A 57,671-nucleotide genomic window follows, 5' to 3' on the forward strand; every position below is an offset into this window, starting at 1 on the left:
CCGGTGATTCCGGTCGTGCCAGTTGTACCAGTGATTCCCGTCGTTCCAGTTGTGCCTGTAGTACCAGTTTCTCCCGTGGTACCCGTCTCACCAGTTGTACCTGTTGTACCAGTTTCTCCGGTCGTTCCCGTTATTCCTGTAATACCCGTAATGCCAGTGGTTCCTGTTCTTCCCGTGGCTCCTGTGGTTCCGGTTATGCCGGTTATTCCAGTGGTTCCCGTTGTACCAGTTGTGCCTGTTCTTCCTGTAGTTCCAGTAGTACCCGTTATACCAGTAGTGCCTGTTTCTCCTGTTGTTCCCGTCTCACCGGTCGTACCAGTTTCTCCGGTAGTTCCAGTTTCTCCTGTGGTTCCCGTGGTGCCAGTAATCCCTGTTGTTCCCGTCGTTCCTGTTTTGCCTGTTGCGCCCGTTGTTCCAGTCGTGCCGGTTCTACCCGTGACTCCCGTCGTTCCAGTTATACCGGTTGTTCCCGTCGTGCCAGTTTCTCCCGTTGTACCAGTTTCACCAGTCGTTCCCGTTATACCGGTTTCTCCCGTCGTACCAGTTTCTCCGGTAGTTCCTGTAATACCTGTCGTACCTGTAATCCCTGTTGTCCCTGTCATGCCGGTGATTCCCGTTATGCCAGTTATACCGGTAGTTCCTGTACGCCCTGTCGCTCCGGTGATTCCCGTCGTGCCAGTTATACCTGTAGTTCCAGTTTTTCCCGTCATTCCTGTTGTACCAGTCTCACCTGTCGTACCAGTTTCACCAGTCGTTCCCGTTATACCGGTTTCTCCCGTGGTACCAGTCTCGCCTGTCATTCCTGTCGTGCCGGTGATACCGGTTTCACCTGTCGTTCCCGTGATACCTGTTTCACCCGTTGTTCCTGTCGTGCCAGTGATTCCCGTCGTGCCAGTTGTACCGGTGGTTCCCGTACGTCCCGTCGCTCCGGTGATTCCGGTCGTTCCAGTTGTGCCTGTCGTTCCCGTACGTCCCGTCGCTCCGGTGGTTCCCGTCGTTCCCGTCGTGCCTGTCGTTCCGGTTTCGCCTGTTGTTCCTGTTTCTCCCGTGGTACCAGTCTCGCCTGTCATTCCTGTCGTGCCGGTGATACCAGTTTCTCCGGTCGTTCCCGTGGTTCCTGTAATACCCGTAGTGCCAGTGGTTCCTGTTCTTCCCGTGGCTCCTGTGGTTCCTGTTATTCCGGTGATTCCCGTCGTTCCCGTTGTGCCTGTTCTTCCTGTAGTTCCAGTAGTACCCGTTATACCAGTAGTACCTGTTTCTCCTGTCGTTCCCGTCTCACCAGTCGTACCCGTTTCTCCTGTAGTACCGGTTTCTCCTGTGGTTCCCGTGGTGCCGGTAATCCCTGTTGTTCCTGTCGTTCCTGTTTTGCCAGTTGCGCCCGTTGTGCCAGTTGTGCCAGTTGTTCCGGTTCTACCAGTGGCTCCCGTCGTGCCAGTTATACCGGTGGTTCCCGTCGTGCCAGTTTCTCCTGTTGTACCAGTTTCTCCTGTCGCTCCAGTAGCCCCTGTTTCTCCTGTTGTACCAGTTTCTCCGGTAGTTCCTGTAATACCTGTCGTACCCGTTCTACCGGTAGCACCTGTTCCCGTCGCGCCAGTTGCGCCTGTCGTTCCTGTTCGACCAGTAGAACCTGTTGTTCCTGTCGTTCCTGTTCGACCAGTAGCTCCTGTGGTACCAGTAATTCCGGTTGTACCGGTTGTACCAGTGGTCCCCATTGCTCCTGTAGCTCCTGTCAGGCCGTCTACACCAAATGTTGTACGCCAGTTGGAATAATGCGAGACACCTTCAAAATTGACGGTCAATGTTCTGCTACCAGCGCCCGTATAATTACCATATAATTTAATAACCAATCTATCAGTAGCCAAAATATTAGTTCTATCTATAAATCCGCTAACAAGCAAACGATCAGGATCCAAAGATGATGTCGAGACAATCGACGTACTTGCATTAGTGGTGAGCAATAACGTTTCTATGCCACCTGAACTTCGTTGGTAAATTTCAGCATACATAGTCACTGGACCCGTTGGGTTATCAACTGATGCATACAAAATAACATCCATAAATCCTGCCGGAATCACGGTAGCATCTGGAACACCTGTTGATGTTGCCAAACTCGTTAAAAGCGTGCCTGCCGAAGCTACCACAAAGCTTGGTGCTTGATCTGGACCAGCATTAGGCGTTGGTTCAGCAACTTCATAACCCGGGATATCCGAAGGAACACTATAATCAAGATAGTATACAAGACCACCGCTCACACCATTTAACCCCGCTGCACCGGTTGCTCCGGTGGCACCCGTTGTTCCGGTTAATCCGGTTGCTCCTGTCATAGTTGCAGATCCTGGCACACCTTGTGGCCCCGTTGCACCTGTTGCACCTGTCTCGCCTGTGGTACCCGTTGCACCTGTATCTCCCGTCGAACCAGTCAACGTAGCAGAACCTGGATCACCTTGAGGGCCCGTTGCACCAGTAACCCCTGTTGGCCCTATATCTCCTGTTGCTCCCGTTGCACCCGTCAATGTTGCTGATCCTGGATCTCCTTGAGGGCCTGTTGCACCTGTGACACCCGTTGCGCCTGTAACACCACTAGCTCCCGTTGCACTTGCAACACCTGGAACCCCTTGAGGGCCTGTTGCACCAGTAGCACCTGTTGCCCCGGTGGCGCCAGTAGATCCGGTACCTCCCGTTGCACTTGCAACACCCGGAATCCCTTGAGGCCCCGTTGCACCAGTAACACCTGTTGCCCCGGTTTCACCAGTCGTACCAGTTTCTCCCGTGGTTCCTGTTATTCCCGTTTCACCTGTCGTACCCGTTTCACCTGTCGTTCCTGTAATACCTGTAATCCCCGTTGTTCCTGTCGTACCTGTTCTACCAGTTGTACCTGTCGTTCCCGTTGTTCCAGTTCTGCCTGTAGCTCCGGTTGTACCAGTTGTGCCAGTAGTGCCGGTGATACCAGTTTCTCCTGTCGTACCTGTTTCACCCGTAGTTCCCGTCTCACCGGTCGTCCCAGTTTCACCGGTCGTTCCTGTTGTACCCGTAATACCAGTAGTACCAGTCGTTCCAGTTCTACCAGTTGAACCAGTCGTTCCCGTTGTGCCAGTTCTACCCGTAGTACCGGTCGTACCAGTGATGCCAGTAGTTCCTGTTTCTCCCGTTGTACCAGTTTCACCCGTGGTACCCGTGATCCCTGTTTCTCCAGTCGTACCCGTTTCACCTGTCGTTCCGGTTTCACCCGTAGTACCTGTTATTCCTGTAGTACCGGTAATACCAGTAGTACCTGTCGTTCCAGTTCTACCAGTTGTTCCTGTCGCTCCAGTTGTTCCTGTTCTGCCGGTAGCTCCTGTCGTTCCAGTAATACCTGTCGTTCCAGTTTCTCCGGTAATGCCTGTTTCGCCCGTGGTACCCGTGACGCCTGTTTCTCCGGTCGTTCCCGTTTCACCTGTTGTGCCTGTTATACCTGTTTCTCCCGTAGTTCCTGTAATACCAGTTGTTCCCGTAATACCTGTTGTGCCAGTTGTCCCAGTTCTCCCTGTTGCACCCGTGGTTCCCGTTATTCCGGTTGTACCAGTCGTTCCTGTTATTCCTGTTGTTCCAGTTCTGCCGGTCGCTCCCGTTATTCCTGTTGTTCCAGTTCTGCCGGTCGCTCCCGTTATTCCGGTTGTACCAGTCGTTCCTGTCGTTCCTGTTTCACCTGTGGTACCAGTTTCTCCGGTCGTACCAGTCGTTCCCGTTTCACCCGTCGTACCAGTTATACCAGTTTCTCCTGTTGTACCCGTAATCCCGGTTTCACCTGTTGTACCCGTAGTTCCAGTGATACCCGTAATGCCAGTCGTTCCTGTTGTACCTGTTGTCCCAGTTTTACCTGTTGCACCGGTGGTTCCCGTTATTCCCGTTGTACCAGTCCTGCCTGTAGCTCCGGTTGTACCAGTTGTCCCCGTCTCACCTGTTATACCCGTTTCTCCTGTTGTTCCTGTTTCACCCGTAATTCCCGTTTCACCAGTCGTTCCTGTTGTACCCGTAATACCAGTGACTCCTGTCGTTCCTGTTCTGCCAGTTGAACCAGTTATTCCCGTTGTACCAGTTCTACCCGTAGCTCCTGTTGTACCCGTAGTACCAGTGATACCAGTCGTTCCTGTTTCTCCTGTTGTACCAGTTTCACCCGTGATACCCGTGGTTCCTGTTTCTCCGGTCGTACCAGTTTCACCTGTCGTTCCGGTTTCACCCGTAATACCAGTTATTCCTGTGGTACCTGTAATACCCGTTGTTCCTGTCGTTCCAGTTCTACCAGTAGCTCCTGTTGTTCCAGTTGTTCCTGTTCTGCCAGTAGCTCCTGTTGTTCCGGTAATACCTGTCGTACCAGTTTCTCCGGTAATGCCGGTTTCACCCGTGGTACCTGTGGCCCCTGTTTCTCCGGTCGTTCCCGTTTGCCCAGTTGTGCCCGTAGTTCCGGTAATACCAGTTGTACCTGTTGTCCCAGTTCTCCCTGTTGCACCGGTGGTTCCCGTTATTCCGGTTATACCAGTCGTTCCTGTTGTTCCAGTTGTCCCGGTGGTTCCCGTTATTCCGGTTGTACCAGTCGTTCCTGTTATCCCTGTCCTGCCGGTCGCTCCCGTTGTTCCAGTGATACCCGTAATGCCAGTCGTTCCTGTGGTACCTGTTATCCCAGTCTCCCCGGTCGTACCGGTCGTTCCCGTTTCACCTGTTGTTCCTGTCGCACCTGTAATCCCGGTTTCTCCTGTTGCACCCGTTTCACCCGTAGTTCCGGTAATACCAGTTGTTCCTGTGGTACCTGTTATCCCAGTTCTCCCGGTTGCACCGGTCGTTCCCGTTATTCCCGTTGCACCCGTCGTACCAGTCGTTCCGGTTCTACCAGTGGCTCCCGTCGTGCCAGTTATACCGGTGGTTCCCGTCGTGCCTGTTTCACCTGTTGTACCAGTTTCACCGGTAGTTCCTGTGTCGCCCGTCGTACCAGTGATGCCCGTTGTTCCCGTAATACCAGTTGTACCCGTCGTTCCCGTCTTACCGGTGGCTCCTGTGATGCCAGTCGTTCCGGTCGTTCCCGTTTTTCCAGTAGCTCCAGTCGTTCCCGTAATACCTGTTTGCCCGGTGGTACCAGTAGTCCCCGTTTCGCCCGTGGTTCCTGTAATCCCCGTTTCTCCTGTTGTACCTGTTTCACCCGTGGTTCCCGTGATACCTGTTCTGCCTGTAGCTCCGGTTATACCAGTTGTGCCCGTAGTGCCTGCGATTCCCGTTGTGCCGGTGATTCCAGTTACACTAGAACCGGTAGCGCCTGTTACACCAGTATTGCCTGTTGCACTTGCAGTCCCTGGAGTTCCTTGAGGGCCTGTCGCGCCAGTTGCACCCGCCACACCAGTAGCACCGGTTGCGCCTGTTGCACCACTATTACCCGTTGAGCTTGCGCTCCCTGGCGACCCTTGGGGACCTGTCGCTCCCGTTGCGCCTGCTAAACCAGTTGGACCAGTCCCGCCGGTTACGCCGCTCACACCAATAGTATCGGTAATATTAATCCCATTAACATATATCGCTCCCGCGCTCAACGTACAGGTAACCTTAAGATTGCAAAAATTCACAATTTTGCATGCACGAGTAATGTCATCATCCGCCATTATTAATGCATCGCTGCTGCGCAATGTTTGCTGAAATTCAACAAAACTTTTTACCAATGCTTGATAATCATTGGCATCCATATGTTCCTTTTGTTGCTGCAAAGCATCAATAAGCAATGGCATACTTATTTTCATAGTTGCATACGTTGTCACGTCATTGGCAACAAGATCATCGCACAATGCATCAAGAGTAACGTTTGATGATGCAACAGGCACTATCATGAAAATGAGTTGCCTGATATGCTCAGGTACATGAATGAATTGCATATCGACCAATTCTGTTTGATCTGTAAACGCATCATTATGAGTATTGGTTTGTGTACCAACACCAAGTGATAACAAAAAAATGAATATAAAATAGTTACGATACAAAGCTTTCATACATTCTTCCTTTTTTTTAGAAAACATATTTTTTGAATAGAGGGGAACTGTCGATTATTATACTTTCACAATTTTTAGACATACATTAAATGCCGCACGGTCCTGCGCGGTCAATGTTACTGTTGAACTATAAGAATTAATGAAAGAAATTTTTTCTGTTGTGCTTGTCGTAGTAAAACTCACCTGACATATCAGGTTTGCAAAACTGCACGTTGATATCAAAGATAAACCATGAGATGGCGTATCTTTTTTATATAATGAAAAATAATTTGCCTGACCTTGCACGATACAAAATGAAGCATTATACGTGCCAGCCTGATTGATGAGAAGTTCATACGGTGAAATTAATGAAAAGCCTGAACTAAACGTCGAAGTTCCAGTATTATCAAAAGCAACAGCAGCGCCAGGGGCTATTATTTGTCGCAAGTTGGTGTATAAATACGCATACTCAGTACCATGCACATAAGAAAATAGACCCAAAGATAATAAAACAACACATGCAAAACGTTTGCCATCAAAAAGAAAAATCATAGCCCAATCCTTTTTTAAAAATCATTATTTTTTATACGCAGCGTAAAATTTCGCTGAAAGTAAGTCAATAGTTATCCTTGCAAAAAAGAAGCCAACTCAAGACGATTATAAGGTTTTTTTCCACATACTTCTTTACGGATTTTTTCTTGCTTTTCTTTGTGGTCGTTAAAAAATGAAAGTTGATTAGCATCGTTATATATACACAAAGGCTCACTGATAAATTTCGCTCGTTCTGCTGCCATTTCAAACATTGGATACATGGTTACCCCATCGGCAAACATCGGATAAAACTGACCTTCATAGAGCAAATCTTCGATTTTAATTAATTGATACAATCCTGCATAGAAAGTGCGCAAATGAGACAAAACCCACCCTTGGTATTGACGCACCGTATTTTTTTCAACAAACTCTTGAGGTATTGGCCTACAAACACCCTTAACATTGCGCTTAAAATACCAAAATTGCCCAAAGGTCATCCACACATTAGGATCTTGATATTTTAAATTTAAATAGTGCAGCACATGCTCATGCGCAAACCAATCATCGCCATCAAGAATCACGATAATTTCGTCTTTAGCACACATATGAATCACATTATATTGGTTTGCTAAATGGCCCCGTCTTTTTTTGTTATCAAGAAATAGCACCCTATCTTGATAACCCTTTTCTTGAATATAGTTCTGCACTAACTGCCCGGTGCCATCGGTGGAACAATCGTTAATGTAAATCAAACGCCATGCATCGTATTGTTGCGACAGTATTGAGCTCACATTACACTCGTACCAATCTTTATTGTTGTATGAAGCGGTGACGATAACAAATTTTTTCTGTTCAGCATGCAAGGAAACGCACAGCGCTACAGCACAAAAGATGACGATACCATACAGTTTTGTTATGTGTTCCATATGACTTCCTTTTTATACATTTTTATACAACGCATCACACCATGGCCAAGGTTTCTACCTCTACAAGATATAAACCATTGAATCCCCAGCGCAATAAAGTTTAAAATATTAAAAATAAGGGGAAGTGAGAGGCAATTGGGGGTAATCATGAAAATTGGCACTACGAGCGCTCCTATGCGGGTATTATATGCATTAGTTTTTATTGCCACAACGGCACATATAACCATATGTGCAACAGAAAAAAAAGTAGATCTCATTATTTTTTCATTCGACAGACCTTTACAACTTCATGCATTACTGAGCTCTATTGAGCAGTACGTCACAGAATTTAACGAAATACACGTATTGCTCCGCTGCAGCAACAGCTCATATCAAGCAGCATACTACCAAATCAAATCGCAATTTCCCCATGTAAAATTTGCACAACAAGGTTCTTTACCAAAAAAAGACTTTAAACCTCTCATGCTTAATTGTTTTAATAGTTCCGATGCTCCCTACATTGCGTTTTCAACCGACGATCTTGTTATTAATGATTATATCAATACTAACCAATGTCTTGATGCCTTAGAAAGTATCAACGCCTATGGATTTTATTTACGTTTGGGTAACAACATAACCTATTCTTACAATCGCGATATTCCACTGGTAGTACCACCGTTGACCCACATTACTGACGATATTTATGCGTTTAATTTCAAAGATGGCATAAGCTATTGGGCCTACCCCAACAGCGTTGATATTGTCATCTATAAAAAAGCGGATATTAAATCTGCGCTCACTACTTTGCACTACACATCACCCAATATTCTCGAAAGCCGCTGGGCCCGCAATGCAGATACGTCAGGATTTGGTCTATGCTTTAAATATTCTAAGGGGTTTAATATCCCCCTCAATTTGGTTCAAGATGACTGGTACAACAAAAATAGCGCCATCTTTACACCGCAAGAGCTCCTTGATCTATGGAATCAAAATATGAAGATGGATCTTGTCCCCTTTCACCAGGCTAAGAATATCTCTGCGACTATGGCATATGTACCAACTTTTATTACACGAAATAAGGAGTAGTCTTATGATACATTTCTTAGCATTATTAACCCTATTTTTATATGCGGCACCAACTTTTTGCCAGACGGCACCAACAAATCTGGTCGAAAAAAAAATTGTGGTGATTATTCCATCATTCAACAACGCGCCCTATTACGAAAAAAATATATCTTCAGTACTCACGCAGGACTACTCTAACTACCGCATTATTTATATCGATGATTGCTCGACAGATGGTACTGGTGCTTTGGTTGAACAGCTCATTAAAGATAATCATCTTGAAAACACCATCACCCTCATGAAAAATAATTATTCACGCAAGGCACTGTCAAATCTCTACCGCGCTGCGCATCTGTGCGACCCTACCGATATTATTTTGGAATTGGATGGCGACGATTGGCTGACTCATAATCAGGTACTTAAAAAAATTAACGAGCTCTTTTCGACAACCGACACATGGCTTGCCTACGCACAATACATGAATGTACCTGAAGAAAAAGCTAAAGAATTAAAAATGTCGATTATTGGTTATGCGCGCGAAACGCCACCTGCCCTCATTGCAAGTCGCGAATTTAGAGGAAAATGGTTGTGGTCAGGACTGCGCATGTTTTATGCATGGTTATTCGATGGCATTAAGCTCGAAGATCTCTTGTTGCCCGAAATGCCCTATAAAGGAAAGTTTTTTCCTACCAGTAAGGATGGCGCCATCATGTATCCTATGCTTGAAATGGCCGGCTCTAGAATAAAATTTATTCCGGAAATTTTGTTGGACCGGAATGTCGACACACCGCTGAATGACTTTAAAGTTGGCAAAGAGTTGCAACAACATTGCGGCAAGGCACTTTTGGCATCACCTCAATACCCATTGCTCAATGAGCCGACAACGCAAAGTAACTATGAGCAGCCTAAGCGTGCCGACATGCTCATTTTTGCCGATACAAATAAAGAAGCATTAGAAATGCTGCTCGATTCATGCATAGAAAACATCAAAGCTATTGGAACCATACACGTTGTAGAACATCAAAAACACACGATACAAGAGATCAAGTCGCTCATCAATGCGATGACCAACGATTATATTCTGATTGCGCATAATAATGTCGCTTTTACCAAACCAGTTGATTTGTCCACATGCATAAAAACTCTCGATACTACCTATGCCCATGCATTTTATTTCGGCCTTGGCCTCAATGATTTTGGCGACCCGCAACAAAAAATTACGTTGCCATGCGAGCAAATAATTGATGATATTTTTGCCTGGAAGTTTAGTTGTTTTGAGCCACAAAGCATTAATGATTTTGGCGTGACGCTGTATCGCAAAAATGATCTGCTTGATTTGGTGAAGAATGGACAAAAATCATTGCATGATTTTGCGAAAGGTTCAAGAAAAATAGGGCTCTTTTTTGAGAAAACAAAAGTAGCGCTCCGCTAAGAGCAAGTTAGCGTACTTGCATTCTTTTTTAATGTGCTTCCCCAGCCGTCGCCTAGGCTATGGCGGGCTGACAAAGGGGTGCCTTTGAAATCCCAACACGGCATAATCGGCCTGCCAGCCATAGCTAGCCAAGCCGGAAGGCCTGGATTAGCGACGGCTGGGGCATCTTCGCGCTGTTTTTAACAGCGCCACGAGCTCCTTGGATGCCGTCGTATGAGGAACTACAGTTTATAGTCCATTGCTGGCGTATGCCTTTCGGCTATTCTGCAAAAAGTCTACCTCGCCGTCCTGCCTGAGCTTTGTCGAAGGCTTATTTTTGCTGTTCCTTAGAAGCCTTATGAAGAGTAAAAAAAAAGAGGATTGTTATAGCCCTTTCTAGGAGCTGAAACAATCCTCATAACTTTTAATGAGCGTGCTATTTTTTTATACTATAATTGTAGAAAGTAACGCTTTACTTAATTCTTTGGGAAATTAAGTAATTGCACTCTTGTGCCGTCAGCTAACTCTATTTTGCACATCCGTTCAGCCACAATCGTACCAGCTGCGGCTCCAACACAAGCCCCAGCTCCACCACCAATTATACCTGCAGCAAACATATCAAGAAGACCAAAAATAGTTCCAACCAAATCTTGTGATTTTGGCCTGTTTCCAGCAATAGCCCCACCGGTCAATGCGCCTGCGCTAAAACCCGCTAAGACAAAACCTGAAATAATTGCTGTCTTTTTCACCCAAGTAGGTATAGTGACAGTATGTTTGTCCGTTTCATCAATTTTAGTTTGAATTTCAGTTATTTTTGTTAATTCTTTCATGCCAAAAGATTGTTGAATAGTGGTAAGCATCGTAGCAACAAACACCGCTGAAAATAATATTCTAATAGAGTTTTTCATAAAAAAAAGACCTTATATATCGAATGAAACATGATTATTAATTAATGAATATAATAACATATCCTTATTGCGTTGTACAATTTCATAAAGGAGGGTATTAATATAAAAAAAATGAAAACCAAATGAAATTCGAACTCTAGTTTTTTTGTAATTGATTTTAAATCAAGATACATTCTAACAAAATCATACTAAAAACAAGTTTTGAGAAACTCTATGAATAGTGTCCGTCATATAATCGCTATTACACTGCTATTTTCACCTCTATTAACATATCCAATTTCTCAACAACGATGGGCAGAGCAAACGCTCGCTTCAATGTCAGTGGACGAGAAAATTGGCCAGCTTTTTATGGTCGCCACGGCTTCAGATTTTAACCAACCAGAAGAAGCGTTAGCCAGCGCACTCATCAAATGTCCCTACCAAATGGATCATGAGCACATCAAAGATTTGATTACCAACTACCATGTTGGTGGCATTATTTATCTTTTCAAAAGCACGCCCGAAAAACAAATGGACCTCACCAACGAATTACAAAAACTCAGCAAGCATCCTCTACTCATCGGCCAAGATTGTGAATGGGGTTTGAGCATGCGACTTTATGACACCCTGAGATTTCCACGCAATATGACACTTGGTGCAATCCAAGATGAAGCATTAATCTATGAAATGGGTAAAAAGATTGGCAAACAATGCTCAGCTATTGGTGTGCATATTAATTTTTCACCCGTAGTTGACGTTAATAATAATCCCGCAAATCCGGTGATTAACGACAGATCATTTGGAGAAAACAAAGAAAAAGTTGCTCGTTATGCCATACTCATGATGCGTGGATTGCAAGACGGTGGCGTCATGGCTTGTGCAAAACATTTTCCTGGCCATGGAGACACGAGCGTCGATTCACATTCTAATTTGCCCGTGATCACGCACACAAGATCTCATCTAAATAACACCGAGCTATACCCATTCAAAAAACTTATTGCACAAGGCGTCGATGCCGTTATGAACGCACATCTGTGCATCCCCACACTGGAGGATACGCCAAACATGCCATCAAGCTTGTCACACAAAATTGTCACCGAACTGTTGCAAGAAGAATTGGGATTCAAGGGACTCGTCATCACCGATGGCCTTGGTATGAGTGCAATCACCAAGCACTATGCACCAGGCGACATTGAACTCAAAGCATTACTGGCAGGCAATGACATTATTTTGTGTCCATTGGATGTCCCAAAAGCTGTGGAACTTATTAAACAAGCTATACAAAACAAACAACTGAGCACTGAAGTATTAGATGCACATGTAGCAAAAATTTTACAAGCAAAAGAAAAAATGAATCTACACCGTAATCGTTTTGTTGATAAGCATGAGGCTTACGCCGCTTGGTTGAATAATGATTATGGCTTAGAGCTAAAAAAGAAATTATTTGCAGCGGCAATAACTAAGGCAAGCGTTCATGATATACTACCCGTTAAAGCCACTGAAAATGACCGTATAGCGCTCATTAAAGTTGGAGGCCGCACAGAGTGCCACTTCAAAAATATGTTACTCCAGGAATGTCCTTGTGCAGATTTTTTGCTAGCCAGTAAACCATCCAACGATGAAGTAGAAAAAATAGCGCAAAACGTTGCGCCGTATAAACATATTATTATTGCGCTTTTTGATATGAATAAATTTGCTCACCAGAATTGGGGAGTTTCAGAAAAAACCCTTGAGCTGATTAGAATATTAGAATCACAAGGGAAGAAAATTACCCTGGTTCTTTTTGGCAACCCTTACAGTTTGAGACTATTTAATCGCGATAAACTTTCAATTATAGAAGCGTATGAAGATGATGCCGATGCACAACGAGCTGCCGCGCAGGTGATTCTTGGTACTTTAAAACCACAGGGCAAATTACCCGTAACGCCTCAGTATTAAAAAAGATCTGAATGAGTTCCTGTTCTGGCTAAAATAATTGCCGTTGTAGTTTTTTGATACATAAGCAACCAATCAGGTTCAATATGGCATTCCCAATACTTATTGAGATCGCCTTTTAGTTTGTGATTTTTATATTTTTGCGGCAAAGATTTTTCTGCAAGCAATAGCTGAATAACAACACTAAGCTTGTTCATATCTTTGCCACGTTTTTTAGTTTTTTCAGCATCTTTTACAAATTGCTTCTGATAGATGCGTTCCAACATTTAAATACCCAGCTTTTTAGAAATGGCTTCGGCTTCTTTACCCTTGATAAGATCTTTTTTTTCTTCAATATCTTTAAACGATTTCAAAGTCTTTTTATTAGGAATATGATCGCTAAGCGCACACTCTTCAATTGACTCTATAGCTTCCAAGACAAGTTCTCGCATACTCTTGCCAAGAAGAGCGGCTGTCGCCTTTAGTCTTTTATGATCTATTAATGGAATATCGATGGTTATACGGGATAAATCGCTTCTTGTTTTCATAGAGAACTCCTATTTAACTGGTTGCATATCTTATAAAACATATTACCACAAATACATAAATAAGGGAACAATCAAAGCAAAACAGATCAGTTTTTACCAGCCGCCGCCTCCACCACCACCGCCTCCGCCACCGGATGAACCGCCACCACCCGAACCGCTGCTAAAACCTGATGATTTTCCAGGCACTGAGCTTGATGAGGAAATCACTGAGTTCAAATTACCGCTAACATCGGAAGAAAATGCACCGGCATCAAAGTGGTTGTTACCTAGACCACCATACCAGATTGGCACATAGACATGGCCTGCTTGCGCCATTTTTTCAAACATTGGAGCAAATTGGCGAGACCATGCTTTTTCTACACCAAGCGCAATCGCATAGGGCAAATAGGTCTCATACAATTCTGGTGTTCTTGTTGGTGGCGTACCAATAATTTTTAAGCGTTCAGTTTCCGTGGTTGCCAGGAATAATTTAAACCCTTCTATTTTATTAGAAAGTTCCCACCCATCACGGGTGTAACCTTTTAATACAAAGTAGGTAGCAAGCAACACTAACCCATAGGTAACGGCGCCAATCACTAAAACAATTTCGGAAGTAAACAAAACAAAGGCAATCAGTAAAAAACCAAAAGCAATAAGGCCACCCATGAACATAGTTTCAGTATTAAAATTAAAATAGTTATCTAACTGCTCGCCATAATGGGATTGAACATCTTGAACAACGCCCTGCATAATTTCGTTATGTTTTTTTAATTCAATCGCATCTTTTTTTGCAAACAACGAATCGAAAATTTCTGCGTATAACCCACTATCGTTAATTTTTTTATTCTTTTTTAAGGTGTAAACATCGGCACCAAACCATCCTGTTTTATGTTCAATCGTCAACCAACCCTGCACCGCCATATTAACGATTTCGGCAGTCAACACCTTGCTATCGTAACCCATTGATTGGAAATAACGAATTTCTCCCGGCAACATATCTTCGGGCGGATAAAACAAGGGAATAATAGGTGTATCGGAACGATCTTTGCGCACTCGCACATAGGCAGGCCAGAACATAATTAAAAGCAAAAATAGACCGAGAAGTAAGATAAAAATAGAAAGATTATCTTTAAAAAACCACAGTAACTTTTGTAAAAAACTTGGTTGATCAACGTATCCCTTAGGCCAACCAACAACAATGGTTAAGCCTTCATATTGACGTAAAGGAAATGTGGTAGCAAATTCAGCCTCATGCTCAGCTACATGACGAGTATAATTTTTTTGTTTTGAATTCTGACGCCCCGTGTAGGCCTCTATCTTAATTGTATCAGCAGGAATAGTGGAGGGCAGATGCACCGTAGCCGATGCCTCTTTAATCGGAAAACGCCAACCGTTACCAGTTACATTCCAATAGAGCTCATCATGATTCTCAAAAAAACCAAGCTGACGATTGGTGGTGTACTCAATGGTGAAGGTGTATAACCCAGGATGCAAGTACGTAGCAGCAGAACCAATATAAATCTTTTTTCCATTGGAAGCAGATTCAACATGATACGGGGAACTTTTACCATCGCGCAAAACAGCAGTAACATCAAACTGAACATTATAGGAATTGCCCCAGCGGTCTTTGTACTGGGTAGGAAATTCGCGCACAATGCCACGCTTAATGGCATCGCCTTCTGCTTGTACCGTGATCGTCTCGCGCACCCTCATGGAAGCATCTTTATGAATCGTAATATCACTCGCAAAAGACGCTATATATTCTTGCGCCTGCACAGAGACAGAGAATAATAAAGCCAGGATTAGAAAAACCATAGGCCCCTCCCAGTAGCTACGATGTTATTTGAAATCAACCTTAGGCGTTTCACGCTCATGAGATAAAATTTCAAAATACGCAGCTTTTGCAAAACCAAACATATTGGCAATGATATTTGATGGAAAACTTGCAACGGAAACATTATAGTTACGCGCCGCACCGTTATAGTAGCGTCGACCTAATTGAATTTCGTGCTCAAGATTGACCAGTTGTTGTTGCAACTGTAAAAAGCTCTCGTTAGCTTTAAGATTAGGATAGTTTTCTGCTACGGCAAACAATGTTTTGAGGGCAGACGTTAAACCTTGCTCTGCGCCTTCTTTTTGCGATACCGTTTGAGCACTCATTGCTGACGCGCGCATTCTGGTAACGTTTTCTAAAACTTCTTTTTCATGAATACTATATTGCTTAACAACGGCAACTAAGTTAGGAATAAGATCATAACGACGTTTAAGTTGTACATCAATACCACTCCAGCCTTCATCAACTAATGCTTTAAGACGTACAAGACCGTTATAAGCTCCCATAACCCACAAGGCCACAAGTGCAACAATACCAAGAATAATTAATAACGTGACATTCATCGGATGCTCCTCAACCAAAAAAGATTGTTAAATCGATGTTTCATATAGAATAATTTTACCTTTTTTAAGCCCAAAATACAATGGCTTTACTTTTTGACCTTCCAATTCATGATGAGTTCAATCATCAAGCGTACGCCAGCACCCGTTGCTATATGTTCATAACAATACGAAATGTCAGGAACGTTGGCAGCAGTGCCCGCAATGTCCATATGCGCGAATGGAATATTACCTACAAAAGAGTAGATGAACCAGGCAGCAGTAATGCCACCAGCTCTGTATTTTTTGTTTTCTGAATTTTGTAAGTCGGCAATTTTTGAACGAACCGCATTTTGATATTCACCGGCAAGGTGCATTAAACAAATACGTTCTCCTGCTTTGTTTGCCGCGTCTTTAACTTGATTAGCCAAATGATTGCCTCTAAACATAACTGGCGAAATAATTGGTCCAAAAAAAGCAGGACTACTACCGGTCAATGTCGCAATATTAAATATGGCATCAGGTTTATAATTTTTTACCGTGTAGGCAAGCGCATCTGCTAAAATTAAACGACCTTCGGCATCAGTATTTAATATTTCTGTCGTCATGCCATTATAAAATCTTAAAATATCGCCATCCTTCATTGCTTTTCCGTCGGGCATGTTTTCCGCAAAAGGCATAACACCTATTACATTAACATCTGGTTTTAATACCGAAAGAACCTGCATGGTCTTCATCACTGCAGCAGCTCCAGCCATATCTTTTTTCTGATGACACATATCACTTTTCTTTTTAGTATTTAAGCCACCTGAGTCAAAGGTAATTCCTTTGCCCACCAGTGCAATAGTCGGCGCATCTTTTTTGGTAGTTTTATATTCTAATATTACAAATGTTGGTTCATTGGCTGACCCTTGAGATACACCAATAATACCGCCCATACCCATGGCAAGGATTTGTTCTTTATTGAATACGGTCAAACCAAGATTATATTTTTTTGCGACCTCACGCGCCTTTTCTGCCATATAAATTGGCGTTTTGTGCGTTGACGGCTCATCGACTAAATGGCGCGTTTCGTTCACCGCTTGCGCAATAAGCTGTCCAAGCTCGAGACCACGCTCTACTTCTTTTTTATCTTTTTCATCAATAACCAGTGTCACTTGGGCTAAATTAACATTCTTTTTTTTAATTACGGACGGCTTACTGAAAAACTCAGTAAAACGATATACCGCCATATTGATAATAATAGCGGTCTGTTTTGCTAAATACTCAACTGATATTTCTATAGGCTCTTGCACGAGATACTCAAGCGATCCATCAAAAAGATCGGGCGATGGCATGCGGAACGCCACCGACTCAGCCTCAAAAGCGTCCATAAGATTAACAATCTTTCCAAGTAACTGACGATAAATTTCGACACCTATTTTCTTTTTTTTATTGAGTTTACCCATGCCAATGAATAAGAAATTAACAATCCGCCCATCAAGTGTTGTTGGCACTCTCATGGACGTAAATAATTGACCAGTAAACTTGTGATGCGTAAAAAGCTCTTCCAGTTGCGGAAATATGAGCTGTGCAATTTTTTTTAGTTCGGGAGAAAAGACAAAATTTTCTTCTAATAAAAAGGCATAACAATCAGATTTCGTGCTAAAAATATCTTCTGCCGTAACATTAAATTTGATCATTGCGTTTCCTATCTTTTTTTATAATCTCCCCAAGGAGGATAACGAGTGCCGAGCTTTAAACTCAGCACTCTATTATTCTGATTAATTTACCATTTTTTATGGCTTGATTTCTCTTTTTCTGAAGATTCTTCTTCCTCTTCTTCTGAAGACTCTTCTTCAGACTCTTCTTCCTCTTCTTCTTCAGAAGATTCTTCTTCTTCAGCTTCCTCTTCCTCTTCTTCTTCTTCAGAAGCCATCATGCTGAATGTAGGCATATCCATTTTACTGGTTAAGCTGGTAGAAGTAGCAACTGCTTGTTTTTTACCAAACATCGCTGCCTTGGCAACTTCAAAAGCTTCTAAAATCATTGATATAAAATTCATCATAGTACACCTTCCTTGGTATAGTGGTTTTAATTATAGTATGCGCACAATTACACATCTCATTACCCACTATACCAGATAAATATTTCTATTTGCAATGATTTTTTATTCAGATTTATCAAAGCATGGCTGAGCCGGGGCCAAAATCTCATCCAAATTTGGTGCATTTACCCATAAAAAAGTGCCTCCCGCCGACCTCCCTGCCTGTCCGTCGTAGCCTTGGCGAAGTCGGGAGCCTTGTCGAAGGGTCTTGTTATTATCGCTTTTAAGCCTTCAAGTTCGCTCTCGCAAAACTCGAGCTACCTTCAGGCACGACGGCGGGGTGAGATTTGCTTAAAATACAGCATTCTTTCCCTAAAAAAACCGCGTTTTAAATTTGTTAATTCAAAAAATATAGGGTAAACTTAAGTAATATTTTAATGTTATTGTTCAACCCTTTAAACCAAGCAATGATCACAAAAATCATCTGCTTACGGAGTTTACATGTCAAAAGAACTCATAAGGCCGAATCAGTTTTGCAATGTCAAAGGCACTGCATTACACGATGACGCTGTTCTTAATCTCAATGAAGCCCAACTGGCTGAACTCAAGGCAATCTACGAAGGAACCATTGGCTCATTCCAACCTGGAAAAATAGTCAAGGGAACCGTTGTCAGAATCGATTCAGATGGCGTCCTTGTTGATATTTCTTACAAATCAGATGGCTTAATCCCTCGTTTTGAATTTTCTGAACATGAGCTCAAAAAATTCACACCTGGTTCAGATATCGAAGTTATTCTTGATCAATTAGAAAACAACGATGGCAACGTTATTCTTTCCTATGAAAAAGCAAAAGCAATGCGCGCATGGGACGAGATCACCAAGCTATTTGAAGAAAACAAGCCTGTTGAAGGTGCTGTTACACACAAAGTCAAAGGTGGCTTGTCTGTTGATATCGGTATCCCAGCATTCTTGCCTGGTTCACAAATCGACTTACAACGTGTTACTGATTTTGATCGCTATGTTGGACAAGTTATCCAAGCAAGCATTATCAAAATCAACAAAAAACGCGGTAACGTTATTATTTCTCGCAGAAAATACCTTAACGAACAACGTTCTGAAGTACGCAAGAAGATTCTTGATACTCTTGCAACCGACCAAGTTATTCGTGGTACCGTCAAGAACATCACCAATTATGGTGTATTCATTGACATCGGCGGCGTTGACGGCTTGTTACATATCACTGATATGACATGGGGCCGCATCGCACACCCAAGCGAATTGGTAAAAATTGGCGACACCATCTCAGTGAAAGTACTTTCATTCGATAAAGACAATGAAAAGATCTCATTGGGTCTCAAACAATTGAGCGATAATCCTTGGGAAAAGGTTACCGAAGGTCTCACCGTTGGTTCCAAGATCAAAGGCAAAATCTCAAGCATTACCGATTACGGCTTGTTTGTTGAAATTCAAAAAGGTGTTGAAGGCTTGGTGCATATTTCTGAAATCTCATGGACTGATAGAATCAACGATCTTGCTAGCAAATACAAAGTTGGCCAAGAAATCGAAGTTCTTGTTGTTTCCTTGGATAAAGAAAACCGCAGAATGTCCCTCAGTATCAAACAACTTGATAAAAATCCTTGGGAATCTGTTGCAGAACAATTCCAAGTTGGCCAAAAAATTACTGGCACCATCAGCAACATTACCGATTTCGGCGTGTTCGTTCAACTGATGCCAGGCATTGATGGCTTAGTACATATTTCTGATCTTTCTTGGACCGAGCATATCAACCACCCAGGTGATATCTACCGTAAAGGCCAAGAAGTCCAAGCAACAATCTTGAGCGTTGATAAAGATAGCAAGAAGATTTCTCTTGGTATCAAACAATTGACACAAGATCCTTGGGAAGATATTGAACAGCAATATCCAGCTGGCACCATTGTTGAAGGCACCGTATCTAAAATCACCAACTTTGGTGCATTTATCAAGTTACCTGTCGGCATCGAAGGCCTAGTCCATATTTCTGAACTATCAGATCAACAAGTAGAAAAAGTCGAAGACGTTCTGAAGATCGGACAAAAAGCGCAATTCCGTGTGCTTAACGTAAGCAAGCAAGACCGCAAATTAGGCCTGAGCTTAAAACTTACGCCAACCGTTAAAGAAGAACGCGCTCCTAGACCTGCAGCGACAACAGAGCAAGAAGGCGAAACAACAACAGCGCCTAGAAGAGAGCAACAGCCAAGAGCGCCTAAGAAAGAAAGAAGACAAGAAGCTTCTTCTTTCACTCCACAGCCTCAACAGCAACAACAATCTTCTACTGCTTCTAAATCAAAGAGCCAATTCCAATTAGCTCTTGAAGAACACGCTGCACGTAAAGAAGACAAAGACTCTTCTGCTGAGTAATTAGTAGACTTAGATTAATGGGGGCTCCAAAATGGGCCCCCATTTTTTGAGCCCTTCAAGTTCGCCCCTCGTTAAAACTCAGGGCTACCCTCAGGGAGGTCGGCGATAGGATACTCTCCCCGTCATTCCTGAAGCAAGCGAAGCGTACTTAAAGGATATTCCGAACTTTTCTCACCCTTCTAGCATGAAAGATAGTACTATGATCCAAAGAACATTCGCGATGATCAAACCTGATGCAGTCGCTGCAAAAAATACCGGCAAAATTATTGATCTTATCGAACACAATGGTTTTGCTATTGTGGGCATGGAAAAAACAAAGATCTCAAGAGAAAAAGCTCAAGAGTTTTACGCTGTTCACAAAGAACGTCCATTCTTTGGCGAATTGGTTGATTTCATCATCTCAGGACCTGTCGTTGTCTTGGCTCTTGAAAAAGAAAATGCTGTGCTCGCATGGCGTGATTTGATGGGCGCAACTAACCCAGCTGCAGCAGCTGAAGGCACCGTGCGTAAACTATTCGGCACAAGCATTGGTAACAATGCAAGCCACGGTTCCGATGCACCTGAAACAGCTGCAATGGAATTAGGATTATTCTTCCCTAACTTAAAATAAGAATAATTTCTGAAATATCAGCAAACAGGGAGCAAGCTATAAAAGTTTGCTCCCTGTTGTCATTAAATCCTTTTCCAATCCTATAACTTCTTTTTCTGCGCCTGGATTTTTGTCTTTGGCCACATATTTACTTTCTGTTTTCACACGCCTTTCAGAAGGCTTTCTAACCGATTCAACACGATCTCGCTTTTTCGACATAGTCTTATAACCAGACTGAGCAGTAGTAAAACCAATGCCTAATAAAATTGCTGCGATATGAATTCCAACTAAGATTTTGAACAATTTAACGCGATTCACGTTGTGGAAAAATAAAAGAACTATCACCATCTCAATAGCCACATTCAAGATAATCCACAGACCTGCTGCTATGGCACCATAAAAAATGGCTGCTAATAACGGCGTATCTTTAATGTCCGTGTATGCCAACAAGCGAATAAACTTACCGGTTATGACGTTTTTAATAACAAATACAGGACCCCAACTTACGAGTACCGCCGATATAACATTCATGACTGCTGCCACAGCTACCATCTTCAAAAATGATTCTTTAATGATGGTGCGTAAAAAATAAAGTTCTACGCAAAACAAGAGCAACAATTGAATGACCGTCGCCCAAGTGCCAACACTACCAAGCGTAAGCGATGCAGGAATAAGAATACTTGCTTGTAGTTGAGTACCTACAGCCAAAAGTGCCATACAAAATAAGTAGATTATATTCATCGCTCCCCCTTTATTTTATCCCCAGAAAACCCCACGTCTTTTAAAAGACTGGGGATAAATGGGCTAAAGCCCTTTTTCCGGGGAGCCCCTAAACCACGGCTTTTAAGCCGTGCGAGAGGTTAATTTACCTTAATATATTAAATATCCATTACTAGTAACATAAGCAAATTCGAGTGGTGGAGTAAAGAAAACCCAGGGCAGCTGCACTATATTCTCTGAATTTAAAAGGATAATCTCTCCGCCGTCTTCCCTGAGGGAAGCGAGTAAAACGAGCGAACTTGAAGGGTATTGGAGATGAGCTTCGGCCTTCAAGTTCGCCCTCATAAAAAATTCGGGCTACCTTCAGGCAGGCCGGCGGGAGAGAGGTTCGAGGTGTTGAAAATAGCTCAACTACAAGTTTTATAGTGCGGTTGCCCTAATATACGAAACCCCGTTCGTGCCGATTTTTTTTGAATGCATAGCATGAAAAAAATAATCATCAAAAAAATAGCCCGAGCATGTATCTCACATGCTCGGGCTATTCGTATTTCTAGAAAAAAACTAAGACTTATACAGACTCAGTTTTTGATTTGATCAATTTATCCAAAATGCCATTCACAAACTTATAGGCATCTTTTTCTGCAAAACATTTTGCAAGTTCAATTGCTTCGTTGATAACAATGACCGGTGGCGTAACCGTATGTTCTAATTCCCAAATTGCAAAACGCAAAATCAGCTTAGTACACACGCCAACACGTTCAAAGCGCCAATTATCAAGCAATGGCTTAATAATCTCGTCAAGTGCATCACGTTCATCGATAATGCCTTGTGCGATTCTGGACACTTCGCTATCCAAAGGAATGCTCAAATCGAAGCCGCGGTTATAATTATCAATCACCGTTTCAAGTGAGATCTGATATTCAAACCCTTCAACTGAATACAACAAATGAAATATCAACGAACGAACATCGCGTCGCGATAAATCATCGTATACAATATCATCTGGCGATGTAGGTATCTCTTGCAAATCAACTTTTTCTGATTCAATGTCTTGTAATTCTGGACACATAATTTCCCCCTATTGCCCTAATAAATTATTTTTGAACACGCTCGATATAATTACCATCACGCGTATCAACTTTGACCATATCACCTTCATTGACAAACAATGGCACTTGTACAACAAGACCTGTTTCAAGCGTCGCTGGCTTTGAACCTGCGCCTTGTGCTGTGTCACCACGAACACCTGGTGGCGTTTCAACTACTTTTAATACCATATGGAGTGGTGCGTTAACCGCGATTGGCTTTTCTTGGAAATTCAAGATGTTGTATACGGTTTGCTCTTTAAGGTAATCAAAGGTATCACCCAATTGTTCCTTAGTGAAAGCAACTTGTTCGTAGTTATCTTGATCCATAAATTGGTAAAGACCGCCATCTTCATAAAGATAGACCATGTCTCTGTATTCTAACTTTGGTGAATCAAATTTTTCGCCTGAGCGGAAGGTATCTTCGTGCATAAGGCCGGTGATCATATTCTTCATTTTGGTACGCATGAATGCGCCGCCCTTGCCAGGCTTTACATGTTGGAATTCAACCACCATATAGGGTTGATCCTTATAAAGAATCTTTGTACCTTTTCTAAAATCGGATGTAGATATCACGGATATACCCCTTGAAATCGGTAATAGGATTAAAATTTTAGTTTCTAATAAGTATAAGTTATCAGGCAGAAAAAGCAATCGGTGCTCGCCAGTATACTGGGAGGCTATAAAAACCCACAATAGCTCAAAAAAACATATTTCGAGCTGGCTATACCAGAGACCGGCGTATTGCCCCAACAAGCACGCTTTAAGCACAAAATTTCAATTTTTTACTCTGAGCTAAAGGGCCCTATCCCTCTGAACACATCATCTTATGTGCTTGCCCTGAAGCAATGTTAACACCACACACAGCACAATAGTTACTCGATGAGCTACTTGACCCGCTAGAACCTGCCGCAGCCGGTTGCTGTATACCAGGACACCCTGATCTATGCGCTAAACCTGCTGCTGCCGTTGGGTGACATGCAGGGCATGCTTGTTGACCTTGCGCTTGTGCTGCATGTTGTGTTAACAAGTCTTTGCGCTTTACCGCCTGCATATCGTTAATATCTGCTAATGTTGGTTCAGGCAGGTAGTCAGTCACCATATTAAACATGCCGATATGCCCACCGGCTATGGGAAATGGCAAAACTGATTTTTGAACATCATTATCGCCAACAACGTGTTTGGTTAACGCGTCTCTAGCTGCAACTTGATATTCATTGAGTAAAGCTTGCCGTTGGTCACTGTACAAAAAATTATTCCAAGTGCTTTGACTAATTTGTGCGCCTGCTTTAAGTAGTTCTTTTACGATTTCGGAATACTCCTCCTTATAATCAGATGATATGCTATTGATAGCAGCCGTACGAAGTGGTGTATATCGTTGATAGGAAACATCAACATTCGCTCGCGCAGCAAGCAGTTCTCTTATGACGGCAATATTAGAACCTGTTACGACGGCATATGTAAGCGCCGTCCCGCCATACGGAATATTATTCACATAAATATTCGCTCTTGCCGCAAGCAATCTTCTTATCATGTCCCTGTTACCATCGAAAATCGCAAACCTAAGTGCTTCATCACCAGCCTTGTTGTCGATACTCGCGCCCGCCATAAATAATTCTTGCATCATTGCTGAGTCATTGTTATAAACTGAGTCAAGCAATGCTTCATTCTTATCTTGTGTCCACCAGTACTTTAACCTAAAAAATACACGGCTCGCTGCTGCTATTAGACTACAGCTCTTTGCCTTCTTACCTTCTCCATCATTCTTTTTTTCTTCCATCGGCGTTGTCTGTGCTGGCATTAAACCTGCAATAAATACCGCTATAATAACGGTTTTTTTAAATTTCATGATGGAACCTCCATTTAGTTTTTTAACAATAATTAATTATTCTTTTCTTTTGTTCTCATGTAAAAACAGTCACCTTTATGACCCTGGCCAGCAGAAAGATTTGCTTGGCAATGGCTACATCTGTTTGCACTCGTCGAACTACTCGAGCTTGACGATGAGCTACTTGATGATGAACTACTCGATGAGCTTGAGCTACTTGAACCAGTATTAGCTACCCCCTGCATACCCTGACACCCTTGCATATGCTGTATGCCCGCCGCTGCAGTTGGCAAACATGCTGGGCATTGTTTGACTGTTGTCATACCAGTACCCTGCAGTGCGCCATTATTCCGCACATAATCAGCAATAAGGTTTATACTGCTAAACGGTAATTGTGGTAATGCTTGCATTAAATCAGCTTGTTCTAAACATCGTTGACGTATGCGATGCCGTGCATCTCTAGCAGATCCCATAGCACTAATTATTTTAATAACATCTTGTGGCAGTAATTTTTGTAACGTTGTATCAACCTCACGTTCATAATCAGCCTTATCCTGCACGACCACATGTTCATAATCTTGGCAGGCTTTTTGCATAACATCCTGCATGTTGGTAGAACGGCAATCAAGCCTCTTCGTGTTATCTGTAGCAACATCAAGCAAAGTTCGATTATTTGCATCTGTTTCTGAAACACAAGGCCCACAAGCAACCAATAAATTTACAGTACCTATATGACCATTTCGAGCCGCGTAATTAAGCGCTCTATCGCCATGACGAGAATTTTTCTTATCCATATCCGCCCCATTTTTTAGTAATTTGATGACGACTTCGGTATGGCCACGATAAGCTGCAGACATAATTGCTGTCATACCGCTTATATTCTCCTCTTCCGTAATAGAGCCTCTTTTCATCAATTCTGTGACGACTGGTAAGTGTCCCCCATAACTAGCCCACATAAGCGCATTCATATTGCCGCCGCACGTTACCCAAGATCTCGCGCCACGGTTAAGTAATGTAGTGACAATCGCTGTATGTCCACCAGAAGCTCCCCACATAAGTGCAGTTTTACCATAAGGATCAGCTGCTTCTATGCTTGCACCATTCTTAAGCAATTCTTCTAAGACCTCTAATGCGCCTTCTCCTGCTGCCTTTAGTAATGCGTGATTTTTATCACCTTTACATGCATCCAACAAAACCTTATACGCAGACAACATCTCATCATGCTTTTGTTCATTCTGGTTTTGCACATAAATTGGCTGCGCTTGAAGTGTCACGGAACCATAAGCCAGATTCGTTACAGCTTGCTGTTGAGACCCTGCGCCACTCGACAAATATGAACATATACGTTGTACTGCCGACATTACACTACAACTCTTTGCCTTGTTATCCCCTTCATCATTTTTTTCTTCCATCGGCATTGTCTGTGCTGGCATTAAACCTGCAATAATTACGGCCATAATAACGGTGTTTTTGAATTTCATGATTATAATCTTCCATTTAGTTTTTTAAAAATAGTTAGTCTTTCTTTCTTCTATTTTTACAACAGAACTTTATCTATTTATCACTATACCCACATTAGGTATTTTGTCAATCTGAAATTATTATTTATGAGTTTTTGTTTTTTTATTCTCAGGTTTAAATTTGATTTTGGTGCTATTTTTGACGCTACGACAACGAAATCAAATCTTAATCTCTTATGTAGCATTGACCCAAAATCCCTCAATGAAGGAGATATTTTGAGGTTTTTTAATGGATATACAGATACAAAGACCCCAGATACCACATATACGCTTACGCCTTCGCTTCTGGGCAAAAAATTGTTAGACTTGTGTCTAGTAAAAAATTCACTACATTCGCTAGAAAAAGGACCTCCCATGGCCAATTTATTCAATACCGACCCTGAAATTTATGCGATTATTAATCAAGAATCAAAGCGCCTGGAAGAGGAAATCAACCTCATAGCATCAGAAAACTACGTCGCCCCAGAAGTTATGGAGGCAACCGGCTCAATTTTGACCAATAAATACGCCGAGGGTTACCCAGGCAAGCGGTACTATGCCGGCTGCCAATATGTGGATATGGCTGAAAATTTGGCCCGTGAGCGCGCAAAAAAGCTCTTTGGTGCTGAGCATGTCAACGTCCAGCCTCACGCAGGCTCCCAGGCAAATATGGCTGCTTATTTTGCGGTCCTTAAGCCCGGCGATACCATTTTGGGCATGAGCTTGGCCGAAGGTGGACATTTGACCCATGGCCACGGGGTTAACTTTTCTGGCAAATTCTATAACAGCATCCAATACAAGGTTAACCGAGACACCGAAATGCTGGATTATGAAGAAATTGCCGCATTGGCCGAGCAACACAAGCCAAAGCTCATTGTCGCTGGCGCATCAGCCTATTCCCGTATTATTGATTTTGAAAAACTCGCAGCTATTGCAAAACAAAATAATGCCCTTTTGATGGCTGACATCGCCCATATCGCTGGCCTTGTTGCGGCTGATTTGCACCCAACACCAATCGGCCATGCCGATATCACCACGACTACCACCCACAAGACTCTACGGGGCCCTCGTGGCGGCATGATTATGTGTACTAATTCATTGGCAGAAAGTGTCGACAAAGCAATTATGCCCGGCACCCAAGGTGGCCCTTTAATGCATGTGATTGCCGCAAAAGCAGTCGCCTTCAACTTGGCGCTGCAACCAGAGTTTATAACCTACCAAAAACAAGTACTAGCCAATGCCAAAGCTATGGCACAAACCTTCCAAGATCTTGGCTATAGAATCACCACCGGCGGCACGGACAATCATTTGTTTGTCATTGATTTGCGATCAAAAAATATGAATGGAAAAGTTGCAGAAATTGCTATGCAAAGCGTGGGTATTATTGCCAACCGTAATTGCGTGCCGTTCGAAACAGAAAAACCTTGGATCACCAGTGGCATTCGCATTGGCACCCCAGCAATTACCACACGCGGCATGAAAGAGAAGGATGCACAACAGATTGCACATTATATCGATGAGGCATTACAACATCGTGATGATGCTGCTGCACTACAAAGAATTAAAGATCAGGTGCATGCGATGTGCAAACGGTTTCCAATTTATTAGCGAAAGAAATCATGATCTTACGTAACAACATAACCCGCGGGTTACTCATAGCCTGCCTACTTACATCAACTGCCACACTACCAATGCACAAAGCCTTCAATGAAATTAAAAAAGTCGCAGCCTACGCGCCTGCTTTAATAAGTTCCGGTATAATAGCTGCTAATATTCTTGACGCACATACTGTATACAAAAATACTGTAACCATCCAAGACAATTTGTCTGATGCACCTGATTGGATAAAACAATACGTACATAAAGAATGCAGTAGCCAAGGAATCGACCCACAAACTCTTAAAGTAAAATTTGACGATAACTTAGAGACTGCGGCTGCCGCAGGACTCGATACTATAATTCTTCGACCATATGCAAAAGATCAATATAATCAAAAGCTCGATCTTAACAAAAGACTTATAGAATCGAATTTAGCATACAAAGGACTTATACACCATGAGCTTGCACATATAAAACATCAGGATGTATTTAATCGCATGATAGCGCTACAAGCTCTACCAAGCATAGGAGCTTTAGGATTAACTGCCGCACTTGCACATCCATTCATGAAACCTATCCCATCAATGGCACGTATAATAGGAGCATCAATCATAATGCTATCATTGCAATACAACAAGTTTACCCTTATGAATCCTTATTGCAGGTTTCAAGAACAACGTGCTGATGATAGTATACGAAGCGATATCAATATATTAAAAGCATATGTAGAAGGCACCAAACCGCTCTACGATCACATGATATCAGATGAAACTTATATTCAAAAAAAGAAATCTTTACCCTATTGTATACTACCAGAATCCATATCTAACCGCTTATTACAAATCGCCTTTGATCCAACTCATCCACATCAACTTGATAGTGTAGCAAAACTTGAAGATCGCATTGCAAAGTTAAAAGCACACGAAGAACAAAGTAAAAAGTAAAACCTCTCTGTTCTTAAAAATTCAAAGAGGCTCTTTTTATTCAATCGGCGAATAGCGCTCTTTGGAGCGAATCACTTTTTCCATCTGCAGTTGCAAGCGTAGCCGCACTTTAAAATCATTGAGCGGCGTAGCTTGATTGTAGATATACAACACTTCTGGAATGTGATGTGCATGTTGTGCCGCCATCTCGACCATCGGAAACATAAATGCTTGGTCCCACGTTACTTCAAAAAATTTACCATCATACATCAAATCTTCTTTGTTAATGCGCTTAAAAAGCCATGCATAAAACGTGCGTAAATGGGTTGTATACCATGGTGCCCGACGAATGGCGTTATTATTGATGATCTCTTCCGGAACCTGTCTGCCACCGCCAATGCCGCCACCTGGGTATTCTTGGTAGGCACCATAGGTTAGCCATGCATCGGTTGTACTGTATTCCTGGTTAACGCGTGCAAGAACACCATCATGCGCAAACCAATCATCCCCATCGAGGGTAATAATGACCGCATTATCAGGGCATTGTTCAATGGCTGTATAAATATTATATAAGGCGCCTTTACGTTCTACGTTGTTAATAAGCGTAATTTTGTCTGCCATGTGTTTATTGTTGATATAGTGCGCCACGACATCGCCAGTGTTGTCATTCGAGCAGTCATTGATATAGATGGCACGCCAGTTGCTGTACTGTTGAGCAACAACAGAATCTAAATTCTTTTCGTACCATGCTTCATTATTATAAGATGGTATGATAACCACAATTTCTTTCTCTTGAGCACAGGCAAGCTGCATAAATACAACACACAAGACTAGACTCACTTTACGTATCATAACTACCTCTTTTCAAATGCTTCAGGTTTCAACCAACTACCAGCCCAATGATGAATTGCAAAGGATTCAGACTTTTGCCACACCGTAGCAGGCAGACCTTTTTGGTCGTAGCCACAGGGGTACAAATAACTTGCCGGCAAAACCACATTCACTAAATCATCAACATACGAGTTTCTAAAACAACAGCGTGTAAAATGTATAGGCCCGGTTTTGACAACAATTTGATGCATATGCTGATTGTCTTTGATCGTCTCTACACAACTCTTTAAAATTGGATGCCCCGGTGTTGCTGCAAATAGCGCTGCCCCGAGCTGCACCATATGCGTGTCGAGTGGTTGCAGGCCGGTATAAAAATCATAACCATGCTGTAATGGATCAAGCGGCTTTAAACATTCAAAATCGGTGTCGATGTACACGCCACCAAAGCGATAGACGATTTCCCATTTTAATATGTCTGACTTTTCACCATAATTGCGTGCTTGGTCGTAAAAGCCGCGATTATCAAATGTAAGCTGTCTCACATCGACTACTAAGAACTGCTGGTGATCTGCCGCCAGGGCATTCTCAAGCTCTTGAAATGTGCGAGCAACCACGTCACCGCACACATAATTGACTGGATTGTCGGTCCAAAAAACAAACGTCCAATCGGGGTGATTGTCTATCCACGTTTTTCGCAACGAAATATATTCCTCAGGAAAACTGCCACCCAGCCAAATCTGATGCAGAATGTTGGGAATCTTTTTTTCAGTCATGCCACGCGCCTTCAGCTCATCAGGATTATTTTTTACATACAATCCCCTAAAGAAATTCATCATCATCGTTGAATAATCTTGTTCGACAATATTTGGGTATGCCGCTGACTGCATCGAAACGTCAAAATCAACGGAGGCGTGAGAGACGGGGGCTAAAAACAAAAAAATAAATACCCTTCGACAAAGCTCAGGGAGGACGGCGGTTTTTTTCTTAATCATTCCATGCCTTTACTGCTGCGTCATTATTCAAATTCCTAAACGTCTTCTTGCGATATTCCTTAGGCATCCAACTTTTTGCCCAGTGATGTATCGCATAAGCGCCTGCTTGCACCCATTCCTTATATTTTAATTCAGTTTCCATACAACCTTGTGGATAGCAATAGCTTGCCGGCAATGCAATATCAATCGAACCATCTTTGCCCGCAACCGCATAAAAAGATTTAGTAAAATGCAGAGGCCCTGTTTTTACCGTTGTCCCCTTGTGGTGCCAATCGTCTTTAACTGTTTCTATGCAATGTTTAAGAATCGGATGTTTTTTGTACCCGGCAAATAAGGCAGCACCCAGTTGAATGAATTGCGTATCAAGAGGTTGAATGCCTGTGTAGAAATCATAGGTGTAGTGCAATACATCAAGCGGCTGCAAACATTCAAAATCAACATCCACATACACACCGCCATATCGATACACCACTTCCCATTTTAAAAGATCTGATTTAACACCGACACTATCGGTTGCATCGTAATATTCTTGATTGTATAAATTAAACGTTTTGACATCTTCGTCGATCCACAACTTATAACTCCAACCGCCATGCATATGTTTATCAATCCATGATGCAGCATATTTTTTGAATGCATCGGGCAATTGCCCACCAAGCCACACTTGATGAATAATCTTAGGAATTTTTAATTCTTGCTGCGGCTGAATGTTGGAAAGATTATTCTGCACATACAATGCTCGGAAGAAAGAAAGTAATGTCGCGCCATCAATACCAATAACCTGCTTAGTGACTCGAATTGAATCAGGAAACTGGCCCGTTGCCATGGCAACATCAAAATCAACATAGGTCCATATATCATGCGTTGTCGACCTTTGCTCTTCTGCATAACCGAGGTTTGATAGGCTCAACGCTGCTAATAATAGCGTGCAATGCCAATTATTGTGCTTCATCTATTACCTTTCTTTTTTATTAATAATTTTTAATATTCTGAAACTCCGACCGCCTAAATGCTGGATACAGCCACGACTTTGCCCAATAATGCACCGCAAAAGCACCTTCTTGTAACCAAGCCCCACGTTGTATGTCATACTCCTGACAACCAAGCGGATAAAAGTAACTTGCTGGAAGTGCTATGTCACACGTCGTGCCACGACCAGCCGTATCATAAAAAACTTTGGTACAATGAATCGGACCGGTACGCGCAGTTATTTTGCCTTGCACATTTTTGTTGTACCATGTTTCTTTGACGCGTTCAATCCAACTTTTTAATAGTGGGTGTCCCGGAATTGAACCAATCAAACCAATGCCAAGTTGCACAAGTTCGCTATCCAATGGTTGAATGCCAATATAAAAATCATACAGATAATGCAATGACTCAAGTGACTTTAAACAGGCAAAATCAAAATCAACATACACGCCACCGTAGCGATATAAAATTTCGTAACGCATCAAATCTGAGATTTCTGCAGGATTGCGTGACTCGCGTACTAATTCTGCATTGTGCATGTTCAAATCAGCAATATCATCTTGCGTCCATAATTTGTACTGCCAGTCTGGGTGATGTGCCCGCCAACTAAATTGATAGTGATTAAATTCTTCTGGCACAGATTTACCAATCCAAATTTGATGAATTATTTTAGGAATTTTTATGGTGACCGATGGCGTACAACGGGATGGTTTATTTTTTTCGTATAAATTTCTGAAAAAATCCATGAGTTGCGTGCCACTCAGGCCAAGCTCATCTTTATTCTGTGCGGACGCAATCACCTGTTGGTACTGCGCTGTCTTCATAGATATATCAAAATCAACATCAGCTATAATAGGCTGAAAAAACAAGAGAAAAGCAGTTAGAACAACCAGAGCAACACCTTTGTCGCCGTCCTCCCTGAGGGTAGCCCGCAGGGCGAACTTGAAGGGCAGGCGAAAGGTTTGGTATAGTTCATAAAAATTTAATAAAAAACGACCCTTCAAGTTCGCGCCAAAAGGCGCTTCCTTCAGGGAGGACGGCGGGAGTAGGTTTTTTTTAATCGTTATTGCTTCAATTCCAAATATCATAGTTATTTTCCCTCTTCATCATCCAAATAATACTGTTGCGCCTTGTTTTACCCGCTGCAACTCACTACGCATCATATCTTCAACTAATTCTGCTAGTTGAATTTTTGCCTTCCATCCTAATTTACGCTCTGCTTTAGAAGGATCACCTATTAAAAGTTCAACTTCTGCCGGTCTAAAATAGCGGGGATCTACAAATACTAGTTCTCTTCCTGTTTGTTTATCATAACCAATTTCGTCTACCCCAGAACCCTTCCACGTTATATCTATACCAACTTCTTTAAAAGCTAATTCAACAAATTCACGAACTGAATGAGTTCGACCAGTTGCCACAACATAATCATCAGAACTATCTTGTTGTAACATGCGCCACATAGCTTCTACGTAATCTTTGGCATGGCCCCAATCACGCTTTGCATCTAAATTCCCCAAATAAAGCGCTTGCTCAAGGTTATATTTAATGCGAGCAACAGCACGCGTAATTTTTCTAGTCACAAAAGTCTCACCTCGAATCGGTGACTCGTGATTAAATAAAATACCATTACATGCAAAAATACCGTACGACTCACGATAATTTTTAGTGATCCAAAATGCATAAAGCTTTGCTACGGCATAAGGAGACCGTGGATAAAAAGGTGTTGTTTCAGATTGGGGAATCTCTTGGACTTTTCCGTAAAGCTCGCTGGTCGAAGCTTGATAAAATTTTGTTTTTTTTGTTAACCCCAACGTACGTATTGCTTCAAGAATATGCAACGTTCCTAATGCATCAACATGTGCCGTGTATTCTGGCAATTCAAATGAAACATGCACATGACTTTGTGCGGCTAAATGATAGATTTCATCTGGCTGAACTTCTTGTACCAAACGAATAATATTAGATGCATCAGTCACATCGCCATAATGCAATATAAAACGATGCTCAGCATTCCAATGCTGATCTTCATAGAGATGGTCAATACGCGCAGTATTAATGAGTGATGCTCGTCTTTTAATGCCATGAACCACATATCCTTTTTCTAATAATAACTCAGCCAAATAGGCACCATCCTGACCTGTTACGCCTGTAATTAAAGCAACTTTACGTTGATTAATTAAGGTCGCATCGTATTCAGCTTGCTCATCAAGCACCCTATAATTTCTTGTAGGAAGAATGCCCCATGCTGTTTGTATACAACAGATAAATAACAAAAGTACAATCTGTTGTACCACATTCTTTTGCCTCTTCATTGTCACTACCTCTTTATAAAGATTATTCAAAAATTTTTTGATCATTACACCACTGCAACGTTTTCTCTATGCCATTTTGCAACGACGTAGTCGCACGCCAACCAAGGGTGTTCATCCGCTCAACATTCAATAATTTTCGCGGTGTGCCGTCCGGCTTTGTGGCATCATATACCAAAGATCCCTGATAGCCAACCGTATTTTTTATAGTCGCTGCCAACTCTGCAATAGTAGTATCCTGCCCCGTACCAATATTAATAATTTCATTACCAGAATACTGCTGCATTAAAAATAGGCACGCATCGGCCAAATCATCAACATATAAAAATTCGCGATACGGCTTACCACTGCCCCAAATAACGACTTCCAATGCATTCGATTTTTTTGCCTGATAAAATTTTGCCAATAATGCCGGCAACACATGAGAACTTTCCAAATCAAAATTATCGTGGGGACCATATAAATTGGTTGGCATACAAGCGATAAAGTTAGTACCATACTGCTTGTTATACGTCTGACACATCATAATGCCCGCAATTTTTGCTACGGCGTAGGCATCGTTAGTTTTTTCAAGTTCTCCTGAGAGTAAATACTCTTCTTTAATAGGCTGCGATGCATTGCGTGGATAAATGCAGGAAGAACCTAAAAATAAGAGTTTTTTGACGCCGTAGACATAAGAAGCGTGAATCACATTCAACTCAATGGCTAAGTTATCGTAGATAAACTCTGCAGGACGATCCATATTCGCTTTAATGCCGCCAACTTTTGCCGCGGCTAAAAATACATAATCTGGACGCTCTTGAGCAAAAAAATTATTAACCGCCTGCTGATTACGCAAATCGAGCTCGGCAACCGTACGTGTCAGAATAGTGGTAAACCCTGCCGCTCCTAATCGACGCACTAAAGCAGAACCAACTAACCCTTGATGTCCCGCAACATACACTTTGGCATTTGAATTCATGCTTTCATCTGCCACATAGATTGTTTTTTAGGTGCCACTAACGATGGCGCATCAATAGTAAGCACGCCTTCATTGCGTACTTCTTGCAAATCACTCATGACCATGAGCTTCACCAGACCGGTAAAATCAAGCGTTGGCTCCCAACCTAACAATGTTTTTGCTTTTGTTGCATCACCAAGAAGTTCTTCAACTTCAGTGGAACGGAAATACCGCGGGCTCACCAAAATCAGCGGCTTTCCTGTTTTGGCATTGAGACCGCGCTCATGCACTCCTGAGCCTTGCCATTCAATAGGTATATCAACTTCGGCAAAAGCACGCTCAACAAATTCACGTACCGAGTGTGCCTTGCCCGTGGCAATCACTAAATCTGTAGGATCTTTATGTTGCATCATTAACCACATGGCCTCAACATAATCTTTTGCATAGCCCCAGTCGCGCTTTGCGTCTAAATTGCCAAGATACAACACATCTTGCATGCCATAATGAATACGTGCGACTGCACGGGTAATTTTTCTGGTTACAAATGTTTCGCCACGCATAGGCGACTCATGGTTAAACAGAATGCCGTTTGCTGCAAACATGCCGTAAGCTTCGCGATAATTGACCGTAATCCAATAAGCATATAATTTTGCTACGGCATAGGGAGACCGCGGATAAAAAGGGGTCGTTTCTTTTTGCGGCACTTCTTGCACCTTACCGAATAGTTCGCTGGTGGATGCTTGATAAAATTTTGTATTTTTTAGACCCAAAATGCGTAATGCTTCTAAAATCCTTAATGCGCCCAGCGCATCAGCTTGTGCTGTGTATTCAGGTGTTTCAAAGGAGACCGCCACATGACTTTGTGCAGCTAAGTTATAGATTTCGTCTGGTTGAATTTCTTGTATGAGACGGATGATGTTGGTTGCGTCTATGACATCGCCATGGTGCAAGAAAAATCGTTGCTCACCACTGGCATGCCTATCTTTAAATAAATGATCGATGCGTCCGGTATTGAATGATGATGAGCGCCGCTTGATGCCATGGACTTCGTAGCCCTTGTCTAATAATAATTGCGCTAGATATGCACCATCTTGACCTGTCACCCCAGTAATTAAAGCTTTCTTCATTGCTAAATCCTATTTCTGACAACAGTGTCGTCAGTTTTATGGTATCGCTTTCTACAAGCACTCTCTCAACTTTTTTTCAGCTACTTAGCAACCATTTCTTGCGAACTATATTCTACATCAAAAGTGCCTTCATGCATCTTAAATGATAATCCAACAAGGATGATCTTCTTGCCACAATCTATGAAGCTCTCGTAATAACGCTTGTTCAGAATTTGCTCAAGCGCTTTTTGACTATCAACATTCAACTTCAGCTCAAAGATATACCGATACGTTTTTGTGCTGACAACCAAATCTATTCTACCTTGATTGGTAAGAATCTCAGATTGAGCTTTGCGTGATAACAAGCTCATCAAAAATTGAAACAAGGAATGATAATAACTTTCTTTTTTGATATGCAACGTATAAGGAATATGCGCAAAAAGAGCTTGAAGACTTTTGCAAAACTGCTTTAGATCATAAGCTTCTAAGGCCCTCAGTAAACGATCTTGTGCCGTGTCAATGGTGACCACATTGCTGTGCGCCAATGTCGCCACAAGAAATTTATTGAAGGAGTCCGCCACCTCTACGTTGGGAAAGCCCAACCTAAAAGTATCTTTAACGGGGTTGTAAGCAATAATCGTTAAATACCCGGTTTGAAACAGCAACGGGATGAGAGGAATGTCATGTATTTGAAATGAGCTTAGACTCTCTGGTGACAATTCTACAAGCGATAGCTCTTGCAAGGTATCGTATTGCGTCCGTAAATACGTTACCAAAAATGAAGGCGTTCCCGATTCAAACCAGTAATTCCTTAACTTTGCATCCTTTAAATAATACAACACCGAAAATGGGTTATACACTTTAATGTCTTTATCTGAAAATTGATAGCCATTGTACCATTGTTGTATAAGAGCCAACTCATTGTCCACGCCATGGCCATGTTGTTGTGCAAGCTGCTCAAGATGTGGACCAAAAGATTGTGTAATCTCTACATAGGTATACCCCAACAGAGATGCCGCTTCGGGCTTTATGCTAATATCGTTAAGATTATTGATACCAGAGAATATTGAGGTCTTTGCAAATTTGGTAACTCCGGTTATAAAAATGGCACGCAGATGGCTATCCAGGCCCTTAAGCGCATCATAAAAACCCCTGAGCGCATCTCTGATCGCTTCTGCCTCATGTACATTTTTAAGATGATCAAGAATCGGCTTGTCGTATTCATCGATGAGGACTACAACTTTATTTTTTTGTGACAATTGCTCGACCAAAGACCTTAATTTTAGCTTAAGACCAGGAGCGCCTGAAACATCAACACCATAACTCTTTGCTATGGCATCGAGAGTCCACTGCAAACTAGCATCCAATTCTTGAGGTGTTTTATAATCGATCGTTGAAAAATCGAGCTGAATAACGGGGTACTCCTGCCAATCGTAAGAGCTCGTACTGATCCAAAGACCATCAAACAATGCTTTGTTACCAGAAAATAATTCATACAGGGTCGATATGAGAAGCGATTTACCAAAACGGCGGGGACGAGATAAAAAATAGTAGCGAGAACCACCACTAAATAAATTATACATGTGTTCAGTCTTATCTACATAGGTATAATCGCCTGTTCTCAGCGTCTTGAATGAACTCACATCAGTTGGCAAGCTTCTCAACATACTTTCCCCATATTTTTAAAAAATAACAGATATCATAAAGTATACATCAAAATTTAAAGATATTCTGTCAGCTCTTTCTGTTTGAGCTGTTTGACAATCGCTCGTACTTTTTCAGCTTCATCGCGCTTTGTAATTAACAAGACATGGTCTGTTTCAACAATGCATAAATCATCAACGCCGATCAGCGCAACCAACTTATTGGGCACATCAACGAGATTATTATGCGATTCTGTTTCAAAGACATTGCTCACATTCAATCCGCCGCAGACATTTTTAATCGATAAAAATATTTCGATATTACCAACATCGCACCAAGAAAAATCAACCGGCAACACACTGACGCGTGAGCTTTTTTCCATCACCGCATAATCTATTGAATCTGATTTAATGGCATCGTAAGAAGTGCTTCCCGCACGGTATGAGACAACACCATCATACATCTCTGAGGCAAGCTGCTTAAATTCATCTATAAAGACGCTCGCCTTGGCACAGAACATACCAATATTCCACAACATGGTCTTTGATTGAATATATTCTTGTGCGCGGGCTAATGATGGTTTTTCATGAAATTTTTTCACTGGAAATGGCGACTGCCCTTGTACCATATCATCAAATTCAATGTAACCATACCCCGTTGCAGCGTACGTTGGTTTGGCGCCAAACAACGCGATGCGATCGTTATGGGTTACAAAATCAATAGCATGTTCCAAAAACTGAGAAAATATATGCGTATCTTTAGTTGGAATAAAAGGATCGGCTGGTAGAAAAACAATGACCGCTTGTGGGTCTTTTTCATAAATTTCACAACAACTTAATAATATTGCCGGACCGGTATTGCGCGACCCAGGCTCAATAATAATGTTACCAATAGAATCACCAACAAGATCTGCTACACCTTGTGTATGTTGCTGCGTGGTGCATACACGAATATTTTTTTGTGGCACTATTGAACGTACACGATCAATGGATTGCTCGAGGAGTGTTTCAGTCTGCCCGACTGCCAACAGTTGTTTGGGTTTACTTTGTCGAGACAATGGCCACAAGCGTTCGCCGACGCCGCCGGCAAGAATTACACAATAGACATGCTGTGCATTATGTATCGCTTGAGCTGTGTTTACTGCCAATGTTAATGCTCCTAACACTATCAACTTACTTTTCATACTGCTTCCTTTTTTTATACGATGAGTTCCTTCATGCCACCGCCCTGACAGGCTAGTGTATCAATTGCCAAGGTCAACTCAGCAACGGTATTTAAACGTTGCAAGCTGATAGGCGATTTGAATACCGGCTTCTTAATATTTGCAAAAAATTCATGCAACAATGCTTCGTGCCCCGTGTCAGGAAACGCTGTTGTTGCATGAAAAGTACTCGGAAATCCAAAACCATGCAACTGTGTATAGTCATCCATGACAATAGTCTTGGAATCAAAAAAGAGCTCCATGCGCTCCTTGCCAAGCTGGCTATGGCCAAGCGCTGTATACAACAACGAACAAATTGAACCATCTTCAAAACTAATTTGTGCAGAAAAATTATCGGTAGGAAAAAGATCATCATTTGAACTGTGCAATGCCTCAACAGAAACCGCTAATGGTTTTGAATCAGTCAAGAAACAGAAAAGATCGAGAATGTGGCATGCTTCACCAATAATTCTGCCAGCACCGCTGTCCGTTTGAATCCAATGCTCTTTAGGAATAAAGCCCGCATTCATGCGATAGTGAATAACCATCGGAGCATGGCGCCCTACAACTGCCTGCTTAACTTTTTGCATGTAGGGAGAAAATGAACGATTATAATCAACACAAAAAGGCATTTCAGGATGCAGTGTTAAAAAGTCATTTAATTTAGAAAACTGTTCGAGGTTGGTCACCATCGGTTTTTCCATAAACACCGCTTTGCCATTTTGCAATGCATGTATGGCCTGCTCATAATGAAATTTATGCGGCGATGCGATGACCACCACATCAACCAAATCATCTTTGAATAAATCTTGATCATTCACCAATGCGTGTGCTGCACCATACAATTTAGTAACACTCAATGCATTGGTAACATCCGCATCAACAATAGCACTAATTTTTACGCCATTTATTTTAGCAAGAGCTGGTATTAATTTAATTTTTGCAAAAGAGCCAGCACCAACAATACCAACACGCATGGTATCTTTTCGAGCGGGAATAAAGCGCACTGACTGCGGCTCAAAAAATTCTAAGGCTTTCACCGCAGGCTCGACAGTAAAGTCACGCACCGTAGCTTCACTTTTTTTGCCATAGCGCACAATAATACCGAGCGATTTGTGTTTTTGAATATGCTCGTAGGCTTCCACAATATCTTCTAAATCAGTTTCTTGCGACACCAGCGTATCAATCTTTATTTTACCTGATTCGATGAGCTGTATGAACGCTTGCATATTTCTATTTTCAGTCCAACGAACGTAGGCATACGGATAATCGTGACCTTTTTTTTCGTATGAAGCATCATAACTTCCTGGCCCATACGAACACGAGATTAAGAAATCAATTTCTTTTTTATAGAATGGCTCGCGAGCAATATGTAAACCAACATCACCAACAAGCACTACTTTGCCCTTTTTACGCGTGATTTCCATGGCTTGTTGCATAATGGTATCACTCTCAGATGCGGCAGTAATAATCGTTGTATCAACACCATAGTGATGCGTTAAAAAATTAATATCAGCAGTAAGTTGTTCGTCATCAGCAGCGTATACATAATCGGCACCACATTCTTTTGCTGACGCCAACCGCTCAGGAATAAGATCAATACCAATCACCGTGCAGCCGGATAATTTTGCAAGCTGGACAGTAAGGTGACCTAGAAGGCCTAAACCTACTACACATACTACTTCACCTAGTTGAACCTGTGCGCGCCTGATGCCTTGCAATGCAATCGCACCCATGGTGGTTAAACTTGCTGATTTTAAATATTCTTGCGCGGATACTTTGGCCACTAAATTTTCTGGCACACAAATAATATCAGCATGGTTGGCAAGACCTTCACCAGCACAGGCAACTAAATCACCTGAAAAAAACTTGGTTACTTTGCTGCCTACTGCAATAACGCGACCAGAACATGAATAACCAATAACTTTAGTTTGACCGACCAACGTACTTTTTATTAACGCCTTGGTGCCATCAAAACCATGACTCACGACTGATTCGATAACTTTTTTAATTTTATAGGGGACATTAGTCAGCATGCTGTCTTGAGCATTTTTGATGGTAGCAATTTCGGTGCCTGAGCTAATACATGAATAATGCACCGAAACGAGTACGGAATGATCGTCGAGCAACGGTTGGCTCACTTCTTTGACAACAACAATCCCTTTTTCTACAAATACTTGTCTCATACGCTTCCTCTTGAGTCAACTGCTTTACTATATCTTCGAGGTAGTCTAACCCGACCTTGGCAAAATAGTAACCATTTTTTTTGATGTATTATTGGTTTTTTCTGGACAAGAATAACAGCAGCAGTTATGGTCATGTAGCAAAAAAATGTTGAATAAAAGAAAGCGCCTCGATGACAAAAATACAATTATTGCATGTTACATCGAGCCTAAAAGTTGGCGGCGCAGAAACACTACTCTGCGATTTAATCAACACTATGGATGGCCAAAAATTTGAACACCATGTTATTTATTTTCATGATGGACCTCATAGCGATTGTCTGAAAAAGGCAGGTGTGCCGACGTATCATATTAAAGGCGCTATCGCGCTGTACGACCCAATTTTCTTCAAACGTCTTTACACTACGATAAAAAAAATTAACCCCGATTGTATGCATACACAACTGTGGGCTGCCAACAACACCGGCAGAGTTATTGCCCGCATGCTGAATATTCCTATCGTTTGCGCATTGCACAATAAAGTCAGTCAAGATGGTTTTTTACGTAACAGTATTGACCGTTGCACAACCCGTTTTGCTGATGCTTTTATTGCTATCTCACCAAACGTTGCAACATCACTTACCACGCGCAGCACGTGGATTTCTCCTGCGCGTATAACCATCATCCCTAATGGCGTTGACGGTGCATTACTCCACACCAAAGCTGCGCATGAAAACGTTGAACGTGCATCACTTGGCCTAACACCGGAACATTTTGTCATCGGCTCTGTAGGCCGATTTGTCCCAATAAAACAGTACGACATCATGCTTAAAGCATTTGCACTCGTACATCAACAAGCGCCTCATGCACGATTAATGCTCGTGGGCCTAGGACCATTAGAACAACAATTACGCCAACAAGCACAAGAACTTGGCATCAGCGCTCAAGTTATTTTTATTATCGATCAACCAGCCTATCGTTATTATCCGTTGTTTGATTGTTTTTCACTCGCCTACAATCAAGAAGGCATTTCTGTTGCACTGCTCGAAGCCATGAGTTTTAATCTTCCCTGTGTTATTGCGGATGTTGATCCAACGCATATGGTTCTCAAGCATGAATTTAACGGCCTTTTGATTCCCACAGCAACGCCACAGGCACTTGCACAAAACTACCTACGTCTTATCCAAGATCCTGGACTATCACAACAACTCGGCATACACGCACGAGACACGGTAGAAAACAACTTTAGTTTCAAAAAAATGTTACATGCCTATGAAGCTCTATTCCAGGAGACCGTACAATGTCATTAAACCCCATCAAAAGAACATTGTTTTCCATCAAACGATTTTTTGTACCCTACCATGACGATGAACCCTCCAACACCGCCAATCCTTACGCTATAAGCTTTGACAAATCAATGGGCAAAGGATCTTACTACTACGAAAAATGCATGAAGGCGACAAAAGGTGTATACACTATCGCATCATCACCAGAATCAGCCAGTTCATTAATGGCATTTTTTCGATCGCTCTATGAGCGTAATAATCTCACCACTATCACGCCGAGTTCCACATTAAAAATTCCTACTATTACTCATCAAATATGGGTAGGCAATGTATTTCCTAAAAAGTTTCACGCATGGCGCAACAGCTGGCTACACCACCATCCAACATGGACACATATTTTCTGGACCGACAATCCAATCAACTACGGTCTGGGAACCCTAGTAGAAGATATTGCTACGCTAAAAACTAGCCTCTCTCAAGGTACCTATGCAGGACAATCTATTGTTGTTGATATCAAGCATCTCGACTTGTACAATCAAAAATATTATGACACAACAATAAACCTTGGCGAAAAAACAGACATCCTCAGATATGAAATCGTGTATATGTTAGGCGGCGTTTATCTTGATATCGATTTTGAATGTTTTAAACCACTCGACCTACTGCACTACTGTTATGATTTTTACACTGGCATTCAACCACTGGACGAAACACTAGCCCTGGGCGCTGCACTCTTTGCAGGACCTCCTGATCATCCCATACTAAAAAAATGCGTAGAAACTATACCTACTAACCAACAGCACAAAAATATTATTGAACGCACCGGCCCGGTACATTTTACGCGAGCATTTCGCGCCGTGGCTGCCGATTGTCCCGGCACAACTATTGCGTTTCCAGCACGGTACTTTTATCCGGTTGGCTTACGCTATGGTGCACCTGACCCCAAAAATATTCTTTCCTTACTTAAGCCAGAATCATTTGCTGTGCATCACTGGGCAGGTAGCTGGGTGAATATTAAGTGGTTTTTTAAAAAATAACGTATTTTTTTTAGTTTGCTTATTTTGGACATCTGACTTAAAATCGTCCGTGCAATCTGCACGCATTTTAAATAATTTTGCTTAAATGGTTTGTAAAAGTGAACAGACCCTCCGCCGTCTTCCCTGACCGCGTCCGCCATAGCTCGAAGAGCGACGGCTGGAAGGTAGTGAGTGAAACGAGCGAACTTGAAGGGTCTTTGAAGACAACAATAGTAACTGGATTAAAAGCAAGTAGCTTGTTAGAATACAAACCCTTCAAGTTCGTCCTCATAAATTCGGACTGCCCTCAGGGACGACGGCGAGGAGAAAAGTTTAAGATATAAAAGAGGCTCAACTATAAGGAGATGCTATGTGTTATAATTATATAAAAAAAATCTTACTCGGTATTCTCTTTACACAATGTTCAGTTACGTTTCCTTTAACATTAAACCGCATGATTGTCGCAACAGACGCAAATCCACGGTATCTTGAATTTTGGCCTATCGTTGCCAAAACCTGCAAGCAGGTCTTGGGCATGCAACCTACTTTAGCTTTGATAGCTGACAAAAGCGTGGTGGTAGATGAATCCTTAGGTGATGTAATACGCTTTGAACCACTTCCTGGTATTTCAACGGCCTTTCAAGCACAAGTCATACGCTTATTATTACCAGCTTATTTTGAAGAAGAAGTTTCAATGCTGTGGGACATTGATGCATTCCCGCTCACTAAAGATTATTTTTTCGATTCAATAGTCGATATTCCTGAAGACAAGTTTGTCATCTATCGCGATAAGGCTTATCCATGGGAAACATTGCGCTATCATTTATGGCCTGTTGCGGCAAAAGGGAAAGTGTTTAAAGAAGTATTCAACATGCAAAGCGTTGCAGACATTCCTCGTATTATTAAAGAATGGGCTCAGCTCGATTATGGTTGGAGTAGCGATGAACGTATTTTGTATAATTACGCCAATGAATTTGAAAAGAATACTAACAGACTAGTGAAGCTTGGCCACGCAATAGAACGCCGCATCTATCGAGAAAACTTTATGCTCTACGATGTTAACCTACTAAAAAAAGGTTACTATATCGATTGCCACAGCTTAAGACCTTATAGCACGTATAAAAAAGAGATCGATACGTTACTGAATCACATTGGCGTTGATGTAAGCGACCAAACCACGAACCACTACACCACACTACTCAAAATCCTTACCATCGTTCTGATGTATGCATTATTTTTTGGTGCTCTCTGGATCCTCTTTTTTTACTATCCTCCCGTACTACAAGAATCGATGAAATACGCCCTCCCGCTTTGCTTTTTATACGGCATCAATGCCCTCAACAAAGGTTATCTATTAAAAGCATCCCTCAACCACCACACATCGTTATTCAGTAAAATTCTTATGCTTGTGGATACCAATTGGTTTGGCATGGTGATTGTCGCATTATTCCTAGGCCTTATTTTTACCGTATTCAACACTATAGTTCTGGCTAATACAAAAGTAAGCAATAGTCTCTCGTTTATTTTTGGCAGCATGATTGGCTTATTAGCAAGCGATGCATACCGTATATTACAAAAAAAATTACCGTGCATGAGCTCAGTATGGGCGGACTTTGATGCTCCAGGAACCTATCTGCCATGGCTTAACGCTATCACTGCCAACATCATGAGCTACATTGCTCTGACTTGCATGATTATGTTGTTATGCAGCATTATCCATTATGCGTCGTATTATTGGCGTACAACGCCACGGGGTATTATTGTATTGTTAGCGGGCACTGGCAGTATTGTAATGTATATAACAACCATTATCTATGTACCTTTTTGGATACTTTCCAGCATTGCGATTACTCTAACAATTATTGTCGCAAGCGTATTTATAAAAGAATTCACGTATAACACAATACCATGCATCTCGGCTCTGTTTATGATCAGCCAGGGAATTGCCCATATCTGTAGTATTGCAAATCCTATTGCTATTAGAGGAAACATACTCGCCATGATGATCATTGCTTGCATAGCATTCATCATGTGGGCAAAACGATTGCTCATTCAAAAAAATAATAAATCTATTATGGTATCAATAGAATTTTTTTAGAGATTACAAGGAGAGTACATGAAACCTGTAACAAGCAGTGTGATTATTTGTACACGCAACAGACTACCCGATATGCTTATCTGTCTAGAATCGCTGCGCACACAAACAGTTGCTCCTACGGAACTTATTGTAGTCGATAGCAGCACCGTGCCACTAGATAAAGAACAATCATTTAATGTTATTTTTACTCCCGCAAATTTTCCAAACAGCAGATTAGTCTACCAACACACAAAACCTGGCTTACCCTATCAGCGTAACGTTGGCACGTCGCTCGCCAAACAACAGGTTGTATACTTTTTTGATGACGACGTTATTTTGCAACCAGACTATCTAGAACATATGAATAACACTTTTACCAAATATCCTCATTATGCCGGCGGCATGGGTGACGTCACCAACATTTCATCAAAAAAAATAGTGTACAATTGGGTCAAGGCTCTTTTTGGTTTACAACGAGACTATGCTTCGGGAAAATTTAATGCATCAGGATTGCCAACCCATCCGTATGGCATGAAGCATTTTATGGATGTGGAAGTTCTAGGTGGCTGCTGCATGGCATACCGCAGGGCAGCATTTGCATTAGAATCATTTGACGAAAATCTTGGCGGCTACGCGTTTATGGAAGATTGCGATTTTTCTCGTCGCGTTTCCTACCGAGCACCGCTTTTTTATAATCCGTTAGCTAAAATGCAACATATGGTCAGCCCCTTGGCACGTGACCGTGTTGTTGATACACGAGCAATGTATATCAAAAATTATCATTATCTTTTTTATAAAAATTTTTATCCTCGAAATCGATTAAAACTTTTAGCATTCTATTGGAGCATTATAGGATTATTTGTAGAAGCAATAGCACTACGCAATATGAACTATATCAAAGGGTACCTAAAAGGGTTAAGAGAATGCCATGCTAACAATAGACAAAGAACGCCAAAAACAATCGTTTAAACAAAAAATAACTGCCACGCTTGCACAATTTTTGCCCATTATTGTTATCAAAAACTTTTTAATTTATTCTGCAGGCTCAATTATTTTGCGCAGCATTTCCATGGTGATGACACCTTTTACGCTGGCAATGTTGAGCCCTAGCGATTATGGATTTTTATCCATGATGACCAGCTTTAATAATATTCTGGTAATCTTTAGTGGCTTTGGCTTACGGCAAGTTTTTTATTTAGAATTTTTCCATTGCGATAGTTCACAGCGTCACACCATGGTCAACACCATTATCGTTATCTATCTCATGCTTGCCATCCCGCTTTTTTGTTTATTGCTTTATAATGCCCCACTCATCAACACATATTGCTTTATGGGCAATGCAAACACAACACTGATCTCCATTATGTTACTCTATTGCTTTATGTATTTTTTTGCAGAACTTTTTTATCAAGTTCTCCAATATCAAACCAAAGCCCTACATCTGACCACCCTGCAAACAATTGTCGCGTTACTCACCATTACCGCCAATCTTACGTTTCTCTACGTTCTTGGTTGGGGTGTGTACGGCATGATGATCGGCTATACGTTGGGCATAGCCACTGCCTGCTTGGTTGGACTACATGCTTATCTACACAAAAAAAGCTTCAAGTTTTTTAATATCGCTCGCAGCCTTAAACAAGGTTCTTACTACCTCAAACTTGGATTACCATTCATTCCCAGCGTACTTTTTGGCTGGGTTTTGGCTTCGGGCGACCGCTGGGTTTTGGCACGCTATGGCACCATGCACGATGTTGGCATTTATTCACTTGCCGATATGTTTGGATCACTCTACCAAGTTTTTATTTTATATCCCATGAGCGGATCCTACCTACCCTACTTATTTCAGAAATTTGCAGAAAACAAACACGATGTAGCGCACATTGAACAGTGGAACAAAAAAGTTATGTACATCAGCATGGTTGTAGCGCTTGTGCTCATTTCCATTGGATTTTTTATCTGCAGACCTATTATCTATTGGCTCCTGCCCATGAAATATCACGAAGCCATCAACTACATTTGGTTCATTCTTGTTGGGCATGTTTTTTTAATGGGATCGTATTTTGCTTCAGCACTCATACAATTTCACAAAAAGACGACGTATCTTGTCTTTGCCTTATGTGTACCTGCAGTACTTAACATTGTCCTTAATATTTTATTAATCCCGTATTTTGCTATTTACGGCTGCGTTGTGGCAACCGTCATCGCCTATATTTGCTATTTTTTGCTCACCTTATGGTATAACGCCAAACTCAATTCATAAAAAAAGCCTTTGATCCCGCACTTTATTACTTTGAATTATTTTAAAAATAAATCTATTGATTTTCAAATAGAAAATATTATATGCTAGAACTAAGCCTAAAATCTTGTAGTCGAGTTACATGGTAACTCCAAGGTTCACAGCACGCCAATGATAAAAAATAGAGGGAAAAATATGTATAAGAATATTAAACAAATGAGCTTGGTGTTTATTCTTGCATTAGTAGGTTTCAGTAACAATGCTGTAGCAAGCCAAGGCAAACCGGCCAAATCAGTTGCCGCAATCATAACAGACATCGAAAAAAGCCTACAAAGATATGCGGACAGCTATAAAAATCCTTTGACTCGCAGCCAATTCCAAGACCTTTTTTACAGCGAACCAAATGGCCTCATACAACAATTTAACATTTTTATTGATACAATAGCCGATAGCTCACAGTCATTTAACGTTGTTAATAGAATGCAAGAATTATTATACCAAACAAGAGATGCCTTAGAAAATCACATAAAACAGCAATCACAAAAAGAACAGGGCGCATTGAATAAGAAAAACGGATGGGCCGATTCTATTCGAAAAGCAATTCTTAAAATCGATGAAAAAATATTTGGTAAATTAGACCTTTCAGCACTAGGCAATGCCCAACCTGCAAAAAAAGAAGCTGAAGAAATAAATCCGTATGCTTTATTAGGTGTTTCTAAAAAAGCTACTCCGTACCAAATATTAGGCGTGAATCCAAATGCTAGCAAATCAGAAATACGATCAGCGTATCGAAAGCTAGCGTTGCAATGGCATCCAGATAAAAATCCTGATGATGCAGATGGTGCTACAGCAGTATTTCAAATACTCGAAGATGCTTACAGTAAATTAAAATAAAACCCGCAAACAATGTTTACCATGGGGAGTTATTATTAACTCCCCATTATTCATACAGGCCCACGCATTCATTTCCAACAATTTCTTCTTCTTTTACAATTTTGGTTGCGCATCCATAAAAAATATGGTGCATTAGTCTACACGCTCCGTGTAGACCAAAAATCAATCAAAGGAAATCGAAAATGTTATCCCTCACCGCAAAGCCAACCGCTAAAAATCTCTCATATCTTTTTATAGTCGCTCTCATATTAAGAGCCGCGACCTTCTTTTTTTATGTTCAACATGAAGAACGTTACAAGCAAGCCGATAGCATGGATTATCATAATTCAGCTCTAGCCGTAGGCTTGGGTAAGGGAATGACCAATCTCAACAACAAACAACCAATATTTTGGCGCACGCCAGGTTATCCACTATTCTTGAGCAATTTTTATAAACAATGTGGCATACGCCATGGTGGATTTACTGAAAATATGCCCGCACAAAAAGCTGCGATCTGGGTTCAACTCATTCTCTGCTCAGTCATCCCTATTATTGTTTTTTTTCTTGCGCTCTCGTTGACCAGTATACTCAGTATTGCTTGGATAACTGCATGGATTTCTGTTATCCATCTTGGCCTTATATTGTCGAGCACCTTTCTGCTCACCGAAGGCATCACGCTCATATTTTTCTATTTATTTTTATTATTTTTTTATAAAAGCTTTACCTGTTATGGTCAAACATTAATATCTGACCATCGGTGGAAACTCCATATAATTCTCGCTGCGGTCATGCTGGCTATTGCAACCTGGATACGCCCCATGGGAATATTTGTCAGCATGGTAGCCATGCTCTTACTTGCTATTATCGCTCATGATAGTTGGTGGACTAAGACAAAAAAAATTACCTTATTTATGCTCATCTTTTTTGGCCTGCTTTCCCCATGGTATATACGTAACTATCAATTGACCGGAAAACCATTTTTCTGCCCTATGTTTGGTATCTATCTCAATGCTTTTGTTGCACCAAAAATTTTGCGCGAACTCCACAACATCCCACTGGAGAAAACTTGGAATTACATGCAACAAGTTGCTAATAAACAGGCGATACAAGAACTTGCCAAGGCACAAGCAAAAGGCAAAATATTATGTCCTGATACTGCTGCTGGATGCGTTGCTTGGCCTATTGTACTTGACCATCCCTGGATTACTTTTAAAGTGTGGATGCCCGAAGTGCTCAAATCGACGCTCGATCTTTATTCAAGCCAACTCGTCTCATTTGCCAACAACTCATTCACGTGGGATCCACTTGAAGAATTTCTAAGCGAGAAAGTTGCACTCTGCCTCTATAAACAAAAAATGCCACTGTGGATGCGCCTGATCTGCTGGACTGAATTTTTATTTTCCATAGCCCTATGGATTTCGCTCTTCATGGGCATCTGGTTATTCCTCGTTAAATCACTATGGCTCCGTTTTAATGTTTCTGATGACATCAAAACGCAAGCCGCTCTATGGTTCAAACTCCTTTTTATGATTGGAGCTGTGATGTTTATGACTGGTGGATTTGGCTATGCACGACTCCGACTTCCGGTTGAGCCATTGATGATTATATTAGCACTCAGTTTCTGGCACTATCATGTTATACATGTTCGGACCAAAAACTAACATCCTATCAAAAAAATTTGGGAAGGAGAGAGCCACGTGCCCCCCTTCCCAATTATCTAACAATTACATTGCTTATTATTACAGCAATCTATCAAGCATGAACATACGCTGTTACAAGCGCAAAAGCATTACCAACACCGCCTACAGCAAGAAAGCCATTAGGTCCTGTATTACCAAGGTTTGATGCTGACATATTTGCATCCAACAAAGCCTGTCCATTAGCAACTGTAGGAAAATTAATAAATTGCTGCAAAGCGTTAACCAACTGAACCACGCCACCGGCATTAAAGAAAATGGCATTGCCAGGATTTTGCGCTACCGGAATAGCTCCTTGCGCTGCAGATACTGCCGCACTTTGGGCTGGCGACATTGGCGTCGGCTGAGGTCCTACATATGCTATGAGTGGAGTCAAAACGTTAACACCACCTACAGCGAGAAAACCTCCAGGACCCGTGTTGCCAAGGTTTGATGCTGACATATTTGCATCCAACAAAGCCTGTCCGTTAGCAACTGTAGGAGAATTAATAAATTGCTGCAAAGCGTTAACCAACTGAACCACGCCACCGGCATTAAAGAAAATGGCATTGCCAGGATTTTGCGCTACCGGAATAGCTCCTTGCGCTGCAGATACTGCCGCACTTTGAGCTGGGGTTAATGATGGTTGTGTTGGCACTGGTTGTGGTGGCGTCGGTTGAGCAGCCTGAAGAGCCGCAATAATACCATCTTGTAATTCTCTGATGGTTCTTTTACTATCCTCAAACCCAATATCGTAGAAATCAAGGTTAAGTAAATTAGGCAATTTTTGGATAATATTCTTACACTGCCCGATATGCGCTTGTTGTGATGCGTACGTATTAGCCTGTTGAGCTAAGGCTTGGCTACCAGCTATCCCAGAAGTTATATAATGATTGAGTTCAAATAAGGTGTTGTCATCGTTGATATTACTATAACTAAGCTTTCTATACCATGCTGCATTTGGGTTAACAGCAACCAAGCTACAACTATCATTATTGAGTTCATCTATGCTTGAAAAACTATACGCACCTGAATATACAAAATCATCAGCAAATAAAAGCCCTGGATATCCAGCAAGATTATGCAATGCGGCTTGGTCGGTAAACAAAACGAGTCTCTTGTTGCTATTGATCATGTCTTGTATCGTTGGCCACGGCTGTTGTGTGCTTTGTGCAAGCGCATACTGCATGATGCCTGTTTGATCAAGTGCTTGGAGGAATGTTTGTTGCATCTGAGTGAGATCAAATATGTTTAAGAATAACGTAATGACGGCATCACGATTGTCATCCAAATATTTTTTTATGGTAGCCAACGCATAGGTAAGTGGTTGATTAGTTAAATCGAAAGTCCACTGTTTACTTTTTATTTGATCTATGACGGGACTTAAAACAACTCTCAAATCACTTGGTATACTATTATTAATCGCGTTATTAATTTCGCTGTCTTGCAAAATATGAGCCGCCCATGGAACACAGACTCCACCAAATGCTACAGGATGAACCGGTACTTTAAATACCCTGAGGCCATCGTGAAGTTGTTCTGCTAAACTATTATTTTGATCAGCAACAAGATTGCTATAGGCGAGTGTGCTGCCGTTAAAAGGATTTTGTACTCCAAATGCTTTTTTTGTTGTTGATGTTGCGTTGTGAACCTTGATGTGTGCCACTTGGTTATACCGCAAACCAAGTGCGCGCGAATCGCTGGCCATTGGTGTGGTAGGCACTGCCATATTCCGATCTATTACAAGCACACCATCTACAAATTTCATAAGGCCTTCTAGCGTGGGGACAAGCGTAACACCAACGATTGCATTGCCAACCGAAACAGCCACATGTTCAAGATCACTAGCAACGGTGACTACCGTATTATAGATGGTATTAACTATATCACTAAAAAAACTTGCTTGTACTTGCCCGCACATCAAGATGCAAGCGGCTAATACATAATATTTGACCTTCATAAAAAATCTCCTTTTAAATAAGTGTTTTAAGATAAACCCCTAAAGAATGCACGTGACTGTAGGCAGATATTTTATGCCTGCACTTTAGTTTTACCTTGAGTCACATTGATATTGCAACAATATATAATTTTAACGTGAGTTCGGTCTAAGAAATGTATAAAAGAATGATATGATATCCCGCTCACCCTGAGTGTTTCGAGCGATTTTTAGCGAGAAATGTAACGAATGGGTAGTGGGAAAATTGGCTCTCGATTGTTAATTTTTTTAGGTCCGACCCTTCGATACACCGCTCTACGAGCGGCACTCAGGGCGAGCGGACCTAAGTTTCTATTGTCATTAGACGAAATTTTTAAGGGGTCTTACGTCGAACTCACGTAATTTTATAGATTAAATTTGCAAATAAGACCCCTTTTGACACTACTCACAAACCCCTTTATTCTATTAATATAATTTTCCAAGAAAAAATCGATACCATAAGGGTTTTTTATGAATAAGCTTTATGCGCCATGGCGTGCTGATTACACTGTAGAAGTCGACGGCAAGGATCATAAAACACCAAAAAATACTTGTGTCTTCTGTCAGAACTTCAGTGAAAGCTGGGATGAGCACCATTTCATTCTTAGACGCTTTGAGCATGTTACCGTAATGCTTAACCTATACCCTTATAACGCAGGTCATTTGCTCATATTGCCGTTAGATCATAAAGCAGACCTTAATACGCTTTCACGTGACGCACGTATCGAGCTCATGGAAGTCACCAACCACAGCATTGAGATTGTTAAAAAAACCTTACACTGCCACGGTGTTAATGTTGGCCTTAATTTAGGAAAAGCAGCCGGAGCTGGCATACCAAGCCATCTACATATGCATGTTTTACCACGTTTCAATGGGGATACTAACTTTTTGCCGACCTTGGCACAGACTAAAGTTGTATCATTTGATTTGCGAGCCTTATTTGAAAAACTAAAACCAGAGTTTAACATTATAACATTGTAAAGGAATACATCATGACTACCAAAACAACACTAGTACTCGGCACCCTTATGGCATGCACACCACATGCAATCTTTTCGATGAAAGATTTAACAAGTAGTTCTCCTCAACCAAGCTCGTCCGCATCAGCTTCACTTGCCTCACCAAAACCAACTTCCGTTACTACAGAAACTTTGGCAGCACTCTTAATACAAACGCCTCCACCATTACCATCTCCATCAGCTTCTTCAGCTGCTGCTAGTTCATCATCATCTTCTTCATCTTCTTCTTCTTTTTCAGCTCCATCTAGCTCATTAAGTTCATCTTCCTCTGCTGCTTGCGCAGCAGCCGCTCCAACTGGCACTGGCGTCACCTCTGTCACACCAACAACCCCAGGCTTTTTTGGAAAAATCGGACAAGGTTTATACGCTGGCGGTGCAAGTCTAGTTAATTTATTTTCTAGGACCACAACAAACGCCGTGAGTAGTTTGTCTGGTGCCGCAACTTCTGGCGTTATTGACAAGGGAGAAAAGGCCGCAAAAAACGTAGTTGACCACACCGGAAAACACATTAATAACACTATCAGAACATTAACTGGCGCTATCATATTAACCACTGCAACGACTGCCTGCAGTTGCTATGCATGCAATATACAAGCTACCTGCATTCCTTGCATAGTTGGCTGCTCCCTCCTTATCGCTCCAGAAGAAACTGCTAAATGCGGCAAAAGATCGATTAAATATATATCAAATGCTCTACGAGGTAGAGAAAAGGGATGGGAAGTAATTCCTTCCGCTGTCAGTATGTCAAAATCTGAAGAGAAAAAAGACTAAATAATAGGCCTTATAAGGTATTCAATACTTATTGAATACCTTGACCAGCTTAATCATTTTTTACTACAGTAAATATGACCGAAACCATAAAAACAAGGACTATCATGACCTTTAAAAAAATATTCTTAGCGGTACTTTTTTTGCTCTCAATGAATAATCCATCAACCGCTAAGGGCGATTTGCAAAAAACCTTAGCAATGATTTCAATATATGGTGGAGCAACAACAACGTTCATAGTAGGACTGAATGAAGAAAGAGAAAGCAATAAAATAATTACCTATGCACTCGACCCTAACACAAGAGAACTAGCGGAAAAAAAAGGACAAGAATTAAAAACGCATGGACGCTTGCTTATGGCAATCGGCGCAGCCGTAATCATTTTGGCAGAAGTTGCAGCTTTCGCTGCAAAAAAGTAACGCATACATAACCCACAATTTCAAAATAATTACGCCACACAAAGGAAAACCATGCTTTCAAAAAAAATGACTACACTTTTCATAATTACTCTTTGCATACCAACCATTACTAGGCCTATGCTTAACAGTCTTTTTGGCGCAAAAGAAGAAAAACAAGCTCTCATTACTATCGGATTTGACAAAGAAACGTCACAAACCGTAAACAAGTTAAGCGGCAATATTTCAGAACTCAACGGCAACATTGCCGCACTGAGAGTCGAAATACCTGCAGTTGCAGCGTTCTTGGTAGAAAATTGTGAAAAATATACTGTTACCTGTGTTGCAGCAAGTGGGCTCATACTTTCAACCACAGGTTGCGCTTTTTCTGGCTGTACACCAGCAACAATAGGATGCTCAGCATTCAACGCAGCACTACTTTTACATCCAAAAGAAACACGCTCCTGCATTAACGAAACTCTTTCATTAGCACGAGCAATTATTCGTAAAAAAGCTGCAGCCGTTCCATCGGCTCCTGCAATGTCACGTGCTGCCGAAGAAAAAAAAGGCGATTAAATTCATTTTTCTATGACATTTTCAGGGCAACCATACTTATCGTATGGTTGCCCTATTTTTTTGTCCTTCATACCCTTGCAATACAAAATGAATAAGAGTAGATTCGCTTGTAGAACTTCCCGCGCTATATGAGAGAAGACCTAAAAAAATAGGAGTGCGTATGATGCATGCCATCGCTAAAACTCTTGTATCTCTAGCACTCTGCACGCTCAGCACATGGAGCACTCAAGCTTCACAACCACCAATGAAAAATTCTTCAGATTATAAAGGTCATGCACGTCACATCAGTATGGAAATCAAAATTTCCCATGATTCAATGAAAGAATTTGTGAGAAAATTTCACCACAGTCCTATCGATGAAAAACCCGCCGATGTTGTTATAGAAATTCCAACTGAACGAAACGAATATCCCCAGCCTATCCATGTCAATTTAATATTACCCCCAAACATAGCTCAGCGCATCACTGGTGCAGGCATTTTTTTAATAGCCACACATTCCTGTCTAGAAGAAGGACCTTCACTAGAAAATAGCACACGATGTATTACCGGATGTGCCAACATGGCACCAGAAATGACCAGCTCTCTCTTTAAGTACTTGTTGGCGAAATGTTTTTGTTGTAGTAAAATTAAAAGACAATGAAAAAGCCTTTCTACAAACAACAATCAGGAGGTTGCAAGATGTCCCGCTTCTCAAAAATATCGTTGGCAACAGTAGTCATAATTACACTGATTGTTAATGATATGAAAACAATGGACGGTGTAATAATTGATTATACGCCTAAAAGCCGACAGGAAGAACTTCAAACTGTCGCCGACGCAAGAGAAAGAGAAACTCTGTTTAAACAGGAACTTGCGCAACAAATAAAAACCGACAGCCAAGCCCAAAAAAAACAATTGTCAGATGACCACAGATCTCTTTCAGAAGTTATTTTGCGTAAAAATGACGAATTTAACCGTAAAGCAGAGAAACTAATCTCCCAACGATTAGAAGAAATGCAAAAAAAAACAGACGTAACTCTTGAAATTATAGAAAAAAAAAGTGAAGCACATATACAACAATTACTGAATAACCATAAAGCTCTTTCAGAAAGATTGTCTCATCAAGGTGATGCTTGTGAAAAAACATTAGAGACCTTAATCGTCAGACGTTTACAGCTAATACAAGATACGACCAATCAAATACTACAAAAGCATGATACCAAAAGAGAACGTCTTGAAAGCGACTATAAAGATGCATCAGCTCATTTGGCCATCCAAAGTAAAAATGCTCATCTTATGCTACAAACAATGAATGCCGAACGGTTGCAAGAAATGCAAGAATTAATAAATAAAGGCCTGGAATCCCATAAAACTTTCCAAGACAATCTCTTAATTTCTCTGCAAACACTCAACGATAAACACAAGGCAATAGACATGTTAACACAACAAGTAACATCTATGGCTCAAGAAATAACAGACCTAAAGAAGGCATCGTCATGCTCTCTGTTCAAGCAGTTATTGGCGAAATGCTTTTGTTGTGGTAAAAATAAAGAACAATAATTCAGTTACAACAACAATAAAAATTCAGGGAAAAGCATGTTGCGCGCTCATAAAAAAATATTCCTCGTTTCATTGATTATCACAACACTAAGCATTCATTCACTACAAGCAATGCAACAAAATTCACAAAATAGTACGAACAGCGCTACCAATAGTGCCTTAGAAAAAAGATTATGTGCTATCGAAAACCAATTAACTGATTTAAATCTAGCTGCCGTAAATGGTTTAAAAGCACTTGTAATCGTTCATAAAAAAACACAACACCAAAATGAAGCTTTAACCAAAGAAATAGAAGCCATGAAGCTCGAACAACAAGGTCTTCATTATGATACGACATGTGCGCATTTAGGATTTGGTACAGCTCTGTATGCCATTGGACAAAACGCACCATGCTGCTTTGTTATGGCTACAGGATTGCAATGCACCGGAAGCCTTTTGCGATGGCGCGCGACTCATAATGCCGTAGAAATTCGTAGAGCAATACCTACTGTGCCTGCTATGGATCGTAACGAAGAACATAAAGATTAATTAAAACCACTCATTATCAGAGAAAAAAAACATGCTACATAGTTACAGAACAGTTCTGCTCGCTCTTCCCTTATTCATGCACCTGACAACAGTCGATGCATCAGAAACTCCTGCATTAAAAGGGCAAGGAAATTTTGCTGCTTTCAGCTTCAAACCAACCCCATGTGGTAATTTTTCCAGCTTTAGTTTTAAATCAACCCCACCAACACCTCCTGTCCTTGAAAGCCTTGGGCAAGGGGGAGGCATGACAAAAATACAAAATACCTCTGCCACAAAGTATAATGATCCACTTGGTTGCCTATGCGCTGGTACCTATGGGGCAACTTCAGCCATAATCTGCAGTTGCTGTGGTCTCAACAACCCCTGCACACCTTTTGCTCTGATAGCATGCAGCATGCTCCTTGCAGAATCAAAAGCCAACCTGCGTAACGGCACCTGTAAAAAAATGATACCTAACACCTGCTACTTTCTTTTATTTGAAGAAGTTATTGATAGTCTTGCAGTACCAAACAATCCAACCATGAAGCGTGATTAACTATGAAATCAATTGAAATTCGTCAAAAATTTTTCGACTTTTTTATCCAACGAAACCACGAAAAAGTAGCCAGCTCCTCACTCATTCCTGCGCACAATCCAACATTACTTTTTACTAATGCAGGCATGAATCAATTTACTGATGTGTTTCTTGGGCTTGAAAAACGAAGCTACACCCGCGCTACTTCCATTCAAAAATGTGTGCGCGCTGGCGGCAAACATAACGATTTGGAAAACGTTGGCTTTACCAAACGCCACCTTACCTTTTTTGAAATGATGGGCAACTTCTCATTCGGCGATTACTTTAAAAAAGATGCTATTCCTTTTGCGTGGGATTTTTTAACCAAAGAAATGAATTTACCAGAAGAAAAACTCCATATCACCGTGTATAAAACCGATGACGAAGCGTACGACATTTGGCACAAAACTATTGGCATTCCAACAGAAAGAATGCATCGCCTTGGTGAAAAAGAAAACTTCTGGCAAATGGGTGACACTGGCCCTTGCGGTCCATGCACCGAAATTCATTTAGACCGTGGCCAAGATCCAAGCTGCCCAGATCCAAAAAACTGTGGCCCCGCATGTGATTGCGATAGGTTTTTGGAAATTTGGAACTTAGTGTTCATGCAATTTGACCGACAACCAGATGGCACCGACAAACCGCTTAAACAAACGGGTGTTGACACCGGCATGGGCCTGGAACGTTTATGTACCTTAGTACAAAATAAAGATTCTGTTTTTGAGACTGATCTTTTT

The 57,671-nt window shown here is 41.6% G+C and carries 49 protein-coding genes (1 of these 49 running past the window's edge); 23 read left to right on the forward strand and 26 right to left on the reverse strand.

What is annotated here, in order from left to right:
- The 3 genes from NTX86_03315 to NTX86_03325 form a co-directional block, all read right to left on the reverse strand.
- The coding region (locus tag NTX86_03315; GenBank protein MCX5922331.1) for a collagen-like protein at positions 1–6,002 on the reverse strand (6,002 nt) is incomplete at its 3' end.
- Positions 6,003–6,059: 57 nt separating this feature from the next.
- A complete protein-coding gene (locus tag NTX86_03320) occupies positions 6,060–6,533 on the reverse strand; it encodes a hypothetical protein (protein MCX5922332.1) in 474 nt (157 codons plus the stop codon).
- Between the two features lie 71 nt (positions 6,534–6,604).
- Entirely contained in the window at positions 6,605–7,438 is an 834-nt protein-coding gene (locus tag NTX86_03325) for a glycosyltransferase family A protein (GenBank protein ID MCX5922333.1), read from the reverse strand.
- Between the two features lie 147 nt (positions 7,439–7,585).
- Between NTX86_03325 and NTX86_03330 the strand changes: the two genes are divergently transcribed.
- Positions 7,586–8,503, forward strand: coding sequence for a hypothetical protein (locus NTX86_03330; protein MCX5922334.1), 918 nt, complete (start codon positions 7,586–7,588; stop codon positions 8,501–8,503).
- Positions 8,504–8,507: 4 nt separating this feature from the next.
- Positions 8,508–9,914, forward strand: coding sequence for a glycosyltransferase family A protein (locus tag NTX86_03335; protein MCX5922335.1), 1,407 nt, complete (start codon positions 8,508–8,510; stop codon positions 9,912–9,914).
- A gap of 455 nt (positions 9,915–10,369) precedes the next feature.
- Here the strand turns inward: NTX86_03335 and NTX86_03340 are convergent, their stop codons facing one another.
- Complete coding sequence (locus NTX86_03340; GenBank protein MCX5922336.1) at positions 10,370–10,801, reverse strand: hypothetical protein; 432 nt, start codon at positions 10,799–10,801, stop codon at positions 10,370–10,372.
- Positions 10,802–11,014: 213 nt separating this feature from the next.
- Between NTX86_03340 and NTX86_03345 the strand changes: the two genes are divergently transcribed.
- Positions 11,015–12,718, forward strand: a complete 1,704-nt coding sequence (locus NTX86_03345) for a hypothetical protein (protein ID MCX5922337.1) — start codon at positions 11,015–11,017, stop codon at positions 12,716–12,718.
- Here the strand turns inward: NTX86_03345 and NTX86_03350 are convergent.
- From NTX86_03350 to NTX86_03375, 6 genes are all read right to left on the reverse strand, one after another.
- Positions 12,715–12,981 carry a type II toxin-antitoxin system YafQ family toxin gene (locus NTX86_03350; protein MCX5922338.1) on the reverse strand — a complete coding sequence of 89 codons (267 nt, stop codon included), beginning with the start codon at positions 12,979–12,981 and terminating at the stop codon, positions 12,715–12,717. The two genes, NTX86_03345 and NTX86_03350, sit on opposite strands and share 4 nt — an antisense overlap.
- On the reverse strand, positions 12,982–13,242 hold the full coding sequence (locus NTX86_03355; GenBank protein ID MCX5922339.1) for a hypothetical protein: 261 nt from the start codon (positions 13,240–13,242) through the stop codon (positions 12,982–12,984).
- A 93-nt stretch (positions 13,243–13,335) separates the two neighbouring features.
- Positions 13,336–15,036 carry a DUF2207 domain-containing protein gene (locus tag NTX86_03360; protein ID MCX5922340.1) on the reverse strand — a complete coding sequence of 567 codons (1,701 nt, stop codon included), beginning with the start codon at positions 15,034–15,036 and terminating at the stop codon, positions 13,336–13,338.
- Between the two features lie 24 nt (positions 15,037–15,060).
- Positions 15,061–15,618, reverse strand: coding sequence for a LemA family protein (locus tag NTX86_03365; protein MCX5922341.1), 558 nt, complete (start codon positions 15,616–15,618; stop codon positions 15,061–15,063).
- Between the two features lie 86 nt (positions 15,619–15,704).
- On the reverse strand, positions 15,705–17,276 hold the full coding sequence (locus NTX86_03370) for a leucyl aminopeptidase family protein (protein ID MCX5922342.1): 1,572 nt from the start codon (positions 17,274–17,276) through the stop codon (positions 15,705–15,707).
- Between the two features lie 86 nt (positions 17,277–17,362).
- Positions 17,363–17,641: a hypothetical protein gene (locus NTX86_03375; protein MCX5922343.1), complete on the reverse strand. Its 279-nt coding sequence runs from the start codon at positions 17,639–17,641 to the stop codon at positions 17,363–17,365.
- 480 nt (positions 17,642–18,121) lie between these two features.
- On the opposite strand from NTX86_03375, the gene NTX86_03380 reads away from it, so the two are divergent.
- Together NTX86_03380 and ndk are read left to right on the forward strand one after the other, a co-directional pair.
- On the forward strand, positions 18,122–20,020 hold the full coding sequence (locus tag NTX86_03380) for a 30S ribosomal protein S1 (GenBank protein ID MCX5922344.1): 1,899 nt from the start codon (positions 18,122–18,124) through the stop codon (positions 20,018–20,020).
- Positions 20,021–20,219: 199 nt separating this feature from the next.
- Positions 20,220–20,630 (forward strand): nucleoside-diphosphate kinase, encoded by a 411-nt coding sequence (ndk, locus tag NTX86_03385; GenBank protein ID MCX5922345.1) that lies wholly within the window; start codon positions 20,220–20,222, stop codon positions 20,628–20,630.
- Positions 20,631–20,666: 36 nt separating this feature from the next.
- Here ndk and NTX86_03390 read toward each other — a convergent pair whose 3' ends face one another.
- The 5 genes from NTX86_03390 to NTX86_03410 form a co-directional block, all read right to left on the reverse strand.
- Positions 20,667–21,350, reverse strand: coding sequence for a hypothetical protein (locus NTX86_03390; GenBank protein MCX5922346.1), 684 nt, complete (start codon positions 21,348–21,350; stop codon positions 20,667–20,669).
- A gap of 547 nt (positions 21,351–21,897) precedes the next feature.
- Positions 21,898–22,398 carry a transcription antitermination factor NusB gene (gene nusB, locus NTX86_03395; protein ID MCX5922347.1) on the reverse strand — a complete coding sequence of 167 codons (501 nt, stop codon included), beginning with the start codon at positions 22,396–22,398 and terminating at the stop codon, positions 21,898–21,900.
- A 25-nt stretch (positions 22,399–22,423) separates the two neighbouring features.
- Entirely contained in the window at positions 22,424–22,990 is a 567-nt protein-coding gene (gene efp, locus NTX86_03400) for an elongation factor P (protein ID MCX5922348.1), read from the reverse strand.
- A 229-nt stretch (positions 22,991–23,219) separates the two neighbouring features.
- Positions 23,220–24,263: an ankyrin repeat domain-containing protein gene (locus tag NTX86_03405; GenBank protein ID MCX5922349.1), complete on the reverse strand. Its 1,044-nt coding sequence runs from the start codon at positions 24,261–24,263 to the stop codon at positions 23,220–23,222.
- A gap of 32 nt (positions 24,264–24,295) precedes the next feature.
- Positions 24,296–25,723, reverse strand: a complete 1,428-nt coding sequence (locus NTX86_03410; GenBank protein ID MCX5922350.1) for an ankyrin repeat domain-containing protein — start codon at positions 25,721–25,723, stop codon at positions 24,296–24,298.
- Between the two features lie 393 nt (positions 25,724–26,116).
- On the opposite strand from NTX86_03410, the gene NTX86_03415 reads away from it, so the two are divergent.
- Together NTX86_03415 and NTX86_03420 are read left to right on the forward strand one after the other, a co-directional pair.
- Positions 26,117–27,349 carry a serine hydroxymethyltransferase gene (locus tag NTX86_03415; GenBank protein ID MCX5922351.1) on the forward strand — a complete coding sequence of 411 codons (1,233 nt, stop codon included), beginning with the start codon at positions 26,117–26,119 and terminating at the stop codon, positions 27,347–27,349.
- 11 nt (positions 27,350–27,360) lie between these two features.
- On the forward strand, positions 27,361–28,284 hold the full coding sequence (locus tag NTX86_03420; GenBank protein ID MCX5922352.1) for a M48 family metalloprotease: 924 nt from the start codon (positions 27,361–27,363) through the stop codon (positions 28,282–28,284).
- A 36-nt stretch (positions 28,285–28,320) separates the two neighbouring features.
- On the opposite strand, the gene NTX86_03425 is transcribed toward NTX86_03420, so the two are convergent.
- The 10 genes from NTX86_03425 to NTX86_03470 form a co-directional block, all read right to left on the reverse strand.
- Positions 28,321–29,115 carry a glycosyltransferase family 2 protein gene (locus NTX86_03425; GenBank protein ID MCX5922353.1) on the reverse strand — a complete coding sequence of 265 codons (795 nt, stop codon included), beginning with the start codon at positions 29,113–29,115 and terminating at the stop codon, positions 28,321–28,323.
- 2 nt (positions 29,116–29,117) lie between these two features.
- A complete protein-coding gene (locus tag NTX86_03430) occupies positions 29,118–30,086 on the reverse strand; it encodes a glycosyltransferase (protein MCX5922354.1) in 969 nt (322 codons plus the stop codon).
- A complete protein-coding gene (locus NTX86_03435) occupies positions 30,079–31,038 on the reverse strand; it encodes a glycosyltransferase (GenBank protein MCX5922355.1) in 960 nt (319 codons plus the stop codon). Before NTX86_03435 ends, NTX86_03430 begins: the two co-directional genes overlap by 8 nt.
- 19 nt (positions 31,039–31,057) lie before the next feature.
- Complete coding sequence (locus tag NTX86_03440) at positions 31,058–32,143, reverse strand: glycosyltransferase (protein MCX5922356.1); 1,086 nt, start codon at positions 32,141–32,143, stop codon at positions 31,058–31,060.
- Positions 32,144–32,161: 18 nt separating this feature from the next.
- A complete protein-coding gene (gmd, locus tag NTX86_03445) occupies positions 32,162–33,232 on the reverse strand; it encodes a GDP-mannose 4,6-dehydratase (GenBank protein MCX5922357.1) in 1,071 nt (356 codons plus the stop codon).
- A gap of 157 nt (positions 33,233–33,389) precedes the next feature.
- Complete coding sequence (locus NTX86_03450) at positions 33,390–34,325, reverse strand: GDP-L-fucose synthase (GenBank protein ID MCX5922358.1); 936 nt, start codon at positions 34,323–34,325, stop codon at positions 33,390–33,392.
- Entirely contained in the window at positions 34,322–35,431 is a 1,110-nt protein-coding gene (gmd, locus tag NTX86_03455; protein MCX5922359.1) for a GDP-mannose 4,6-dehydratase, read from the reverse strand. The genes NTX86_03450 and gmd (NTX86_03455) overlap by 4 nt, the downstream gene beginning before the upstream one ends.
- Positions 35,432–35,511: 80 nt before the next feature.
- Complete coding sequence (locus NTX86_03460; GenBank protein ID MCX5922360.1) at positions 35,512–37,077, reverse strand: AAA family ATPase; 1,566 nt, start codon at positions 37,075–37,077, stop codon at positions 35,512–35,514.
- Between the two features lie 53 nt (positions 37,078–37,130).
- Positions 37,131–38,237 carry a mannose-1-phosphate guanylyltransferase gene (locus NTX86_03465; GenBank protein ID MCX5922361.1) on the reverse strand — a complete coding sequence of 369 codons (1,107 nt, stop codon included), beginning with the start codon at positions 38,235–38,237 and terminating at the stop codon, positions 37,131–37,133.
- A gap of 14 nt (positions 38,238–38,251) precedes the next feature.
- Positions 38,252–40,441 (reverse strand): bi-domain-containing oxidoreductase, encoded by a 2,190-nt coding sequence (locus NTX86_03470; protein MCX5922362.1) that lies wholly within the window; start codon positions 40,439–40,441, stop codon positions 38,252–38,254.
- Between the two features lie 170 nt (positions 40,442–40,611).
- On the opposite strand from NTX86_03470, the gene NTX86_03475 reads away from it, so the two are divergent.
- The 7 genes from NTX86_03475 (at position 40,612) to NTX86_03505 (ending at position 49,566) form a co-directional block, all read left to right on the forward strand.
- Positions 40,612–41,727: a glycosyltransferase gene (locus NTX86_03475; GenBank protein ID MCX5922363.1), complete on the forward strand. Its 1,116-nt coding sequence runs from the start codon at positions 40,612–40,614 to the stop codon at positions 41,725–41,727.
- A complete protein-coding gene (locus NTX86_03480) occupies positions 41,718–42,740 on the forward strand; it encodes a glycosyltransferase (protein MCX5922364.1) in 1,023 nt (340 codons plus the stop codon). The genes NTX86_03475 and NTX86_03480 overlap by 10 nt, the downstream gene beginning before the upstream one ends.
- Before the next feature lie 349 nt (positions 42,741–43,089).
- Positions 43,090–44,817 (forward strand): hypothetical protein, encoded by a 1,728-nt coding sequence (locus NTX86_03485; GenBank protein MCX5922365.1) that lies wholly within the window; start codon positions 43,090–43,092, stop codon positions 44,815–44,817.
- Positions 44,818–44,835: 18 nt separating this feature from the next.
- Positions 44,836–45,765, forward strand: a complete 930-nt coding sequence (locus tag NTX86_03490) for a glycosyltransferase (GenBank protein ID MCX5922366.1) — start codon at positions 44,836–44,838, stop codon at positions 45,763–45,765.
- Positions 45,725–47,056: an oligosaccharide flippase family protein gene (locus tag NTX86_03495; protein MCX5922367.1), complete on the forward strand. Its 1,332-nt coding sequence runs from the start codon at positions 45,725–45,727 to the stop codon at positions 47,054–47,056. The genes NTX86_03490 and NTX86_03495 overlap by 41 nt, the downstream gene beginning before the upstream one ends.
- Positions 47,057–47,227: 171 nt before the next feature.
- Positions 47,228–47,926 carry a DnaJ domain-containing protein gene (locus NTX86_03500; protein ID MCX5922368.1) on the forward strand — a complete coding sequence of 233 codons (699 nt, stop codon included), beginning with the start codon at positions 47,228–47,230 and terminating at the stop codon, positions 47,924–47,926.
- Between the two features lie 182 nt (positions 47,927–48,108).
- Positions 48,109–49,566: a hypothetical protein gene (locus NTX86_03505; GenBank protein ID MCX5922369.1), complete on the forward strand. Its 1,458-nt coding sequence runs from the start codon at positions 48,109–48,111 to the stop codon at positions 49,564–49,566.
- A 91-nt stretch (positions 49,567–49,657) separates the two neighbouring features.
- On the opposite strand, the gene NTX86_03510 is transcribed toward NTX86_03505, so the two are convergent.
- Positions 49,658–51,541 carry a hypothetical protein gene (locus tag NTX86_03510; GenBank protein ID MCX5922370.1) on the reverse strand — a complete coding sequence of 628 codons (1,884 nt, stop codon included), beginning with the start codon at positions 51,539–51,541 and terminating at the stop codon, positions 49,658–49,660.
- A 486-nt stretch (positions 51,542–52,027) separates the two neighbouring features.
- Here NTX86_03510 and NTX86_03515 point away from each other — a divergent pair, with 486 nt between their 5' ends.
- From NTX86_03515 to alaS, 9 genes are all read left to right on the forward strand, one after another.
- Positions 52,028–52,537 (forward strand): HIT domain-containing protein, encoded by a 510-nt coding sequence (locus NTX86_03515; GenBank protein ID MCX5922371.1) that lies wholly within the window; start codon positions 52,028–52,030, stop codon positions 52,535–52,537.
- Between the two features lie 11 nt (positions 52,538–52,548).
- Positions 52,549–53,346, forward strand: coding sequence for a hypothetical protein (locus NTX86_03520; protein ID MCX5922372.1), 798 nt, complete (start codon positions 52,549–52,551; stop codon positions 53,344–53,346).
- A 104-nt stretch (positions 53,347–53,450) separates the two neighbouring features.
- Positions 53,451–53,762: a hypothetical protein gene (locus tag NTX86_03525; GenBank protein MCX5922373.1), complete on the forward strand. Its 312-nt coding sequence runs from the start codon at positions 53,451–53,453 to the stop codon at positions 53,760–53,762.
- Positions 53,763–53,813: 51 nt separating this feature from the next.
- Positions 53,814–54,314, forward strand: coding sequence for a hypothetical protein (locus NTX86_03530; protein ID MCX5922374.1), 501 nt, complete (start codon positions 53,814–53,816; stop codon positions 54,312–54,314).
- Between the two features lie 160 nt (positions 54,315–54,474).
- On the forward strand, positions 54,475–54,954 hold the full coding sequence (locus NTX86_03535; GenBank protein MCX5922375.1) for a hypothetical protein: 480 nt from the start codon (positions 54,475–54,477) through the stop codon (positions 54,952–54,954).
- A 38-nt stretch (positions 54,955–54,992) separates the two neighbouring features.
- Positions 54,993–55,853, forward strand: a complete 861-nt coding sequence (locus tag NTX86_03540) for a hypothetical protein (GenBank protein ID MCX5922376.1) — start codon at positions 54,993–54,995, stop codon at positions 55,851–55,853.
- Positions 55,854–55,889: 36 nt separating this feature from the next.
- Positions 55,890–56,381 (forward strand): hypothetical protein, encoded by a 492-nt coding sequence (locus tag NTX86_03545; GenBank protein MCX5922377.1) that lies wholly within the window; start codon positions 55,890–55,892, stop codon positions 56,379–56,381.
- 31 nt (positions 56,382–56,412) lie between these two features.
- On the forward strand, positions 56,413–56,916 hold the full coding sequence (locus tag NTX86_03550; GenBank protein ID MCX5922378.1) for a hypothetical protein: 504 nt from the start codon (positions 56,413–56,415) through the stop codon (positions 56,914–56,916).
- 2 nt (positions 56,917–56,918) lie between these two features.
- Positions 56,919–57,671, forward strand: the 5' portion of a protein-coding gene (gene alaS, locus NTX86_03555) for an alanine--tRNA ligase (GenBank protein MCX5922379.1). The gene runs 1,854 nt beyond the window's last position; the window shows 753 of its 2,607 coding nt (coding positions 1–753); it begins with the start codon at positions 56,919–56,921; its stop codon lies off the right edge, out of view.

It is taken from the genome of Candidatus Dependentiae bacterium, from assembly GCA_026389015.1.
In the GTDB taxonomy this organism is placed as follows: domain Bacteria; phylum Babelota; class Babeliae; order Babelales; family Vermiphilaceae; genus JAPLIR01.

Bases quoted from the DNA above. Each gene is read 5' to 3' on its own strand.
- NTX86_03320 (MCX5922332.1), bottom strand. From the start codon at position 6,533: ATGATTTTTCTTTTTGATGGCAAACGTTTTGCATGTGTTGTTTTATTA.
- NTX86_03325 (MCX5922333.1), bottom strand. From the start codon at position 7,438: ATGGAACACATAACAAAACTGTATGGTATCGTCATCTTTTGTGCTGTA.
- NTX86_03330 (MCX5922334.1), top strand. From the start codon at position 7,586: ATGAAAATTGGCACTACGAGCGCTCCTATGCGGGTATTATATGCATTA.
- NTX86_03335 (MCX5922335.1), top strand. From the start codon at position 8,508: ATGATACATTTCTTAGCATTATTAACCCTATTTTTATATGCGGCACCA.
- NTX86_03340 (MCX5922336.1), bottom strand. From the start codon at position 10,801: ATGAAAAACTCTATTAGAATATTATTTTCAGCGGTGTTTGTTGCTACG.
- NTX86_03345 (MCX5922337.1), top strand. From the start codon at position 11,015: ATGAATAGTGTCCGTCATATAATCGCTATTACACTGCTATTTTCACCT.
- NTX86_03350 (MCX5922338.1), bottom strand. From the start codon at position 12,981: ATGTTGGAACGCATCTATCAGAAGCAATTTGTAAAAGATGCTGAAAAA.
- NTX86_03355 (MCX5922339.1), bottom strand. From the start codon at position 13,242: ATGAAAACAAGAAGCGATTTATCCCGTATAACCATCGATATTCCATTA.
- NTX86_03360 (MCX5922340.1), bottom strand. From the start codon at position 15,036: ATGGTTTTTCTAATCCTGGCTTTATTATTCTCTGTCTCTGTGCAGGCG.
- NTX86_03365 (MCX5922341.1), bottom strand. From the start codon at position 15,618: ATGAATGTCACGTTATTAATTATTCTTGGTATTGTTGCACTTGTGGCC.
- NTX86_03370 (MCX5922342.1), bottom strand. From the start codon at position 17,276: ATGATCAAATTTAATGTTACGGCAGAAGATATTTTTAGCACGAAATCT.
- NTX86_03375 (MCX5922343.1), bottom strand. From the start codon at position 17,641: ATGATGAATTTTATATCAATGATTTTAGAAGCTTTTGAAGTTGCCAAG.
- NTX86_03380 (MCX5922344.1), top strand. From the start codon at position 18,122: ATGTCAAAAGAACTCATAAGGCCGAATCAGTTTTGCAATGTCAAAGGC.
- ndk (MCX5922345.1), top strand. From the start codon at position 20,220: ATGATCCAAAGAACATTCGCGATGATCAAACCTGATGCAGTCGCTGCA.
- NTX86_03390 (MCX5922346.1), bottom strand. From the start codon at position 21,350: ATGAATATAATCTACTTATTTTGTATGGCACTTTTGGCTGTAGGTACT.
- nusB (MCX5922347.1), bottom strand. From the start codon at position 22,398: ATGTGTCCAGAATTACAAGACATTGAATCAGAAAAAGTTGATTTGCAA.
- NTX86_03405 (MCX5922349.1), bottom strand. From the start codon at position 24,263: ATGAAATTTAAAAAAACCGTTATTATAGCGGTATTTATTGCAGGTTTA.
- NTX86_03410 (MCX5922350.1), bottom strand. From the start codon at position 25,723: ATGAAATTCAAAAACACCGTTATTATGGCCGTAATTATTGCAGGTTTA.
- NTX86_03415 (MCX5922351.1), top strand. From the start codon at position 26,117: ATGGCCAATTTATTCAATACCGACCCTGAAATTTATGCGATTATTAAT.
- NTX86_03420 (MCX5922352.1), top strand. From the start codon at position 27,361: ATGATCTTACGTAACAACATAACCCGCGGGTTACTCATAGCCTGCCTA.
- NTX86_03425 (MCX5922353.1), bottom strand. From the start codon at position 29,115: ATGATACGTAAAGTGAGTCTAGTCTTGTGTGTTGTATTTATGCAGCTT.
- NTX86_03430 (MCX5922354.1), bottom strand. From the start codon at position 30,086: ATGATTAAGAAAAAAACCGCCGTCCTCCCTGAGCTTTGTCGAAGGGTA.
- NTX86_03435 (MCX5922355.1), bottom strand. From the start codon at position 31,038: ATGAAGCACAATAATTGGCATTGCACGCTATTATTAGCAGCGTTGAGC.
- NTX86_03440 (MCX5922356.1), bottom strand. From the start codon at position 32,143: ATGATATTTGGAATTGAAGCAATAACGATTAAAAAAAACCTACTCCCG.
- NTX86_03450 (MCX5922358.1), bottom strand. From the start codon at position 34,325: ATGAATTCAAATGCCAAAGTGTATGTTGCGGGACATCAAGGGTTAGTT.
- gmd (MCX5922359.1), bottom strand. From the start codon at position 35,431: ATGAAGAAAGCTTTAATTACTGGGGTGACAGGTCAAGATGGTGCATAT.
- NTX86_03460 (MCX5922360.1), bottom strand. From the start codon at position 37,077: ATGTTGAGAAGCTTGCCAACTGATGTGAGTTCATTCAAGACGCTGAGA.
- NTX86_03465 (MCX5922361.1), bottom strand. From the start codon at position 38,237: ATGAAAAGTAAGTTGATAGTGTTAGGAGCATTAACATTGGCAGTAAAC.
- NTX86_03470 (MCX5922362.1), bottom strand. From the start codon at position 40,441: ATGAGACAAGTATTTGTAGAAAAAGGGATTGTTGTTGTCAAAGAAGTG.
- NTX86_03475 (MCX5922363.1), top strand. From the start codon at position 40,612: ATGACAAAAATACAATTATTGCATGTTACATCGAGCCTAAAAGTTGGC.
- NTX86_03480 (MCX5922364.1), top strand. From the start codon at position 41,718: ATGTCATTAAACCCCATCAAAAGAACATTGTTTTCCATCAAACGATTT.
- NTX86_03485 (MCX5922365.1), top strand. From the start codon at position 43,090: ATGTGTTATAATTATATAAAAAAAATCTTACTCGGTATTCTCTTTACA.
- NTX86_03490 (MCX5922366.1), top strand. From the start codon at position 44,836: ATGAAACCTGTAACAAGCAGTGTGATTATTTGTACACGCAACAGACTA.
- NTX86_03495 (MCX5922367.1), top strand. From the start codon at position 45,725: ATGCTAACAATAGACAAAGAACGCCAAAAACAATCGTTTAAACAAAAA.
- NTX86_03500 (MCX5922368.1), top strand. From the start codon at position 47,228: ATGTATAAGAATATTAAACAAATGAGCTTGGTGTTTATTCTTGCATTA.
- NTX86_03505 (MCX5922369.1), top strand. From the start codon at position 48,109: ATGTTATCCCTCACCGCAAAGCCAACCGCTAAAAATCTCTCATATCTT.
- NTX86_03510 (MCX5922370.1), bottom strand. From the start codon at position 51,541: ATGAAGGTCAAATATTATGTATTAGCCGCTTGCATCTTGATGTGCGGG.
- NTX86_03515 (MCX5922371.1), top strand. From the start codon at position 52,028: ATGAATAAGCTTTATGCGCCATGGCGTGCTGATTACACTGTAGAAGTC.
- NTX86_03520 (MCX5922372.1), top strand. From the start codon at position 52,549: ATGACTACCAAAACAACACTAGTACTCGGCACCCTTATGGCATGCACA.
- NTX86_03525 (MCX5922373.1), top strand. From the start codon at position 53,451: ATGACCTTTAAAAAAATATTCTTAGCGGTACTTTTTTTGCTCTCAATG.
- NTX86_03530 (MCX5922374.1), top strand. From the start codon at position 53,814: ATGCTTTCAAAAAAAATGACTACACTTTTCATAATTACTCTTTGCATA.
- NTX86_03535 (MCX5922375.1), top strand. From the start codon at position 54,475: ATGATGCATGCCATCGCTAAAACTCTTGTATCTCTAGCACTCTGCACG.
- NTX86_03540 (MCX5922376.1), top strand. From the start codon at position 54,993: ATGTCCCGCTTCTCAAAAATATCGTTGGCAACAGTAGTCATAATTACA.
- NTX86_03545 (MCX5922377.1), top strand. From the start codon at position 55,890: ATGTTGCGCGCTCATAAAAAAATATTCCTCGTTTCATTGATTATCACA.
- NTX86_03550 (MCX5922378.1), top strand. From the start codon at position 56,413: ATGCTACATAGTTACAGAACAGTTCTGCTCGCTCTTCCCTTATTCATG.